The sequence below is a fragment of the Mesorhizobium sp. M1406 genome (genome assembly GCF_040317555.1).
Lineage (GTDB): Bacteria > Pseudomonadota > Alphaproteobacteria > Rhizobiales > Rhizobiaceae > Mesorhizobium.
In genome coordinates, this window is sequence record NZ_JAMYKW010000031.1 from 1 (window position 1) to 57,671 (window position 57,671).

Consider the following 57,671-nt stretch of genomic DNA (forward strand, 5'->3'; position numbering starts at 1 on the left):
TTTACAAGGCCGAGGTGATCCATCGACGCGGACCCTGGCGCTCATTCGAGGCCGTCGAGTTCGCCACGCTCGAATGGGTCGACTGGTTCAACAATCGCCGGCTGCTGGAGCCCATCGGCAACATCCCGCCGGCCGAAGCCGAGGAACGCTACTACGCCATGCTGGATGAACCAGCCATAGCCGCGTGACTCAAACGAAACGGCCTCCGGAAAACCCGGGGCGGTTCAGTTTTGGTCTTCAACCTGGCTTTGAGCGCGGTAAGCGCCTCGCCTCTGGGTGAACGCTGAGCGACCCAGAGCAAAAGATCCGTTGCCTGAAGCCCGGCATTGTCTTTCGATGACGGCATCTCGAATTGGGCGAGCTGATACTTGGCGAGTGAAGCGTCAGGAAAAGAACCGTCCATCGGGTCGTGCCAAATGATGTTGCCAAATTGCTCGTAGGTTTCGGCCAGAGTTTTGCGAAATTCGTCCTGCTTATCATGCACGAGGCGTTCCGGCGAACTGGAGTGTTTCGATGCAAAATCATGAATGGCCTGAAAGAGGTGGGTAAAAGCCACCACGTTTGGAGTGTTGGCCTGATAGCCCTTCCTCTTCAACGTATTCGCGAGTGTGAATTCCGCAGGCTTCTGCCGAGCGTATTCGAAGGCCCTAGAGACCACTTTGGACACGGCCGGCGGTGTCACCCTGATGTCCATTCCGGCTTCGATCAGATCGAGGCTGGTCGTTATGCTCGAGAAGTCATCACCCAAGAAGGCATTCCAGAATAGCTTCGCGGTGTCGCGCGACATGGCACTGTCGACAGTAAGGCATAGAACGTGGCGATTGAGTTCGTCCCAATACCAATTGCCAGGGACCGCCTTGTTCTCTCCTGCATCGAAAATCACGTCCACGAACTTGGTCGGGGCCATATAGGGCTTGTGAATCTCAGTTAGGCTGAATGACCATGCTCCTGAAGCTTCGAGAGCGTCGATGACGGATTGGCCGAGTTTTGCCACAGCGTCTTCCGGCCACTCATGCGCATGAAAACGCTCTACCGACCTCTCTTTCAGAAAAGGGGACAATGCTGCTTGCGCGTGCGGCGCGATGTCGGAAGTTGCGAGTATCGCGCCTAGTCGAAAGTACTCATTTTCGTCGAAGATGTTGCGTCCCGAATTGCCTGTCTCGTCTGCAAATGCAAACATTGCTGAACCTCTCGGCGCGGATCATCTTCTCTCGTGCTCGGATCGGGGAGCTCCCATACCGATATTATAAACAAGGGATATTCTATGGACGCGGTATGTCGAAAAGAGACGCTACGAGCCAAGCCATTCTAGCCAGTGGTCGGTGCTGATACTTGGGATCAGAGCGACCGGATTAATGTCGAAACTCACGCTGCCGGCGCGATGCTCGAATTTTGACGCACGCAAGCCTGCCCAGAACAACGCTAGGTCCTTGTCGGCGGTGCATAGCATAACTGGCTGATTCGGCCAGATAGCGAAGATGTGCATCAGAATCTCGAGCGAACGCAAATCGGCCAGAGCGTTGTAAGCTTCGTGCCTTCCATAGACGGATTTGAACTTCAACATGCCTTTCGCCGGACTTTTTCCGTTTGGACCCAAGGCAGCGCTAAGGGCTGCGAGGACCGGGAGTGAGCGTGCCGGCAGGCCGCAAGCCTTCGCGGTAGCAAGAATCTCATCGCATACGGTTTGCCTCCGCCTTTTTCCGACGGGTGCCTGAAGTGTGGGATTGAGGCGGACGAGAAAATCCTGCTTACGGCTCATGCCTTCGCGGGTATCTTCGATCAATCCTAGGATGCCCTTTAGACCATCGGCGTCGGCAGCGATTAGAGTGGCATTTGGGAGCGCCGAACGCAGCTTTCTCACTGCCTCGTCGAGACTCCGTCGTGCGGATTCCGCTGTCGGATGTTCCCTGTCGTGGCCTTCGAGAGCAAACAGCGCTGGATTGATGCGTACTGCGCTGTCCGCAAACAGATCGATGAAGTCGCCCTGCGTTCCATTCTTGGCCACCCCGCCCAGCAATCGCTTATCCAACTCAGCGACGACGCAGCGGTCCGGTAGCACGATAGAATCGTCCGCGATCGCGATTGCTGAGGGCAGCCAGCCTCCTTTAACAAGACCAATGGATTTTGATGCGTAGCGACTTTGCAGCTCTGCCCGAAAGCTGCCTACGCGCCCGATATCAGCCGCCTCGACGTCGCCTCCGATAATTGTCCCACGACCGACGAAGGGAATGACCACCGGTTGATCGAGCTTGGCGTTTGCCAGGATTTCGTAGCCCAAGGGTTCGAATTTGAAATCCGCAAACTGCACTTCTCGCCCGTCTCTCCCATCTTCGGCGGACTCTCGGCAGACCATCATGCGTTTGTTCGGCACTGCGAAGGCCGATCCGTCAGAAGGAGATGTCGTCATCGCTAGGAAGGTACTCTCGCTCATGTTGTTTGACGTAATCGATCACATGCTGATGCTTGCGCAGTATGGCATAAATCAAATCAAAATTCGCGCGAACGGTACACGGAGCAGACACTTCGTTTCGATCTCTACCAATGTCTGCTTCCGGGCATGCCAGACGCGTGTCCCTACGACCGACTTTGGCGCAAAGCGGACCGGCGCTTGGAATGTCGATTAGACTAGCTAAGGCCAAACATCGAACGGCACGGTATGTCAGCAACGCATCAAGTAAAGTCCAATCTCATCCGAGATTATGAATCGCTACGCCCGGCACAACAGTCTTGGCGATCTCGCACAGGTGCTGATGATGCGTGAGGTAGATTACCTGACCGGCACTCGCCATCTCTCCAAACAACCGGAAAACCTCCTCTGACCGGAAATGGTCGAAGGTTTCCATGATGTCGTCGGCAATGAAGGGCACGGATGGCCGAAACTGTGCGAACTCGTAATATCCTGCAAGCCGCAGGGCTAGATAAAGCTGAAAACGCGCGCCCTTCGACAGCGCGTCCGCCACCTTGGACTGCCCGTCCCGCTGTAATGCGATCAGCACTTCGCCACCCTTGACCGGTTGGGTTGTCAGGCCTGAGTACTGGCCACGCGTCATAAGCGCGAAAGCGTCGGATGCCCGCGCCATCATTCCGGATCGATGGCGCTCCCGATAGACGCGCAGAGCGTTCCCGGCGGCCATGACGCCCAATTTCAGCTCGATGTAGCGGATCGCCTTTTCTTCGATCTCCAGAAGGACCGTGCGCCGCTCGGCATCTATGCGGGCAACAGCGCTGTCGCCGCCGATATCGTCCAGCTTGTCGGCCGCTCGCGTCTGCCGAATGAGTTGTTGCTGTATCGCCTCGTCAGAAGCGCGAAGCCGTTGCTCGGCCTCAGCCTTCTCGATTGCGAGACTGTCGAGATCGACAGCATCCAATATCGAACGCGCCTGCTCGAACCCTTCCACTGCGAGTTCGGACGATACCTGCTCCTCAAGTTCGGCGACGGCTGTGCGGAGGCGATCCCTGTTGCGCAGGAGTTCGTCGCGTTGCACGACGTCCGCCAGCGTGGCCACGCCAAAGACGCTCAGAACCTCGCTCTTGCGGCGCTCATGTGCCGAAATCTCGCCATCGAGGATCTCACGCGCTTCCTGCAGGCGCTGCAGGTCATTGACGAGATTTGCCTTCGCCTCGCGCGTGCGTTCGGCGCGCTCCAGGCGCTCGGCAAGTCGGATCGCTAGCTGTTCCGGTTCTTCGTTGTCCGCCACCTCGCCCGCCTCGGCTGCAACGGCGGTAACCTCAACCAGGAAACTGTCCCTGTCCGCCTCCATCTTTTCGATGCGGAGCTGCATGGCGTCCCGGTCTTGAAGACTCTTGGACAGTTCAGCCAATTGATCGAGGACGCTGCCGACGCCGGCCGCCGATATGCCGCTCTCGAGCCAGGTGCCCTTGAGCGCTTCGGCAACGCCGGCCAGCCATTCGTCCTCACGTCGCTCTGCCACGTCGACGGCTCGCCGCCTAGCGGCCAGATCCTCTTGCCGTGTACCAACGGTGTTGAGCGTCTCGGTACGCTCGGCGTCCACCTTGAATTGCCTGTCAAGGAACAACTCTGCCACGGCGATGACCGTCTCAAGGCTGTCGGCGGGATCTGACCCGACGCCGACACTCGCCAGGGCCCCGCTCAGCTCCAGGCGTATTTGGTCTCTCTCATCAACCGCCCGCTCGGCTCTCTTGCGGGCAAGTTCGATTTCATCCCAGGCCGCGAGCGCTTCGGTCCGGGCAGCAATGCGATTCTCGATCAGCTCAATCAGCCGTTCGGAGGAAATTTCCAGGCACTCTCCGAATAGCTCTCTTGCCGCTGCGCGAATTTCCAAGAACACTGCCTCCAGATCCGAGCCAATGCGTGCAAGTTGGTCGCGCGCATGCGCGATGTTGGCCGCGGCTTCAGCGAGGTTGCGGTTTGTGCTGCGAATCTCAACGAGCTCCCGGGCGTTAGCCAGACGGCCTGCCGCGACGCTGTCGTCTCGGGCCAGTGCTGCCGCGAAATCATCCGCAGTCTCGCCGGTCAGGTCATCGCGATGCCTTGCCCAAGCCTCGTCCCGGGCGCGCCGAATGGCGCCCGCCACATCATCGTTGGTGACATCGACCGAGGCACGAAGGGCATCCAGCCGCGCCGAAAGCAAATCGTGATTGCCCTGGTGCTCGGCAAGACGTTCGGAAAGTACGCCCCTGCACTTACCGAGCTCTGAGGCCAGCGCCTTCCATGCGCCAAGCCGCCCAGCATTCGGAATAGCGATCCTGGCCAATGCCTGCGCATCTCCCGACCAGGGATGCAAGCGCCCGCTCGCGGCCTGCCATCGAATTGCACCTGCATCTGCGGCCTCACGTGCCGCCTTGGTCTCCTTCATGTGCCCGCTGGCCCTTGCCGTAGACAAAGCCGAAACCAGCCTCGCCCTGGCAGGCTCGGGCACGGCCCGTTCTTCGCTGACCCGCTCGCGTGCCCCCTGGAGCGCATCAGCAGCTGCCGCGGCCTCCTCGCGCGCAACGCGCACGCTGGTAACGATCCCGGATCGCTGCTCGACCATGGTGCGCACAGCGCCAATGGTTGCAGCAGGCAAAAGCAGTTTGGCAGGGTCTGGCTCGGAGGATTTCCCCAAGGCGGCGAGGCAGGTCGTCACGGCATTATTGAGGATCTGCAACTCCGTCCTGCGACTTGGCAGGTCCAGGCCGGCCGACACGTGGCGCACCTTGCGGTCCGCCAAGCCGCGGACCCGTTCGGAAATCGCAAGGATCGTGGCGTCCACATCGATCGAGGCGATTTTCGTCGTCACCCGCTCAAGCTCGTCCGCACTCGCGGATAGCCGCGTTCTCAGGCTGGCGTCGATCTCGATCATGTCGGCGACGCTGCCCGTCCAGGTCCGTGACGGTGAAGCGATCTCAGGCAACTCGGCTAGCTGGGCTTCCTTACGTCGGATATCGGCAAGGATCGGGATCGCGCGAAGGTACTTCGCGATCGCATCGAGCCGAGCCGACAACACCGACCGTTCGGCGATGCTGCGGTCGTATTTTTCTGTCGCGTCGAGACGCTCGGCTTCAAGGCTCTCATAAGTCGACGCCAAGGTGTCGATCGCGTCCCTGCCGGACTTCAGTTCCGCAAGCCGCTTCTTGAGCAGCGCAAGCTCGGTTCCGTGTGCCTGCTTGCGATAGAGCCTGTCCGCTTCGGTCTCGAGTACGCTCAATGTATCACTTGCGTGCCCGAGGCCGGCGCTCGCCGTAAACAGCAACTTGCCCAGGTCGCCGCGCGATTCCAGGATTGATTTTCCACCTGCTTCCAGCGTTTCGTCGTCCAACGAAAACATGGTCTCGTATGCGTCGCGAGACAGCCCCGCGAGATGTGCGGATATCGCCATTTCGCTAACCGGTTGGCCAGTCGCGTTCAACAATGAGTTGGTGCGCTGCTTCGTGCGTGTGAACGTGTGCTCCGCGCCGCCGAGTTCGAGCACCCCGCCGATGCGCATCGCGCTGTACTCGTGCAGGAAATTGTAGCGGCTGCGTTCCTCGATTCCAAACAGCAGGTCGAGATAGCCAGAAAGCGCAGTCGACTTGCCGGCCTCGTTCAGGCCGAAGACGATATGCAGGTCGGGACCGGATTCCGGTTTCGACCCGAAGTCGATCGTCCTGTCGGTGAACTTGCCATAACGAATGAGATCAAGTCGCCGGAGCCTCATTGTGACCCACCAGCCTTAAGGCGGGCGGTGACCAGGTCGGCGCCATTGGCAAGCACCCTGTCGAGAAACAACTCCATCTCAGCCTCGTTCTTACCGGCGAAATCGCGCCCGTCAGGCGGAAGATCCCCGATCATCTTCTGGACCAACGCCTTCGCCTCGGCACGGAAGGCTTCCGAGCTGGCAGCGGCGCGCATGGATTGAGCGAGTTCGAAAATTGGATCAGCGACACCCTCGGATGTTTCGGCTGCGGATGGAGCAACGTTAAGCTCCAGCTTCTCCACCCAGGTGTCCCCCGTCTGTTCGGCGATCTGCTCAGCTTCTGCGAGCAGCAGGTCGCGGTCGCGTATCAGCGTCCAGGATAAAGGTGACGCTCCGCCCAGTCCGAGACGGACCACAACATGACGGGAGCTGACAGAGGCGCGCGCACCTTCGAGCGCGGAGCGGACTCGCCCGACGACTTCGGACCATTCCACCGTTTCGGTCACGTCGACGTTCACCCGCTCGAATTGTGCGATACTGCTCAGCCTCTCCTCGATCTCGACGGTGCGGTCGTCTCGAACCGTCACCAGGGTGACGGATTTCTCGCCGGCCTCGTTGATGTCCCTGCCCTGCGGAATTCCTGGCATCACCACGGTGCTCGCCCCGGCATGGACTTGGCGGACATGGATGTGCCCAAGCGCCCAGTAGTCGAAGCCATGGCTGTGCAGGTCAGCGACGCTGCAGGGAGCGTAGACGTCGTGGCCGGGTGATCCGGCCAGACTGGTATGCATAATGCCGACATTGACCGCGCCTTCACGCGGCGCTGAATACTTGGGAAGCAGGCTCTCCGGTGCCTTGGGGCTCGCGAAGCTCAAACCATGGAACATGACGTCAAGCCCGCCGGCTGTCTGCAGCACTGACTGCGGACGGCCACCGAAGATCGTGACCGTGTCAGGGAACACCAGCTGTTTCGATATCCGCGACATTGCGTCATGATTGCCACGGATCTTGAAAACTTTGATGCCGGCTTGGTGAAGTCGTGTCATTTGCGATGCCAGAAACCGCGCCGTTTTCATGGATGTTTGGTCGCCATCATAGAGATCGCCGGCAATGACCAGTGCATCGACACGTTCCGTAAGGCAGAGGTCAACTGTGGAAATGAATGCCTGGCGGCTGGCGTCTCCGACAAGTTCGGCAAGGTCGGGGTTTCGCATCGCCAGCGAACGCAGTGGCGAGTCGAGATGGATGTCGGCCGTGTGTACGAATCGAAATGCCATTGAGCGGTCTCCGGCTGCGAACATACCGGTGTTCGACCGAGGCTCGATAGAAGAATTTCAAGCTACGCTGTATTGGCTTTCTATCGCGCTGGATGGAGTTGAAACTGGCCGAGCTTGGCGTCCGGCCACAACGGGTGACGGTATCGTTGCCAGCTCCACCACATCATTGCCGAGCATGGGTTCACGCCGCTCGGCTTTCGTTGATCGTCAGTCATGCTTTCGACCGCTCGACCGAAGCCGTTCTTGCATGCCTGCGAGCGACGCCAATTCGAGCACGATGTGCCAAGGGAGAAACCTGAGGCTTAGGTTCATGGCGTCACAAAAACCACAGTCGGCATGTACTGGACCTTCAAGTGTTGGATACAAGAAATAGTATCGCCTGATCCGGTTGGAGATTGACTTTATGTCCCGATTACTTATCGGAGTGACGGCTGATCGGGGGAGACAAATTGACAGTTCAGGACGTGCAGGCGGCCCCGCCCTCTCAGGTGACGGTTTGGGATGAGCTGGAGATTTGGGCGAAGGATTTCTCGCCCTGGCAAAAGCTGACACTTGCTTGGGCGGTGCGCTATGGCGTTCTTGCTGCTGAGCAGATCGGGCAGGTCTATAGTGTCTTCCTGCATGGATTCGGACTGGCGGACGAACCAAGTCCAAAGCTCGAGATTCCGGCAACAATAACCGGCAAAGCGAGCGGGCTCGCCTCCCAAAAACCCCGGCTCTTGCGAATTCATGACGTCAGCGGCGTAAATGCGCTGACCCCATCTGCCGAGCTGGCTTTTTCGCCCCAACTGACGCTCATCTATGGTGGAAATGGTGCTGGAAAAAGCGGCTTTGCGCGCATCCTGACGAATGTGTGTTTCAGCAGAACTCGGCACGCGATCATTCCCGACATTTATGATGATACCGCTCCAAGAAAAGCCTCGGCCACCATTGTCTTGGTCGATCACGCTGGCAACGAAATCCCACTCGTCTTCGATGGAACGACGGAGCATGCCGAGCTGAAGAGGTCTTTTGCAGTTTTCGACAGTTCGGTGGCGGGAAAGCATTTGTCCGACTCGGGACCTCTTGGCTTCAAGCCGGCAGGTTTTGACGTATTTCCCGAGATGGCGAGGGTGTATGGTCTGTTGGCTCAGAAGCTGGCCGCCGCCATCGATGTGCGACCAAAGCAAAATCGCTTCGTAAACGCTTTCATCGGAAACGTAACGGCCGCTTCGGGGGCGGTTGCTGCACTGGGGCCAAAGACCGACCTGGTGGCTCTACGGAAGCTAGCCGAGTACGGCAAGGACGAAGATGCCCGACTTGAGGAAATCCAGCGTTTGACGTTGGAATTGCAGTCCACCTCGCCGGAGGAGAGCATTCGACGGCTCACGGAAGCGCGTATGCCGGTCGAGGTTCTGCGTGACACGTTAAAGCAGGTACGCGCAGGTCTTTCGCAGACTGAGCGGGATGGGGCAAAAAGCCTACTTAGGGAATTCAACGACACTGCCAAGAAAGTAGCGGCAACCGGTACGGCATCGTTCAAGTCGGAAAAGCTGAAGGGTGCCGGTGGGCCGGAATGGGAAAAACTCATTACAGCCGCTTACAAGTCGGCTGCCGTTGAACACGATCATTATCCAAACGACGGTGACAGTTGTTTGCTTTGCCAGCAACCGTTAGGCGACCAGGCCATTGAACTCTTCGGGCGATACTGGGAATTCCTCACCAGTACGGACCGAACGGCGCTGATGGCCTTGGACACCAAGATCAAGGCCAAGATCAAAGGTTTCGAGAGCCTAACCCTCGATATTTTCGGCGAAGACACGGTTGCGCGAACATATCTCAAGGCTGCGCATCCCTCACTCGATGAGCAGATTATTCAGCTCCTTGCCATCCTCAAGCTTGACCGAGATGCCATCGTTGTAGCCTTGCAAAAGGCAGGAGAGACATTTCCAGGCGACGGCACCATGGATTTGACGCCAGCATTTGAGGCTGTGATTACAAAGATTGACGCGGATATAGCAGATTTGAAGCTTCTCAGTGTCGCGGATGCCATCGCCAAGCTCGACGCAGAGAGGGTGGAGCTTCGTCATCGCGAAGTTCTAAGCAAGAATCTCGATGACATCGAAAAATACGTATCGGATCTCAAATGGTGTGAGGTCGCTGACTCTAAGGCCAAGCCGGCTTTGAGCCCCCGCCGCCTCACCGAGAAAGAGGGGGAACTGTTTTCAAGGGTCATTGCAGAAACCTACAGATCGCGACTCGGACAAGAGTGCTCCGGACTCGAATGTGCCATCCCGGTTGAGTTTCGCACCAAGGGCCAAAAGGGGCAAACGATCCGCTCGCTTGCCATCAAGGAATTCGCTTTGGATCAAATCCTGAGTGAGGGTGAGCAAAGGGCCGTTGCCTTGGCGGACTTTCTGACTGAGGCCGCTCTCAATGAGCTCAATGCCGGGCTAATTTTTGATGATCCGGTAAATTCCCAGGACCATCTGCGCAAGGAACGTATCGCTGGCCGGCTGGTTGAGGAGGCAAAGAGCCGGCAGGTCATAATATTCACACACGATCTCTTATTTTTCACCAAGGTTTGCGGCGCAGCGGAAAGAGCCCAGATCGAACCAATGATGCACTGGGTTCAAAGAGGCGCCAACGATAAACCTGGATTCGTCAGCCTTAACGACGCCCCAATTTCCACGCCCCAGTATCTCAAAACCAAGCTGGCGGAAGAAACGTTGGCCCAAGCGCAACAGCTCCTCGGCTCGGCTCGGGTAGATCTGGTGCGCAAGGGCGCCGGGCAGCTACGGCGGACAATCGAGGAAGTGGTGCCGCACCTGTTGCTCAAGCAAGTTGTGAGACGTTGGGACGACCGCATCATGGTGACAGCACTTCGTCGCGTCATGTGGGATCAGATCCTGATCGAAGAAATCATCGACGTATTCGAGATGTGTTCGGCCATGATGGAAGGCCATAGCCATACGGAGGCCGGCACAGAAGCTCCTCCGACCATCGAAAAGCTGGGGCAGCTTGTCGAGCGCGCCAAAGCGATCATCACCAAGGCGAAACCGGATAAGCCTAAGAACTAGAAATTACAACGGAATGGGCGCGAACGGGTTCGCGCCTGGTGTCGAGCCGCTGACTGGCGAGAGCGGATGGACCATGCGCTCGGACGACCAGACGAGAGCCTCCTTTCGACCAAACGGCCAGTTGCTCCTGCTTGTGCTCCGGCAAATGATCGATGCTGGTTTTCATTTGATCAAGTCTGGTGAGCGCAGGTGCGAGTCGACGTGCCCGTTATAACAGGCTCGGACATGTGCGAAAGGCTGCCAGAGGCGAGTGCGGGCAACCGGTCCCCGCCGTCATGCGACTTCATGCGTCGTATGATTTCCCAGCGCGTTGGCCGCGATCAGGGGCAAGTCCTTGGCGCTGATTCTTTCCACCATTGTGACCAATGTCATCAAGTGATCGCTCAGGAACGTGTCGAACTTGGCCAATGCGGGCTGTGCTAGTCGTGCAGCAAGTTCTTGCCCGTCTGGTGCCGGCGAGCCAGCTATATCCTGCAGTGCTTCCATAACCTTCGCTGCCTCGCATTCCTGAAGCTCAATGGCATGCCCGCAATGCGATGCTTTGAACTCGCGGGCCAGCAATGCCAGGGTTAGGGTCTGCAGCTTCCTGGTTCCGACCCAGGGGAAAATCAGGACCCCCTCTCCATGCGCAATGGTTGAACTGGCCTGCTGCCGGTTTCGTGGACACCGAGATAAGGTGTTTAACGGAGCTGGAGAGTGCAAAATGCAGAGAAGGAAGTTCAGCCGCGAGTCCAAGCTTGAGGCAGTGAGGCTGGTGAAGGATCGGGGCGTGGCGGTGGCGCAGGCTGCCCGCCACCTCGATCTCCACGAGAATGTGCTGCGCAAACGGGTGCGCGATCTATCGGCGGATCCGCAGCATGCCTAGATGAAGCCGGAGCAGTTGGAGATTGATCGGCTGCGCAAAGAAGGTCGCCAAGCTGAAGGCGGAGCGCGACATCCTAAAAAAACTGTCACGGGCCGTTGCCCGCCTGCGCGCGGTAGAAACAGCCTATGCTACCCTTGCACCTCGGAGGGTAGCGACCGTCAGCTTATTGGAGGCGCAGTCCCCGTAAAAACGGGGTCCATGGGTGCATGCGAACTTGAGAGTGGTGACGCCGCTCCAACGGCGATCCCGATTAGGAAGATGAAGATAGGCATAGCCCAGACCCTCCCGCCCACAATTTTTGATGGAGGATTTGCGATGCCCAAGATGACGACCGGCGACCGCCCGGAGTTGAAGCCGGTCAATGTTGGTGCCGCTGGCATCGACATCGGATCAAGAATGCACATGGCAGCGGTCGACCCGGCCTGCACAGACACGCCAGTGCGAGCGTTTGGCACATTCACGCAAGACCTGCATGATCTGGCGGACTGGTTCAAAAGCGTGCGGCGTGACCAGTGTCGCGATGGAATCCACCGGGTCTATTGGATTCCGGCCTACGAGATTCTCGAGCAGCACGGGTTGGAGGTCATTCTGGTCAATGAGCGTTACGCAAAGAACGTGCCTGGGCGCAAAACAGATGTCAGCGATGCCGCGTGGCTCCGCCAGCTTCCGTTACGCGGAAGTTTCCGTCCTGATGCCGAGATCGCAACCGCGCGCGCAACCTGGAATCCTTGATAGCGGCGCTGACTGACAAAGAGACCAAGCCGGTCGGCAAGCTCTCCAGGCCGCGGGTGAAGACCAAGCAGGTCAATACACCATCGTTCGATGTGAGGATCGCTCCATACGGCGTGCTTGGCGTTGATCTGACCGAGATCCATGGATTGGGTCCGTCACTCGCGTTGAAGCTTGTCGGCGAGTGCGGCGCGGATCTGAGGGCTTGGCCGAGCGCCAAGCACTTTACCTCCTGGCTGTGTCTCGCGCCGGGGAACAAAATCTCCGGCCGCAAGGTGCTCTCTTCAAGCACGCGGAGATCATCCAGCCGGGCAGCAGCGCTGTTGCGGTTGGCGGCCACGACTATCGGGCGGAGCGATACGGCGCTCGGAGCATTCTATCGTCGGCTGTCCTCTCGTGCGGGCAAGGCGAAGACCGTGGCGGCGACCGCCCGCAAAATTGCGGTCCTGTTCTACAACACCCTCAGGCACGGCATGACCTACAGGGATCCGGGCGCCGATCACTATGAGGAACAATATCGCAGCCGTGCTCGCCAATCTGAAGCGGCGCGCCAAATCGCTGGACTTCGTTTTGCAAGCTGCTCCATGCGAGACTGAGGCGGCTGGCTGCCTATGTCCAGAAGAACGCGGTTCCGGTCTCTGGATTGCCGATTTGATCGCTAGCGTAAATTCGGCATTGACTAAGATCGGACAGGGGCCGAATACCGGGCGAGGTGGGGACTGGCGAAGGACTATCCCATGGTCGCTCCGAACTATTCGGCCGCCCGATCAGCGCTGGCAAAATCGTTAGGTTTGGGAAGGAAGGCTGCTCCGGCCAAGAAACCTTCCTAAAGCGTTAAGCGAAAGCCTGATCTCAAATTGTGCGAAACGCTCGCTGGGACCGGCGGCAACGCGGTCAGGATCAAGAACCTAGCTGCTCCAAAACGACACTAAGCGCTAACCTTTGTCCAGTGTGGAAGATGATTGCCTTCGTGGTTTCTCAGACGCGCCGGCGCCCGGCAGACCTTCCTTTCTGGCCTTGGCAAACGCCCGGTCGCCTTCCAGGAACCCGACCAGCATAAAGGGGATCAGTTCCGCCACCGTTTCGGACTCGCCATAGGTCTCACGGTAAAGTGCGGCATAGTCGTTGAGTGCTTGGCTCAAGTCGGCGGCAACGGTGATGGTGATCTTCGAAGGTGTCCGGTCCGGAAGTTTTCCGAGTTTCAGGTTAGCCATGAAGTCCTCCTGTTCACCCCGTGTATGGCCGCAACACGAGGTCCTTGTGCACGATGACGCGCAACGGCCAACCAGGGCGGACGGTGATCGTGGGTTGGACGTTCAGGTTCTTTTCAGTGATCCGTTGGCCGGCTTGACTGACGTTCTGCTGGGTGGATTCACGAATCGCCTTGACTAAGTCGCTTTCGTTTTCCCCAAAGGTCAACTCGGTACCAACCCCCAGCAATGTGGCCACGGCGATGCCCTTGATCAGCTGCCAAGTATGGAAATCCACCTTGTCCTCGAGCCCGGCATAGCCGGCCGCGTCGGTCACGGGCAGATTGTCGATTTCGATCGATGAGCCGTCCGGCATCACAATGCGTTGCCACACCAACAGAGCGCGCCTTTGGCCAAAGGCTACAACGCTATCGTAGGTGCCGATCAGCCGTGAGCCCTGCGGGATGAGCAGGATGCTGCCGGTGACGCTGTCGCGCACATTCTCGGTAACCTGCGCGACGACGAGGCCGGGCAAGTCGGAATTGATGCCGGTGATCAGGCTTGCCGCAATCACGCTGCCGGCCATGATCTGATAGGGCGAAGCCGGCGTCTGCAGCGCATGCGGATTGTAGATCCCGCTGGTGTTCCGTTGATCGATAAAATCGAGCTTGCGCTGTTGGTTGTTCTGGTCGCCCTCGGCCGGGGCGACGGAAGCTCGCGTGCCTTCGGTATCTGGCTGCTGAGGCGCCGTCTCGAAAGGTGAACGTCCGCCCTGCCCATTGCTAAAAGCTTCCGTTTGCTGGAGTCGGTTTTCGATGCGGAAGAGGACTTGCGACTCGCGCGCCTCAATCGCTTGTTGTGCAAGCCGCTGCGCCTCGGCGGAAACGTCTTGCCCAGGTGCGATGCCAAGCTGGCGCTGGTGCTCGAGAATAGGACGGCCGAGATCCCCGGGCAGCGGCGGTCCAAGCACCGGAGCCTTCGGCTTGCTCCCGGAATAGTCCTTGGGCAGCGATTCAAGTCCCTCGGCGGTCGGCTTGCTGTCCGTGCTGTAGAGCTCTTCGGCCTGCTGTTTCAGGCGCAATGCGGATCCCTGCAGCGCCATCATCGTGACGCCAAAAACAGCGCCGGAACCAACAGCAGCGATCGCGACGATTATGCCGCGCCTGAACCGCACCGGTCGGCGGGGCGAGGCTCGCAGCTGCAGCTGTTCGGGATTGAGCTTCGGCGGAGCATTCGGATGGGAAGTATCGGTCATGAGCCTCCCCTCACCTGCCAAAACGCGAAAACAGCGAAACCCGCCGCGGCGGTTTCCGACCGTCGGTTCTCGTAATGCGCACCACCTGCTGCTGTTTGGTGCCCAGCCTTAGCTCGGCCGCAGCAAAGAGGCGATCGACGATGTAGTAGTTGCCGCGCATGCGATAGTTGACGAGCTGGTTGTCCCCGTCGGCTCCGACGATGAAGAGCGGCGGCGCCTCACCTTGGTCTATACGGCGCGGGAATTCGATATAGACCCTGCTGCCATCATCAAAGGCGCGCGTCGGTCTCCATGGTGGCGTGTCGCCGGCGATCGAATAGCGGAAGCGGATGTTTTCGAGTGCTACGTTCGAGGCCGCGGGCATTTCAGCCTCGGCCTGAGCGTTGCGCCGCCGAAGCGCCACGAGTTGGTCTTCGCTGTAAATCCAGGAGAGCGCCGCCATGGCAGTTTTCTCAGTGCTTTGAAGCTGCAGGTGATAGGATCGCCTGTCCGTCGTGATGACCAGGTTGGTGGCAAGCCCCGGCGCGAATGGCTTCACCAGCACATGAGTGCGCTGGTCATCGCCTGAGCCACTAACGGTGTCACCGATCACCCAACGGACCGTATCGCCGGCTGAGACCGAGGTCAGCTTCTCGCCCCGCTGCAATGAGATATCGGTGACGCGCTCCGGCGCGGCGTAGAGCTGGTAGAGCGCGCCGTCGGCAAAGGGGTAAACCTGCACCGCATTGACATAGCCAAACTTGGTGGGTTGTTGCGTCGCCGCCTTGTTGGCATCGGCGACCTGTTCTTCCGGCGAGCGCTTATCTGGGGCGGGCTTGCCGGGTGCGGGCATCAACTGACCAGGCAACGGTAACGGTTTCGGCACTTCCACGACCTTGACCGGCTTCTCCGGCGCCTTCTCGATCGCGGCTGGTTTGAAGTCCTCGTGGTCATAGGAAATCTGAGGCGGCGGCACTGGCTTCGAGGCACAGGCCGAAAGAACCGCAGCAGACGCCGACAGGATCAAGGCAGCACGAAGCAATTGGGCTCTATTTGTCATTGGCGGGCTCCTTAGGGGAAACGGGGGTTGGCGCGGCGCTGTCGAGCTCGCGCGACCAGTCGATGGCGTTGATGAAGACGCCGAGCGGGTTCTTGCGCAGCTGCTCGGTTGTCCTAGGCGGGCGGATGAGGATGGTGAGGATCCCGATCCAGCGCGTCGTGCTGGCGAGGCTGCCGCGCTCGAACACCTGCTCGGTCCATTTGACCTGGAACGAGCTGTCGGAAGCCCTGACCACGCTGGTCACCTGCACTGACACGCTGCGCGTGCCGATTTGGCCGAAAGGGTCGTTCGCCTTGGCATATTCGTTGAGGAAGAGCGCCGCTCGGTCGGTGGCAAAGTCGTAGGCCGACAGCCAATTCTGCCGCACCAGAACCGCATCGGTGGAAATCGAACGAACATTCTGGATGAAGCGGCTGAGATGCCAGGCGATCTGGGCATCGTCGGGCTGGTAGTTTTGGACTGCCGGCGCGACCGCGTGCGCCTCGCCAAAGCGGTCGACCTCGACGACATAAGGCACGACGCGGCCCTGCATCGATTGCCACAGAAGCCCACCGGAAAGCCCCGTCGTCAGAGCCAGGCAGCCAAAGGCCATGAAGCGCCAGTTCTTGGCCTGGACGCGCGCCGTGCCGATGCGCTCATCCCAGAGTTGGCTGGCCTTCTGGTAGGGTGTTACGGGTTCGGGCGTCTTTCCATAACGCTGAACGGGTCGCTTGAAGAGCATCTAGTCTTCCTTGTCATTGAGGGAGGGATTGGCGCCGCTTCCGCCCCGATCTCCATCGCGCACCGCCTGCGTGGCAGCATTGCGATGGGCGCGTGCGGTCTGTTCGGAACGCAGACGCCTTGCCCAGACCGGCGCGGGGTCAGAGGCTGCAGCGGGCGAGGTTCCTGTCTTTGACGCGGTCGGCATGCCGCCGGTCGCGGTCCAGCCGGCATCGCGACCGGCGTCGGCACAACGGCTGAATGGTTCTGCTGCGGATCGCATTCCCCGCATCGCGGCGCCGCTAGCGGCACTCGCAACCCCCTGCAGCCCAGCAGCTACCCCGGACAGCCCGGACTCGGGCGATGTCGCGCGCCCCGTCTGCCAAGCGACGGTGGCAGCGGACCCCATGGCGGTGCCGGCACGGACTGCGGCGAGGCCGCCGCCTGTTGCCATGCGCGCGCCGGCAAACGCAGCGCCTCCGGCAACGAGCGTTGATCCAGCTGCGGCCGCCGTTGTTCCAAGTGCCGCGCCGGCGCCAAGCTGCGGCGCGCCGGAAACAAGACCCGAGGCAATCCCGGGGCCGAAAATGCCGAGCCCAAGCAGCGCCAGCGCACCCAGCACCTGAGACATGGCCGCCGCCAGGTCCGGCTCCTGGCCCTGCAGGGCGGACGCGAACTCGCCAAAGAGCGTGGAGCCGATGCCGACGATGACGGCAAGCACCATCACCTTGATGCCCGACGAAATCACATTGCCGAGCACGCGCTCGGCCAGAAACGCCGAGCGGTTCCAGAGCGCGAAGGGCACCAGGACGAAGCCGGCCAGCGTGGTGAGCTTGAACTCGAGGATGGTGATGAAGAGCTGGATGGAAAGAATGAAGAAGGCGATGAGGACCAGGAACCAGGCCAGAAGCAGCACGAAGATGGTGAGCGCGTTACCGAAGATCTCGGGGAAGCCTACTAGCTGGCTCGCTTGATTGAGGAGCGGCCAGGCGCCCTCAAAGCCGGCCGCGGCAATGCGGCCTGGCCGTAGGAGACTGTCGGCGGGCAGGTTGCCGGCCGATGCGTTTATGCCGAGACCGGCAAAGGAGCGGTAAATTATGTCGGCGAGGTTCTTGAAATTGTTCAGGACGAAGGCGAAGGCGCCGACATAGAGCACTTTGCGAACAAGCCGGCCAAGAATGTTGGGCTCGCCGCCGAACGCCCAGACCAGGCCCGCGAGCGTGATGTCAATGCCCATCAGAATGGTGGTGAGAAAGGCAACGTCGCCCGAAAGCAGACCGAACCCACTGTCAATGTAGCGGATAAAGGTCTCCATGAAGCGATCGATGACTCCGAGGTCGTTCATGTCGCCGCCTTCCTCGTTGTCTTAAAGAGCTGACGATCAGTTGCCGGGATAAGCCGTGCCGGTGCCCAGGAAACGCTTCGTCGTCTCGCGAGCGGCTTCCTCGGACTGCGCCTTGCGCGCCGCATCCTCGGCCTCGGCCCGGAACTGGGTCGCAAGCAGCGTCTGGATCTGCATCTGCTGCTTGGTCGAAAGCGCGATCAGCTGATTGGTGGCCTGGCTTGCCTCGAGGGCACCTGCCGCGCCCTGACTGCGATTGACGAGGTCGGTAAGCAGGTCGCCATCGGCCTGCACGTTCTCGACGATCTGCGACTGCGCGCTCATGGTCTGGCGGAACGCCTGCATGGCGCTCTGCCAGCGCTCGCGCGCGGCGCTCGCCACATCGCTGACCTTGATGGTGGCGTCGTAGCTTTCCGGATATTGCCGGCGCCACTGGTCCTGCAGCTTATCGAGATCGAAGCTCAGGCCGCTCGCCTGGGTCATCAGACCGTCAATCCGTTGGAGCGAGCCGGTAAGCTGGCCCACGGAAGAGAAATCCAGGCGCTGAAGGTTGCGCGCCATGTTCTGCAGCATGGTCGCCTGGTTCTGAAGCGACTGGATTTGGTTGTTGATCTGCTCCAATGCGCGTGCTGCCGACAGCACATTCTGCGTATAGTTGGACGGGTCAAACACGATGAGCGCATAGGCCGGCTGGACGTAGTCAGCCATCGGTTTGGCGATCAGGGAAACGGTGACCAGGCTAGTAAAAAGGCGGCGTCCGATCATGACGATTGCTCCTTGTTAGGTTGAGGAAATTGCTGGAGAAGCTCGGCAGCCCAATCCAGGCCGCGCGCACTGAAGAAACGGGCGGCAAAGCTGCCTCGCCCTTCTTCGGAAAGAATATTGTCGATCAGGGTCTGCGCGGCCGGGTCGGAGGCGCCGCAAAGCGCAAGAGCGATCGGGCCTAGCCCGAGCTCGAAAAGGCGATTGCCGCGGCGCGACTGCAGATAGTAGTGGCGCTTCGGCGTGGCGCGGGCGACCAATTCGATCTGTCGCTCATTAAGACCGAAGCGCTCATAGGCTGCCCGTGCCTGCGGCTCCACCGCACGATCATTGGGGAGAAAAATGCGCTGCGGGCAGCTCTCGATTACTGCGGGTGCGATAGAAGAGCCGGCGATGTCGGCAAGCGACTGCGTCGCGAAGATGACGGAGACGTTTTTCTTACGCAGCACCTTCAGCCATTCGCGGATGCGGGCGGCAAAGAGCGGGTTGTCGAGATAGACCCAGGCCTCGTCGAGCATGAGCAGCGTCGGCCGCCCGTCAAACCGGTCCTCAAGACGATGGAACAGATAGGTGAGCACAGGCAGCACAGCGCCTTGGCTGTGCATCAGCTCCTGGGTCTCGAAACACTGGACATCCGAGATGGCCAGCCGGTCGTCATCGGCATCGAGCAGCCGGCCGAATGGACCGTCGAGCGTGTAGGGCATCAACGCCGATTTGAGCGCATTGGACTGAAGCAGGACCGACAGGCCAGTCAGCGTGCGTTCCTGCGCCGGCGCGGTGGCGAGGCTGGTGAGCGCCGACCAGATTGCCTCCTTCACCTCCGGGGTGACGGTGACATTCTCGTGGGCAATGAGGCCGGCGATCCATTCGGCCGCCCAGCTCTGTGTGGCCGGGTCGTCGATGTGGCGCAGCGGCTGGAAACCAAGCGCACCATTCGCACCCAACGCATGGTGGTCGCCGCCCATGGCAAGCGCGGCGGCGCGGGCCGAATTGCCTTTGTCGAAGACATAGATTTGCGCGCCAGCGTAGCGCCGGAACTGCAAAGCGATCAGGGCAAGCAGAACCGACTTGCCGGCACCGGTCGGCCCGACAATCAGCATGTGGCCGACATCGCCGATATGGGTCGAAAGCCGAAACGGCGTCGAGCCGCTGGTTTCGGCGAAAAGAAGCGGCGGAGCGTAATCGCCGGTGACCTCGGCAAGGTGCTCGTTCTCCGCTGGACCTGCCCACACGGACGACAGCGGCACGAGATGGGCAAGGTTAAGCGTGTGAACGAGCGGCTGGCGAACGTTGGCGTAGACATGACCCGGCAATGAACCAAGCCACGCTTCGACGGCATTGATGCTTTCGCGAATGGTGGTGAAGCCGAGCCCGTTGACGATCCGCTCGACGGCGCGAAGCTTTTCCGCGGCGGCTTTACGGTTCTGATCCCACACCGTCACCGTTGTGGTGAGATAGCCGAAGCCGACATGATCGCCGCCCAATGCCTGCAGTGCTGCATCGGCATCGAGCGCCTTGTTGTCGGCGTCGCTGTCGACGAGAGGCACCGGTTCGTTGGTCACCACCTCGCGCAGAATAGCCGCGATCGATTTGCGCTTGGCAAACCACTGCCGGCGGAGCCGAGTCAGCGTCTTCGTGGCTTCCGCCTTGTCGAGTGGAATGAAGCGCGTCACCCAGCGATAGGCGAAATCCTGGTTATTGAGCGCATCAAGGATTCCTGGCCGGGTGACGTTCGGAAAGCCGAGAACTGTGAGCGTGCGCAGATGCTGCTCGCCCAGCATCGGCTCTAGGCCGCCGGTCAGCGGCGCGTCAACCAGGACGCCGTCGAGATACATTGGCGTTTCCGGCACGGCGACCGGATGACGGCGTGTCGAGATCGTGCCGTGCAGGTACGTCAGGGTCTCGGCATCGTCGAGCGCGCGCACCTCGGGCACGAAGCCCGAAAGAAGATCGAGAACGCGGTCAGTCTCGTCTCGGAACCGGGCAAGCTCCTGGCGCCAGTCTCTTTCCCCTCCCAAGTCATGCGAGTCGACGAGAGCACTTTCCGCGCGCGCTTGGCCATCGGGCCCAGGCATGAAGACCAAGGTCAGATGATAGATGCTCTCGAAATGCGCGACCTTGCCCTCGAAGGCCGCGCGCCGTTCCTCATCGATCAGCCATGAGGCAGCATCGGGAAGCGCCGAGCTGGGATAGCCCAGCGCTTCGCTGCGCTCGGCCTCGAAGAATAATGCCCAGCCGGAGCCGAGCCTTTTCAGCGCATTGTTTGCCCGCGCGCATATGCCGATAAGTTCGGCCTCCGTCGCGCTTTCAAGGTCGGGGCCACGAAACCGCAATGTCCGCTGGGAGCTGCCATCCTTGTTGAGCACGATGCCGGGCGCGACGAGTGCTGCCCACGGCAGATGGTCGGCAAGCCGGTCGGCTTTGCCGCGGTATTCGGAAAGCTTCAGCATGCAAGCCAGCCCTTTTGACGAAGATGACGGACAAGCACGCTGGCAAAATCCGGATCACGCCGTGCGGCAAAGACCGCGAGCGTGTGGCCGGCGATCCAGAGGATCAGACCGGCAATCCACTGCTGCAGGCCTAGGCCGATGGCCGCGGCCACCGTGCCATTGAGGATCGCCACCGCCCGCGGCGCGCCGCCGAGCAGGATCGGCTCGGTGAGCGCCCGATGGACCAGAACCTCGAAGCCTTCGATATGCTGCTCTCCGGTGCTCATCAGACGACTGCCCCGCCGCCAAAGGAGAAGAAGGAAAGAAAGAAGCTCGAGGCCGCGAAGGCGATCGACAGGCCGAAGACGATCTGGATCAGCCGGCGGAAACCGCCCGCCGTGTCGCCGAAGGCAAGGGTCAGGCCGGTGGTGATGATGATGATCACCGCGATGATCTTGGCGACCGGCCCCTGCACCGATTCCAGAATCTGCTGCAGCGGCTGTTCCCACGGCATGCCGGAGCCGGCAGCGTGGGCCTGGGCCGTGAGAAGAAGCGCGACGGCGGCGGACGAAAGAAAGCAAATTTTCCTGCGCATGAGACGACCTTTCAAAGCTGCTGGAGTTGCGGAAGGGTGAGCGGGGTGACGGCGTAATCGCCGCTGCCGTCGAGACCCGTGACCTCGGCGATCGCGTCAACGCGGCGCGCGGGCCCTCTTCCGGCAATAAAGATGACCAAGTCGACGGCATCGGCGATCAGCCGGCGGGGAACGGTGACAACGGCTTCCTGGGCGAGCTGCTCAATACGATAGAGTGCGGAGCGTGCCGAATTGGCGTGAACCGTGGCAATGCCGCCGGGATGTCCGGTGTTCCATGCCTTCAACATATCGAGCGCTTCCGCGCCTCTGACTTCGCCGACGATGATTCGGTCGGGCCTCAGCCGTAAGGTCGAGCGTAAGAGATCGGCGAGTGTGATGGAGCCCCGCCTCGTCCTCATGGCAACGCAATCCTTGGCCGCGCATTGCAGCTCGCGGGTGTCCTCAATTAGGATCACCCGCTCATCGCATTCGGCGACTTCTGCCAGTAGAGCATTGGTAAGTGTCGTTTTGCCCGACGATGTGCCGCCGGCGACCAGGATGTTGCGCCGCTCGCGAACCGCCTTCCTCAGGGCATCAGCCTGCAGCGGGAGCATGACGCGATCGGCGACATAGTTGGCCAGCGTGTAGAGTTTTGCCGCCGGTTTGCGGATAGCGAAGCATGGCGCCAGCACGACCGGCGGTAGCAGACCCTCGAAGCGCTCGCCTGATGGCAATTCGGCACTGACAATCGGACTATCTGCATGCGCCTCGGCGCGTACATGGGAGGCGACGAGCCGGATGATGCGTTCCGCCTCGGAAGGATGCATATGCACGCCTGTATCGACCCGGCCTTCTCCCAACCGGTCTAGCCTGAGCGTGCCATCGGGATTGACCATCACCTCGATGACGGTCGAATCGGAAAGGGCCTCGGTGATCGCGGCGCCCATGGCTGTGCGCAGCATGGCTCGGCGGCGGTGGTCCGCTGCGGGATGAGAGTTCATCCTTCGCCTCCGTTGCCATTGCCGTAACCAAGCGAGCGCTTCCCGGAGGCAATCTGGCGACCGACCTGCTCGACGAATTTGTCAAAGCGCTCTTGGGCGATCGCCTGTGTCGCCCGATCCGGAATTGGCGTGTGGGCATGAAGCGTGATTGAAAAGCGGATTAAGAGCGCCAGGCTCTCCAGAGTTATTTCGGCGTCGCGCCTGACATGGTCGAGATCGCGGGAAAGACGGTCCAGCCGCTTGCCGTAGCGCTGGTCGAGCTCGTTTTCACCACGCCGTTCGATGAAGGCCTCGACCGCTTTCGCGACGATAGCCGATTTCGTGGTCGACGGGTTGCGGCTGAGGGTTTCCAGCTTCTCGCTCAATTCGGGTTCGAGCAGAAACTGGTGGCGAATGCGATGGGGCTTCATACGTCTCGTTCCGACTGGCCGGCGCTGATGCGCCGGCGGTGCGAACGAACATCGCCGAGATCCGCAAAATCGCTTATGGGCGTTATCTACGCCGAGATACGCCTCAGTTGCGGAAAGCGTTCAGAAGCCGGGGATGATGTCCTTGTCGTCGCCCCTTCCCTCGTTGAGGCCGTAGGCGCTCGCCGCGGTAGAAACCCGGTCCATGACGCGCTTGTCTGCGGGTGCCTCGGCGTCATCGTCCGACAGATTGAAGAGGTCATCCTGATCAGGCTCCCGAGAAACGACGACGTGTTCTTCAGGCAGGCCGGGATGACGCTGCTGTTGCACGCCGCTCCCTTCTTCGATTGCCGCGCCGGCGTTTTCGTCATCGGCAGCCAGACGGCGGTCAACACTGCGGACTTGTCCGCTCCAATCGTCGGGGCGCGACGCAGGACAGTCCGCGTACAGACCCTCCCGCAACACCGGCGCCGGCAGCACCCGTTCGGTGAAATTCGGATCCTGGTAATAACGCAACTTCTGGGCGCGGATCGGCGGCAACCCCGAAACAAGGATTAATTCGTCAGCTTGCGGCAACTGCATCACTTCGCCAGGCGTCAGCAGCGGGCGAGCAGTCTCCTGGCGACTGACCATGACGTGCGAAAGCCAGGGCGCCAGCCGGTGGCCGGCGTAGTTGCGCATGGACCTGAGTTCCGTCGCCGTACCGAGCGCATCCGATATGCGTTTGGCCGTGCGCTCGTCGTTGGAGGAAAAGGCAATGCGCACATGGCAATTGTCGAGAATGGCGTTGTTCTCGCCATAGGCTTTGGAGATCTGGTTCAAGGATTGCGCGATCAGATACGCGCGGATGCCGTAACCCGCCATGAAGGCGAGCGCGGTCTCGAAGAAGTCGAGGCGGCCAAGAGCCGGAAATTCGTCTAGCATCATGAGCAGTTGGTACTTGCGGCTTTTCTTCGGGTCACCTTCCAGCCGCTCCGTCAGTCGCCTGCCGATCTGATTGAGCACCAGTCGCACCAGTGGCTTGGTGCGCGAGATATCCGATGGCGGCACCACTAGATAGAGCGACATCGGTCGTTCCGCATCCATGAGGTCGGCAATGCGCCAGTCGCAGGCCGATGTTGCCGAGGCAACCGTCGGATCACGATAGAGCCCGAGAAATGACATTGCGGTCGAGAGAACGCCAGAACGCTCGTTCTCTGACTTGTTCAGCACCTCGCGAGCCGCCGAGGCCACGACGGGATGGACCCGAGGTGTGTCCGCCGTGCCGAGGTGGTTGGTGGTCATCATCCGCAGCAGTGTCGCGGCAAACGAGCGTTGCGGATCCGACAGGAAAGTGGCGACGCGCGCGAGCGTCTTTTCTTCTTCCGCGTAGAGCACGTGCAAGATGGCCCCGACCAAGAGTGAATGACTAGTCTTCTCCCAATGATTCCGCCGCTCCAGCGCGCCTTCCGGATCGACGAGAATGTCCGCGATGTTCTGAACGTCGCGGACCTCATCTGAACCCCTGCGCACTTCCAGCAGCGGGTTATAGCGCGCCGATCTCGAGTCGGTCGGATTGAACAGGAGGCAGAAAGAGAACTTCGACCGCCAGCCGGAAGTCAGCTGCCAGTTCTCGCCTTTGATGTCGTGAATGACGGCCGAGCCGGTCCAGGAAAGAAGCGTTGGAACGACCAATCCCACGCCCTTGCCCGAACGTGTCGGCGCAAAGGCCATGACATGTTCCGGCCCGTCATGTCGCAGATAGTGATCCTTCAGTTTGCCAAGGAAAACGCCGGCCGGCTCAAACAGGCCTGCCTTCTCGATTTCCCGAGCCGCGGCCCATCGTGAGGAACCGTAGGTGGTGACCACCCCCCTCTGCCGCGCGCGCCAGAGGGAGCCAGCTATTGCGGCCGCACACCCCAAGAATCCGCTGGCTCCGGCAAGCATGCCGGCCTTGTCGAAGACCTCAGGCGCATAGGCGTCGAATTGAAACCACCATTCGAACAGTTTCCACGGCTTGTAGATCGGCCGGGCCGCCGCGGCAAACCATGGCGCGCCAAGCTGCGGCTGATACTCCAGCATGTGGGCGCACCATTGCGTTGCCGCCCATACGCCAACGATGACGATGGCGAACACAACGACTATCTGGCCGACAAGGAGCTTCGTCGGTGTCACGGGCACAGCCTCCACTGTTTGGTAGTAGATGGAAGCAGCATGACGTGACGTTTCAGAATATCGAAGATACCCAATATACGCGCCCGTGCGATGCAGTGAACGTTGCAGGCTTGGCAGACTGGGGCGCCAAGAAGTGTCATCGCGAAGGGCGAAGAGCGAATGACTTGTATGGTGCCGTTTCCAGACTGTCAGCATACCGGCGGCGGCAAAAAACTAAGCAGACGTCGATGGACTAGGTTGCTGCTGACCTGGACTCCAGGATTCTCACGTAGATTCGTCTGACCGGTCGCGATGAACACCCTACGAAAAGTAGGTTTCCGGACACCCCGATCTCAGTACTGATACAGCGCTTTTACCTACTCGCGGTCGAAGGCCCGTGCCATCTCGATAAAAGCTTTAAACGCCGCTGATGGATTTCGCCGGCCTGGATAATAAAGGCATAGGGGCGAGAGCGCTGGCGTCCAGTCTTGCAGGACGTGCACAAGCCGTCCCGACGCTATGTCTTCACGCACGTCTGCTTCCCACAGGAATCCTATCCCGATCCCTTCCAAGGCAGCCGTTTTCGTCAGGCTCGCTTCGTCGAGTGTGATCGGTCCTTTGACATCGATCTGGATCGATCGGCCGTCTCTTTCGAAAGGCCAGCGAAACAGCGCACCGTTGGGAAGCCTCACTCGAATACAGGAGTGAGAAAGAAGATCGGGAGGACTGACGGGCTGTTCACGCTTCTCAAAATATGTGGCAGACGCCACCACAGCGTAGCTTTGCGCGCGTCCGAACGGAACGGCGATCATGTCACTTGGGACAAGATCCGCACTGCGTATACCCAGGTCGAACCCTGCGGCAACGATGTCGATGATGCGGCCCTCGGTGACCACGTCGACATGCACCTTTGGATACTGTCTAACGAATTTGAGAACGAGAGGTGAGAGGGCTTCACGGGCGGCCATGGCGAACGCGTTGATGCGCAGGGTTCCCGAAGGGGTTTGCTGCTGCGACATCGCGCTGTCCATCGCCCCGTAGATGTCATCCATAGCTGGCCCGACCTGATCGACAAAGCTACGGCCGGCATCGGTCAGCGAGACACTGCGGGTTGTCCGGTTGAACAAGCGGATGCCGAGCTGTCGCTCGATCTTGCCGATCGCGTTGCTGATCGCAGTTGTCGAGAGCCCGAGTTCGAGTGCCGCGGCGCGGAACGATCCCTTGCGGGCAATGGCAAGGACAGCGTCGATCTCGGTCAGACTACGGCGTGGCATTGTTTCGATTTTCGTATCAACACATCCCAATTTGTCCAGATTATCGTATCGGATGTCAATCGCTAGATTTGCCGACATGAGGTTGGGAACCAAGCGTACCAGCCTCTGAAGCCGACAATCGGCAGGAGATGGAAATGAGCATCAAGCTACCCAAGCCCATAGCGGACTACTTCGAGGCAGACAGAGAACGGAATGCAGAAGCTGTCGCCCGGTCATTCACCGAAGGCGCCATCGTCAGGGACGAAGGTCACACATATGTCGGACAGGACTCGATCCGGCGGTGGAAAGCAGGCGCGTCAACGAAGTATACATACACCGTAGAGCCGTTCATGCTCGGCTCCGAAGGTTCTCGCACCGTCGTCACAAGCCACGTCATCGGCAACTTTCCCGGTGGCCCCGTGGATCTGAGATACTTCTTCATTCACGACGGCGAACAGATCACGGAACTGGAGATCGTGCTATGATCCCGTTCCTGACCCTTGAGGGTAAACGTGCCCTGATCACCTCAGGCACGCGTGGCGCCGGGGCCGCAACCGTCGCCCTGTTTCAGGAACTCGGCGCCCAGATCGTTACCAGTGCACGCTCCAATCCCGGCAGACTCGACGAAGCCGCCTTCGTGACGGCCGACCTGACAACACCCGAAGGGTGTTCTGCTCTCGCCAATGGGGTGCGCGAGCGGATGGGCGGCGTCGACATCATTGTCCACATGCTTGGCGGGTCGTCGGCGCCGGCGGGAGGCTTCATGGCTCTCAGCGATGCCGAATGGACCAGGGAGCTGGGGCTGAACTTGCTGCCAGCAATACGGCTCGATCGCGAGCTCGTGCCTGAGATGGTGGCCCGCGGCAGCGGCGTCGTGATCCATGTCACGTCGATACAGGGCGTGCTGCCATTGCCGGAGGCCACGACGGCGTATGCAGCCGCGAAGGCCGCGCTCTCCACCTACAGCAAGAGCCTGTCGAAGGAGGTTTCGCCGAAAGGCGTTCGCGTTGCCCGGGTCTCACCCGGCTGGATCGCGTCAGGGTCCTCTGTGCACCTGGCGGAGCGGCTGGGCAAGGAACATGGCGGCGATGTCGAAGCGGGCATGCGCATCATCATGGGTTCGCTCGGCGGCATCCCACTCGGCCGGCCATCGACACCCGAGGAGGTGGGAAGCCTGATCGCGTTCCTCGCTTCCGACCGCGCGGCCGGTATCACAGGATCCGAGTTCGTTATTGACGGCGGCACGATCCCGACAGTGTAGAAAGCGCACCGCTTGCGTCAGAAGGGAAGGCGCGCGTTCTCCTTTACCTCTTTCATGACGAAAAAGGTTCGCGTCTGGCGAACTCCTGGCAGCGCGATCAGCTTGTGTCCGTGAAGCTTGTTGAAGTCTGCCATGTCGCGCACGCGGATCTTCAGAAGGTAGTCGAAGTCGCCAGCCACGAGATTGCAGTCCAGGACTTCCTTCATTTTATGGACTGCGTCTTCGAATGCGCCAAAGCTCTCCGGCGTCGAGCGATCCAGCACGAAGCCGACCATCACCAGTGTGCCAAGCCCGACGGACAAGGGCGCTATCTCGGCACGCACTCCGGTGATGTGTCCTTCATCGAACAGGCGCTGCGTACGACGATGACATGTTGCAGCACTGACGTTCACACGGTTCGCCAACTCCGCATTGGTGAGTCTGCCATCGCCTTGTAGGGCGCGAAGCAGCCTGATGTCGGTGCGGTCGAGAATGGGCGTGGAAGATTCTTCCATAATTCCTCGAAATTTGATTTGCACATCTCTGATCAGCCTTGATTATCCCGATTGCTGAAGAATTTTCAATCAAATTAGAGAGCACATTTCACTGCGTTTCACATACATTTTTTCCAATGAAAGTGACAATTGAGGGCATAGGAATGTCGCTACTCGAAAAGTTCGAACGCTATCCGCTAACGTTTGGGCCCACCCCGATCGAGCATCTTCCGCGGCTGAGCGCAGCGCTTGGAAACAAGGTGCAGATCTACGCCAAGCGCGAAGACTGCAATTCCGGTCTGGCGATGGGCGGCAACAAGCTGAGAAAGCTCGAGTACATTATTCCGGACGCGATCGCTTCCGGCGCGGACACTCTGGTTTCGATCGGCGGCGTTCAGTCGAACCACACCCGCATGGTGGCAGCAACCGCCGCGAAAATCGGCATGAAATGTGTCGTGATCCAGGAGAGGTGGGTGCCGCACCATGATGCGGTCTATGACCGGGTAGGCAACATCCTGATGACGCGACTGATGGGCGCTGACAGTCGGCTAGTGCACGACGGCTTCGACATCGGCATTCGCAAAAGCTGGGAAGACGCGATCCGGTCGGTGAAAGACGCCGGCGGAAAGCCCTATCCCATTCCGGCCGGTGCTTCAGTCCATAAATACGGCGGGCTCGGCTATGTCGGCTTTGCAGAAGAGGTTGCTCGACAGGAAGAGCAATTGGGTTTCGCGTTTGACTACATCATTGTCTGTGTTGTCACCGGCTCTACCCAAGCAGGCATGATTGTTGGTTTTGCGGCACAGGATCGTGCTGACAAGGTTATCGGAATTGATGCCTCCGGCACGCTCGAACAGACCCGCTCGCAGGTCCGCCGCATCGTCGACGACACCGCTAGCCTCGTCGGACTCGGGCGCTCCGTTCGCGACGAAGAGATCGTGATCAAACCAGACTACGCTTATCCAGCCTACGGCATTCCGTCCGAAGCAACCAACGACGCGATCCGCCTTGCAGCCCGGACCGAGGCGATGATCACAGACCCGGTCTACGAGGGGAAGTCGATGCAAGGTCTGGTCGATCTGACCCGGAAAGGGTTTTTCGCCGAAGGCTCGAAGGTGCTCTACGCACACCTCGGCGGCGCCCCCGCCATCAATGGATACAGTTCCTACTACAAGGACGACGGCGCCAATCCCGTGAACACGCCGCTGAAAGACCAGTCATCCGCAACAGAACGAGATCAGGGTCCGAACATCACTGATTACCCGCCTATGTTCCCGTAGGCCTTCCAACTCGCCATAAATCCTGTCGATCTGCGCCCGGCAACGCCGGCGTGAACCCTTCTGCGTGCGTTTGGTGAGGGCGTACGCGACCGGCGGAGGTGAAGTCCTTAGAACCGGACCAAACAATCGCTCATCTCCCAAAACTGAAAAGGAACTTGCAATGAAAACCGCAACGAAAAGCCTCTTGGCGGTAACCGCACTGACGGCAGGCCTCGCGTCAACCGTCACGTCCCAGGCAGCCGACCGCATCCCCGACACGCAGACTGTTAAAAACGTCGTGCTGGTGCACGGGGCGTTTGTCGACGGTTCCGGCTGGCGCGGCGTTTATGACGAACTCACACAGCGTGGCTATCGCGTCACGATCGTTCAGAACCCGTTGACCTCGCTTGAGGACGATGTGGCAGCAACCAAGCGTGCTCTCGACCGGCAGGACGGTCCAACGGTTCTCGTCGCCCATTCCTGGGGCGGGACCGTCATCACCGAAGCAGGTATGGACCCGAAAGTCACCAGTCTCGTTTACGTCTCGGCGCTGTCGCCTGAGGCCGGTCAAACAACTGCCCAGCAGTATGAAGGGTTTGCTCCGGCCACCGAATTCGTACTCGAGACGACCGATGACGGTTTCGGCTACGTGAAATCTGAAAACTTCAAATCCGGCTTTGCCCATGACGTTAGCGAAAGGGACGTGGCCTTCATGAGGGACTCGCAGGTCCCGATCAACATGTCGGCTTTTGGCACCAAGCTCAAAAATGCGGCATGGCGGTCGAAGCCATGCTGGGCTGTTATCGCCACCGAGGACAAGGCATTCGACCAGGCTATGCTCCTGCACATGGCAGAGCGAATCCGCGCAAAAATCACCAAAGTCTCCGCAAGCCACGCGCTCTTCATGACTCAGCCGAAGGTCGTGGCCGAGACGATCGACCAAGCAGCGCAATCGGCCTCCCAGTGGTCGCAAGTGAGCTGGATGTCGTTAAAGACATTCGGACTATTGCGACGAACCGGGAATTTCAAACCAGGTGTTACGACTACAACGGTCGGAGGGAATCCACTTTCTCCGGCCGTTCCGCGGCTTTGAAATCCCAACAATAAATCACACGGGTCATCAAAAAAGCCATTACGTATTTCTAGGAACCCGCTGAACAAACGTCTGCTTTTAGGCTTCCGTGACCGCACCCTGAACGTCCGAAATCGGGCGCAAGCAGTGGTTGGCGAAGTAAAAAGATCGAGAACTGTTCCTGTCGCGATAACGCCACCGCCAGTGCCGGCCGATTGCCCCGATTGGAACAACGGGCCCTGTATTCGGCCGTACGCTGCTCGGACTTGAATTACTCGTCCGGCTTCTGCAGAACGGGCGACGAGGCATTGATGGTTTCTTGAAATTCCCGGAGACGCGAAACGACTTTGTCGAACGACAGTGGCTTTTCATCGAACATCATCGGCGGCATGCCACGGTGGTCGGAGCGCAGGTCCGCAGTCGCATTTCGGAAGGCACAAGCTGAAGCGTCCCGGGCCACCCCCGTATCGTAGCTCGCCCAGCTAGAGCGGAAAAAGACCGCCTTGTGCTTGGCTACCTGTTCGAGCAGCTCAAAGTCCAAGGCCGCACCCTTCCCATCTTCGGTGTCGAGCAGCATCGCTATGTTGTGGTGATGCCGCGAGAGATATTGCGGCGTCGGCGTTTCCTCGGGCCTGTGCGCCTCGGCATGGAGGGCGGTTATCTTTCCCATAAAGTCCGCCGAACCGACTGTGGAATCCGGATTCTCGAAGAAATCTGGAAAATCTTCCGCCGCATAGGAACGGGTCGTCTCTGTCGGTAGGCCATGGGTCGCCACGGGCGCCGAACTCGAGCTGAACCCTCGGAGTGGTGTTGGCCATGCCTTCGTACTCTACCGCGGCCGGCGCGGTCGGATAATGAAAGTTGATCGTCTGTAGATCGCCTGCGTCGATCTTAAGGGACCATTCGCCCTTCGTCGGCTCGCCGAGATGTCCGCCGATTGCTGCGCGCAGCGCCGGCAGCAGCTTCTCTGCGACGTGCATTTCGACATCGCCGACGAGCTCCTCGACAAGCCTGCCGGCCTGTTCTGCTGATCCCGTCCCGCTCGGGATCACGATCGCCGATATAGCCGAGCTCGGCGCGGTCGAACCACAGATCTATGTCCTCTGAGAATCTGCGATCGCGCCGTAAGCTTTGGATAAGGACGTTCCGCTTTTGAAGAGCAAGGTGGGCGTCCTCCTTTGGCACCTCGAAGAGTCGTCTCAAAGTCCCGCAGACCCAGAAGTCCTTCTCTAAGATAGTATTGCCAACGCCGCGGGTCGCGCCCGTTTCGCCGAACAGCGCGGAGCGTTCGTGTGCCGGCAAGAGGGCAACCTTATTCAACCAGGGCACCCACTGCGTTGTTGGCGATGGCGACGAGCGTGGCCGCATCCATGCGGGTGCCCGAATGGCGCCAGCGACAAGTGCTTTCTTGTCGCTCACCGATGGCTGGCGCGCGGCCACCTGCGCGACGTCATGCGCACGCATTGGACCCAGGTGGCGCAGAGCCTGCACGACGGTGCCAGCGGCGCTGCCCGGGGCGATCAGATGCTTCGGGGAGGCGTGACGCAGATCCACAACCCCCTTGCCGAGCACAACGCGGCGGGAAGGGCCATCGGTAAGGCAAGTGCTCCTGGCCGGAACTTGGGTGCAGAGGCCAAGCACGTGCGCAGCGCGAGCGCCCGCGATCTGCACCCGCGAGCCGATCTCGCGAGCGAGCGCCTAGGCGACGTCGCGAGAGCGGGCCCAACCCCAGGCGCGTTATTCCAAAGGAGCAGGGACAACTTGCGGGGGTATTGCCGACTTCCACGTTGGATACTGGCGGCATGGGTCCATTTGCATGTTGCCAACTGAATCACCAAGTGCCCGAGTTGCACGCGGCCAGCGGAATGAGCAAGCTGCGCCGTGTTCATGAATAGGTGGGGGCCGGTATTTTGCCGATGCTCTAATCGATTATAGTTGTGAAGAGCAGTTTCGGCCGTTTACTTGCCCCACAAGTCCCCATAAAAGGAGACAGCATCGATTCGATGTTATCCCTTGTCTTTCGCGTACTCGCGGTCCGTGGCGCCGAGTGGACGATTGAGGACCGCCAGCCCGCTCACCAGCAGGTCTGCACTGGCGGCTTGGGCCCGTTGGTAAGCCACAGGAGTAGGACAATGTCGAAGGATTCGGGCAAGGGCGAAAATCACGGCGGCGGCCCCGGGAAGATCGAGATGACGGTGGTGGTGAACGGCCAGCCCACACAGGTCGAAGCCAATCCCAACCAGCCGCTTCACGTCGTCCGCACCAAAGCGCTTGAAAATACGCAGAACGTCGCCCAACCGGCCGAGAATTGGGAATTCAAGGACGAGGCCGGCACCTTGCTCGACGTCGACAAAAAAGTTGACGATTTCGGTTTCGCGACCACTGTGACCCTGTTCCTCAGCCTGAAGGCGGGCGTCGCAGGTGCCTGAACTCCAAACTGTTGACCCGGAGGTGTCCCGAGCGAAGTTCGATCGTCAGATCGGCTGGTTCCAAACACAAGCAGGTATTTACCGGGCTCAGGGTTGTTTCCTGATCGAGGCGAGCTTCCCGACGGCCTTCTTCATCTTCGTACCGCCGAAGATAAAGCCACAGATCATCGGTGCAGCTGTCGAGATCGACTTCTCCAATTACGACCTCCGACCTCCGTCGGTGGTCTTCGTAGACCCCTTTATACGCCGGCCGATTGCCCGGAAAGATTTGCTGCTCAGGATGCTGAGACGACCGCATCTACCCGGAACCCCACCGGATATGATTTTGGTCCTCATGCAGCAGAACGCTCTGTCGCTGTCGGACTTCATCCAGGCCAACAGTGCGGAACACACGCCATTCCTGTGCATGTCAGGCGTCCGGGAATACCACGACAATCCAGCCCATTCAGGTGATTCATGGCTTCTCCACCGGGGTTCTGGCGAAGGCTGTTTGGCCTTCATCCTGGACAAGATCATCACGTACGGGACCGGTCCCGTGGAGCAGCTTCAGTATCAGTTCCAAATCTCAGTGGGAGCCATGATAGCACCCCTACCCGCCATTCCAGAATGACCGAGCTCAAGGATGTCGGGACAGTCGCTCTTCCCCGAGACTGTCTTTCAAGTGTCCAGGCGCACCTGCGCTCAGTTGGGCGACAGGGCCATGAGGGGATGGCGCTCTGGGTCGGCGTTCAGCAAGACCAACACTTTGGCGTAACAGAGACCGTTATCCCGGCACAGCGTCACATTCGGACGGGCGACGGCGTTTGCGTGATAGTTCCGGCCGAAGAACTACACCGGCTCAATGTCTGGCTCTACAAGAGCAGCCTTAAACTCTTCGCCCAGATCCATAGCCATCCGGGCCGAGCCTACCATTCGACGACCGACGACGCCTACGCGGTCGCTACCACGGTTGGGTGTCTGTCGCTGGTGGTGCCCAATTTCGCCCGCGAGCCTTTCGATCTTGCTCGGGTCGCCGCCTATCGACTTGACGCGAAGGCGAACTGGAATGAGGTCCCATCCGCGGCACTCAGGCGGATGATCGCGATAACGGGTTGAACGATGGCACTCGCTAACTTCATCGACCGCGCCGCCACGGCAGCTTCTCAGGTGCTGGCCGACTTTCATCTATGCGACTTCAAAGCAGCCCTCGAAAAGCAGGTCGTGGCTGTGGCCTTCGACAGCCAAGCCGCTTCGTGTACCGAGGGCCAGGCGACGCTTGACCTTACGGTCAGGTTGCTTGCCAGACTGTATCCGGTTCTGGCCATACTCCCGCTGGATATGGCCGCGAGCTCTCAAGCCCAAGCGCTCGAGCGCTTGGCAAAGTCGATCAATCCAAAAATCAGCATCCGGCGTTCCGGCAAGTATGCGACGGTCTGTGTAGCTGCAGGCGCGGTGCACCCATCACTTCGGTGCCCAACCTTTTTCATGGGATCGCAGGGTTGGGCGGCAAAGCTGTCGTGTACGGACCCGGTGGGCTCTGGCTCGAGCTTGCTGCCCTATGGAGCTGGCGCCGCAAGCTGCTTCGCCGCGGCCAACGTCTTTCGAACCATCTTTGCTTCCCAGCTGACCGGCGCCGAGCTGGACGAGAACATCGACCTCTCTTTATGCACGTACAACAAGAGCAACGCCGGCGATTCCAGCCCCTTAAATTTCCCTGTCGACCTTGGCGAAACGCACCTCGTTGGGCTCGGCGCGATAGGCCATGGCTCGCTCTGGGCGCTGGCGAGGCAATCCGGTCTGTCGGGGCGCCTGCATGTAGTTGATCACGAAGCTATCGAACTCTCAAACCTGCAGCGCTACGTGTTGGCAGGTCAGGCGGAGGTCGGCCTCTCTAAGGCGGCCCTAGCAACCCACGCCCTTCGGTCCACCGCCCTTGAGGTCGAGGCGCACCCTATGAAGTGGGCAGAATATGTTGCGCGCCGGGGCGACTGGGTATTCGACCGAGTGGGTGTGGCGCTTGACACCGCCGCCGACCGTCTAGCTGTCCAAGGTGCTCTGCCCCGATGGATCGCGAACGCCTGGACTCAGGAGCAAGATCTAGGCATCTCGCGGCATGGTTTCGATGACGGCCAGGCTTGCCTTTGCTGCATGTACATGCCGACCGGGAAATCCAAGGACGAACACCAACTGGTCGCGGAGGAACTCGGAATGCCGGAAGCACACGAGGAGGTAAAAGCGCTCCTTCAGACCAATACCGGAGTCCCCAATGAGTTCGTAGCTCGGGTGGCTACGGCGATGGCTGTGCCGTTTGAGCCGCTCGCCGCGTTTGTTGGCCAGCCCCTCCGTTCCTTTTATCAGCAGGTTATCTGCGGCGGCCTAGTGTTCCAGCTTAGCGATGGAAGTCGTCTCGTTCGAACTGTGGTTCCGATGGCCTTTCAATCAGCGCTTGCCGGGATCATGCTTGCCACAGACCTGGTCAAGCATAGTGCGGGTTTTCCGATGAGTCCGACGACCAGCACTCGCGTGAATCTACTGCGCGCCCTTGGTTCTCACCTCCATGATCCGAAAGCCAAAGATTCCAGCGGCCGCTGCATCTGCAGCGATGAGGATTTCGTTGCCGCCTACAGGCTGAAATACGGCTGTGCCGCTGAACAGCTGAGCAACGGGTCCGCCTAAAAAGATCTGAAGTCTTCGTTACCGCGGACGGCGCGCTGTCAAGCGCTCGCCGATGTTTTTGACCACGATCGATTGCCTGATGAGAGTGCGGGGCGGATACTATGACACGCTCGGCCCGCTGCTTTGTCAATGTTAGGCCCAGAACCCACGACAGAGATCCTTGAGCGACGGCTCGCCGTTTAACGTTTTTTGTACTGTTATCTACGTTCGACCATATTCGTCGTCGAAGCGAACGATATCATCCTCGGCGAGATAATCGCCGCTCTGCACTTCAATGATAACCAGGTCAATTCTGCCTGGGTTCTCGAGCCGATGCTTATGGCCGCAGGGGATGTAAGTAGATTCGTTTGTCCCCAGGAACAACTCCTGCTCGCCATTGACGATTTTGGCGGAGCCGCTGACCACGACCCAGTGCTCCGAACGATGATAGTGCATCTGCAGGCTCAACTGGCGACCGGGCTTCACCTCGATGCGTTTGATCTTGAAGCGCTCGCCTTCCTCCAGAACCGTATAGGTACCCCAGGGCCGGTGTACCGTGCTATGGACCAGATGAGCTTCATGTCCCGAAGCCTTGAGGCCCTCGAAGAGCTTCTTAACGTCCTGAACGCGGTCGCGGGATGTGACAAGCAAAGCGTCCGGGGAATCCACGATCACCAGATCGCTTACGCCCACCGTGCCGATGACGCGCTTGTCGGAGCTCACATAGGTGCCGGTCGTGTCGACCATGTGCACATCGCCGCGTATCCTGTTCCCGCTTTCGTCGGGGGCGATCAAATCGGCCATTGCGTTCCAAGATCCGATGTCGTTCCAATCCATGTCGCAGGGAATCACGGCAAGTCTGTTAGTCTTCTCCATGACAGCGTGGTCGAGCGAGATTCGCGGCGCGGAACCGAAATGCTCAGGCGCGAGTTCGATTTTGGCATAGCCTTGGCATTGACTGGCGCGGCCGTTCTCATAGCTGTCGGCGACGGCCTGGAGCACCTCGGGACAATGCAAAACCATCTCGTCGAGCATGGTTTGCGCACTGAAGCAGAAGATGCCGGCGTTCCAGAAGAAGCGTTGAGACGCGACATAGGCTTTGGCTGTCTCCAGATCCGGTTTTTCAACGAAACGGACGACGTTCTCACCATCTGCTTCGATGTAGCCGAATGCCGTGTCCGGTCTGGTTGGGGTGACGCCCAATGTGGCGATCCGCCCGAGCTTCGCATGTTCCATGGCCAGGCCCATGACGTCTAGAAACGCAGGCAGGTTGCTAATCAGGTGATCGGCCGGGAAGACGCACAGGATCGCGTCAGGGCCTTGCGTTGCCCTCGCATGGATCGCGGCTGCAGCCACGGCGGCGGCCGTATCCCGAGCTTCGGGCTCGAGCAGAAAGGTGCGTGGCAGGACCACGGAATCCAGTTCGTCAAATTCGTCCTTGGTCAGGAAGAGGTGGTCCCCGGATGTCACAGCGACGAGTTCCACGACACCTTCTATCGAAGCGGCGCGCAGCACAGTCTGCTGAATGAGAGAATATCCATCCGCCACTTTGAGGAAAGGTTTGGGGTGCGATTGCCTTGAGGCGGGCCATAGCCGCGATCCGGCTCCGCCGCTGATGATCACGGGAATGACTTTCATAACCAACCTCAATTTCGTCTCTGGAGTGATCGCCCGCGTTCTTTCGAGCGTCAGCGTCACGATCGCCGTCGCTCTGGCTTGTCTGCGGCCCCCGCGTAACAGCGAAGTTCTGGCGCGTTGCAGGCGGCGTCAGATGACGACGCTATCGGTAATGTACGACGCCTCCACTGGCGTCGGTGAGAAATGCGCATTCAACTATGCCTTTGGTTGCGTCTGCCGAATTGCGCAGGTGGCGGGTCTTAACTGAGATCAGAGACTTGGCTGCCTTCTATCAAAGTCAAACGACTTGGCTCTTTCAGATCGAATTCAATTACCCGTGGTGCGAAAAGGCGTGCATATCGTGTAAAGGCGCTCGTCGGGGGAAACCGAATTACGGTATCGCAGCGCCCGAGAAGATACATCTCAACGAGGGCGGAAATTCCGCCGTCAATCCCGAGTGCTGCAGTGTGTAAGGGGCCACCTTGATTGGATCCGAAGTGCTTCGGGACAGTGAGCAGATCGGGAAACCTGGCCGACAGAAGATCCAGTATCCGCGCGCTGTCCGTGCATAAGAACAGCCGCACAGGCCTGGGGTGCGGTAACGCCTTAGCCTTGTCAATTGCAGCGCACACTTGCCGAACGGCGAGCTCCGGATCGGCCCAGTAGGGCGCATGCTCCATGATGTCTTCACCGTTACCGTGCCGAACATGAATCCCGATGATGCTGTGCCCCTCAAAACATTCCTGATAAATGGCATCTATGCGCGCTTGAATTTCTGGCCGAGGCTTGACACTCTGGAACACCTGCCGCTCTGCATCCTCATCGCACCGCCACATCAGACAAGCGTCACACACTACTGTGTTCGCTTCGACATCGTGTTCGGCCTGAAAGAGCTCGCCCAACTCATCGCGCTCTTGGAAAATCTGCTCATCTGGCCGGTAAAGGCACTCGATCGCCGGCCTGTTCCACCACTCCGGGAAGAATGGACCAGGGAAGGAAAGGTCGTTGATCCGGTCGTCGGAAATAGCCGGCACGCCAGCGATGTCATTGATCGGCTGGAAGAACACCGGAAACGCATTTGTGAAGGGTTGGTCGAGGTAGCAGGCCCCCCGCCAGTCGATGACTAGAGTTCGTCCCGACCGCTGCGCGTAGCGCCAAGCGGCCGCCAATGACCACAGACAATCACCGAACCCCGTACGCCTCCGAGAGACGACGAACCGGCGCTTTTCCAATCCACTAACATGCATTTTCGGAAATCTCGTTCAGAGAGGAGGTTGCCCGGTTTGGTATCCTTAGTCGACACGTAGACCCTGACGCCGGGCGCTTGGCAGAGGCCGGGCCATAGGGCAGAAGAGCTCACTCAGCACTGCCCACTAATCCCGTGACGCTCGCACAGCTTGAAGCCGATGCCCTCGCTTCCGGTTCAGCCTTCTCTACTGGGCCTCCGCGGCATATGTAAAATCTATTGAGTGGATGCCGGCCATCCATGTGTTGGATGCCATGATGAAGGGCTCGGCTGACGCGGGCCCGGCCAATAGAGCCGAAACAGCCGGGAAACGCTGCGACACTGCCTGCCGAAGCAAATCATTCCGTCGACGCCGTACGCCAAGGTGCAAGGCTGCATACAGCAACCGGTACCGGGCGAGATGAGGTCGACGGCTCGACGCGCCTGGAGCCAGCTGATCGACAGAATCTGCAGTCGGCTCCCAAAGTTCTGCACGACCTGTGCCGGATGCTGTGGTGAGGGCTCGGGGCCACGAACTTTGTCCTCGCCCCGAACGGAAGCTCGCGCCTCCGACTCCGGGCCGGCGATGCGCTCTCGCTGCTCGGTCAGACCATCCATTCTGTGGATGCACTTTATCCAAACAATCGATTTCACTGATCCAAACAATTCCCATTAGAAGACGCTGAAGCAAGAAAGAAAGGCGTCCTCACTCGCTGATAGATGAGCAAATCAGCTGCAAGGTGCTTGGAGTACAGTCGCTCACGGCGTGAGCTGAGCGGCACTCTGACCGCATGTACGAATCCGTCAGGTTAGCGGCGCAACTCTATTTTGCTGTGACTCCAAGCAAGAGCAGGTGTGCTCGGCTGGCGGACTGTCAATGACGAGCCGCGCGCCGCATCTGTCGAAGTGCTCCATAGAGCACGGGGCGGGCCGCACATTGTGTCGGCGTGGCGAGCCGAAGCCGAAACTTTAAAACTTTAATAGAGCAGGAATAGAATGGGTGATAGCAGGAAAGTTGCTCTTATTACGGGCATAACTGGACAGGATGGTGCCTATCTTGCCCGTCTTCTTCTCAAAAAAGGCTACGTCGTTCATGGGATTAAGCGACGTTCCTCTTCCTTCAACACGGGTCGTATCGAAGACCTCTACCAAGACCCGCACGAATCCGATCCGCGCCTAGTCTTGCATTACGGTGATCTCACTGATTCGACTAACCTCATCCGCGTGGTTCAGGAATCTCAGCCAGATGAAATTTACAACTTGGCTGCTCAGAGCCATGTCCAGGTGTCGTTCGAAACACCTGAGTACACAGCGAACGCGGACGGTATCGGTACATTGCGACTTCTTGAGGCGATTCGCCTCCTCGGTCTGACGGACAAGACCCGCTTCTATCAAGCCTCGACTTCAGAGCTATACGGCCTCGTGCAGTCCGTACCGCAGAACGAAACGACGCCCTTTTATCCGCGCAGCCCTTACGCCGCCGCCAAGCTCTACGCCTACTGGATGGTCGTCAATTATCGCGAGGGCTATGGTATGCACGCTTCCAACGGCATTCTTTTTAATCACGAAAGCCCCCTTCGTGGCGAAACTTTTGTGACGCGCAAGATCACACGCGCTGCCGCTGCTATCTACCTGGGCAAGCAGGACAAGCTTTATCTCGGCAATCTCGATGCTCAACGCGATTGGGGCCATGCGCGTGAGTACGTGCGAGGTATGTGGATGATGATGCAGCAGGATCAACCGGATGATTACGTGCTGGCTACGGGTAAAACGACCCCTGTCCGCCAATTCGTCGAGTGGGTCTTCGAAGATGTCGGCGTCGAGATCGAATGGCGTGGCCAGGGAGTCGACGAAAAGGGCTATGATGTAGAGACCGGCAGATGCCTAGTCCAAGTAGACCCACGCTACTTCCGCCCCACGGAAGTCGATCTTCTCCTGGGTGACGCTACCAAGGCGAAGGAGAAGCTCGGTTGGGTGCATGAGACATCCGTGCGCGAGCTTGCCGCGGAAATGGTCCGGGAAGACCTAAAGGTCATGCAGACATCGGTAATAATGAAGGAAGCGTAATGTATGATCTGAAGGGAAAAACCGTGTGGGTCGCGGGCCACAAAGGTATGGTAGGCAGCGCTGTTGTACGCCGCCTCGCGTCTGAACACTGCAAAGTTGTGGCCGCCCCTCGGGAAGAGCTAGATCTCAAGCGACAGACTGAGGTCGAGAACTTCGTGGCAGTGACGAAACCGGACGCTATTGTCATGGCGGCGGCAAAGGTAGGCGGTATTCTCGCGAACTCTACCTATCCGGTCGACTTTCTTTACGACAATCTGGTGATCGAGTCCAATATCTTCGCGGCAGCCCACGATAACAATGTCGACCGCGTCCTCTTCCTCGGCTCGTCTTGCATCTATCCGAAGATGGCACCCCAGCCGATTCCTGAGAACGCGCTCTTGACCGGGCCACTAGAGCGAACCAACGAATGGTACGCCGTCGCCAAGATCACCGGCATCAAACTGGCTCAAGCCTATCGTCAGCAATATGGCCGCGACTACATCTCGGCTATGCCGACGAATCTCTACGGGCCAGGTGACAATTATGACTTGCAGTCAGGCCACGTCATTCCAGCGCTGATCCGGAAAGCGCATGAAGCTAAGCTCATAAGTGATAAGCAAATCACCATCTGGGGCACGGGCACACCACGCCGGGAATTCATGCACGTGGACGACTGCGCCGACGCATTAGTCTTCCTTCTGAAGAACTACTCTGGCCATGACCACGTCAATCTCGGCTACGGACAGGACATCACGATCCTAGAGCTGACCAGAATGATCTGCGGTGTAGTCGGATTTACTGGGGAGATCGTGCATGATAACTCTAAACCCGACGGCACACCGCGAAAGCTGATGAGCGTCGACAAGCTGCGCACTTTGGGATGGGCGGCAAAGATCAGTCTCATGGAAGGCATCGAGAGTGCCTATCATGCATTTCTGAACGGCAGCTACACCGAACGGCGATAGACAATGAGGATTTGCTGCATCTCAGGCCTGTGGCGCTTTTGCGACCCAGAGCATGAATTGGGACGGAGACAACTCGATTGGCGAGCATTCATGTGAGGCAGCGGCGAGGAGGCCCTGCCGGACCTCAGCGCCATCCGCCCGAATCGTCGCCGTGAATGTCACGGTGCGCTGCCCTTGCTGACGCCGACCGCATCAATCCTCACAAAAGCGTAGCCGTCGAGAACCGAACCCGTCAATGGTAACGAGATGTACTTCTGTTTTTATCGCAGGCATTTGTCGGTAGGCATTCCGAACAGGCCAAGGTTTGAGTAAAAACACGGTCAGCAACGTCGGACTAGGTATGAATTTCGGAACAAGTGGATTACGGGGCCTAGCGACAGAATTGGCAGGAGCCGCCTCTGCCCTATATGCAACGGCATTCGCGACATTCCTGTTGGAATCCGGCCTGGCCAGAATTGGCGACGAGATACTCATAGGGCGCGACTTTCGCGCCTCGAGTCCGGCCATCGCCGCCGTCTGTGCGGCGGCGCTGTCCGCGCTCGGCTTCATCGTGGTCGATTGCGGCGCAGTCCCCACCCCTGCCCTGGCACTGTATGCTCAGGCGCGTAAGAGTGGTTGTTTGATGATCACAGGCTCGCACATTCCGGCCGACCGTAATGGAATAAAATTCTATCGACCCGACGGTGAGATCGACAAAGGTGATGAGCGGGAGATAACGCGCATCGCCTTGCAGTTGGAGAAGCGCGGATACGTCCTTGAAGGTGCTGTTGCACGTCGGCAGCACCGGGAGGCCGAATGCAAGGCCTTGTTCATGGCGCGCAATCGAAAGCTTATGGAGATTAATGCTCTAAAGGGCTTAACGGTGGGCGTATATCAGCACAGCACAGTCGCGCGCGATCTCTTGGTTGACATTCTCTCATATCACTGTGCGACGGTCGTAACCCTGGGACGTTCGGAAGTTTTCATTCCTGTCGACACTGAAGCGGTCTCTGACGAGACTGCTCAACAGTTCAAGCTCTGGGCCAAAGAGCATCGGCTTGATGCGGTCGTCTCGGCAGATGGCGATGGTGACCGCCCACTGGTAGCTGACGACCACGGAGACCCCCTTCGCGGTGATTTGTTAGGCCTGATTACGGCGAACTTCCTGCAAGCGAAGGCAGTCGTCACGCCGGTCACATCAAACTCTGGTATCGAGACCGCAGGTTCTTTTAAAGTCGTGCGTACCAAGGTTGGATCGCCATTTGTTATTGCTGCCATGCTCGATTTGGTTGCGTCGGGTCACGAGCGCGTGGTTGGTTTCGAAGCAAACGGTGGTTTGTTGACCGGCACGGACTTTGACCCGAACGGAACTAAACTGCCAGCGCTACCTACACGCGACAGTTTTCTCCCCATCCTGGCGGCACTTTCCCTTGTTAATACAAGTGGGCAGCCACTGTCGGAGATTGGCAGTTCCTTTCAATTGCCGGCGGCGGCGGCGGATCGCTTGGAAAATTTTTCCGTCGAAAGCAGCACTCGCCTCATGACATACCTTCGTACAGCGGAAACTAACATCGCCGCCTTCGTCGGGTCGATTGGAGTGGTAAGCAAGGTTAGCGATGTTGACGGACTTCGTATCACTCTCGCGGATAAGCGTGTCTTGCATTTGCGACCATCCGGAAATGCCCCGGAAATGCGGTGCTACGTCGAAGCCGAAAATCGGGAGGACGCGGAGCTTTTGCTCCAGACTGGATTGAATCGAATTCGTAATTGGACGCAAGGCTAAATAAAAGCCGCCTCCCTGCGTATTCCAGGTGACCCTCGGGGTCGCACAAGCTACTCAAGCGCGATCAGAACGTCCACAGTGTCCCGGCCCCTGTCCGCTTTGAAGCGAACCGGAACGCCCGTGGAAACAGCCGATCCGTACCAGCCACGGAGCATCCGGTAGCTCATGGTCAAGGCAGCGCCTTCCGGTAGCGAACAGCCGGTCCCGCACTGACCGCCTGCGCCGCATGTACGATGGCGTTGGTGTCCAGGCCGTGGTGACGGTATAGGTCCGCAATAGTCCCCGTCTGGCCGAACTGCTCGACCCCGAGCGCCTTCACGCGATGCCCGTTAACCCCACCGAGCCACGCGAGCGTCGCCGGGTGGCCGTCGATCACGGTGACGATGCCGCAGTCACGCGATAGCGGCGCGAGCAGCCGCTCGATATGACTCAGGGCGCCGATCGCGCCACGCTGCCGGGCACGTTCCGCCGCCTGCCAGCCCGCATTAAGCCGGTCCGCGGAGGTGATCGCGAGCAGCCCGACATCGCGCCGGTCCTCCGCCAGAAGACCCGTCGCGGCAATCGCCTCCGGCGCGACGACGCCTTGATAAGCAATGACGACACTCGCGTTGGGCCCAGGCGGACGCAGCCAATAGGCGCCATTGACGATGTCCCGCGCGAGCGCCGGGTTCATGTCGCGCGGCGTCTGCTCGAGCGGCCGGGTTGACAGGCGAAGATAGACCGATCCTCCGGTCTGATCACGCAGCCACGTCGTCTCATCCGGATCCCCCTCGCCATTACGTTGCATGTAATCGAAGGCAAAGCGCATGATCACGGACAGTTCGTCGACGAAGGCCGGTTCGAAGGCGCAAAGCCCATCCTGCGCCATGCCGATCAATGGGGTGCCGATCGACTGGTGTGCTCCGCCCTCGGGCGCTAGCGTCACGCCCGAGGGCGTTGCGACCAGCATGAAGCGCGCATCCTGATAGCAGGCGTAGTTTAGCTGGTCGGCCGATCGGTAGATGAAGGGATCATAGACTGTCCCGATCGGCAGCAGGCGCACGCCATTGATCGAGTGCGAGAGACCGAGCGCCCCGAGCATGATCATCAGGTTCGACTCGGCGATCCCGAGCTCGAGGTGCTGCCCCTTCGGCCCAAATTCCCAGGTAAAGGTCGACGGAATGCGTTCGGCCTTGAAGGTGTCCGCCATGGTCTCCCGGGCGAAAAGGCCGCGCCGGTTGACCCAGCCACCGAGATTGGTCGAGACCGTCACATCGGGCGAGGTGGTGACAATGCGGTCGGCAAGCAGACTGCGCTCGCGTGCGATGTCGTTCAGGATCTGGCCGAACCCCATCTGGGTCGAGAGCGGCTTGCCGGGCTGCCCCGGTGACGGAAGGGTTTCAGGCACCGGCACCGACGGCGCAGACAGCCTCCTATGCCCCTCACTGAAGAACGGCGCCTTTGCGAAGAAGGCGTCAAGTTCCGCTTCCGGCAAGGTGGCGGCCGCCCATTTGTCCCACTCCTCACCCCGCTTTACGCCCATTTGCAGGCGGTAGTCTTCCATCTGCGTGGGCGTCATCTGCCCCGCGTGGTTGTCCTTGTGTCCGGCAAGCGGCAGACCGTAGCCCTTGATGGTGTAACAGATGAAGCAGACGGGACGGTCATGCCTGGACGCCGCCTCGAAGGCTTCGAGGAGGCTCGGCATGTCATGCCCGCCAAGGTTCGTCATCAACGCCTGCAACTCGTCGTCGGAGCGGCGTTCGATCAGAGTGGTGACCGGCCCTTGGTCTCCGATCTCGTCGAGCAGCCGCTTGCGCCAGGCAGCACCCCCTTGGAAGGTCAGCGCCGAATAGAGCTGGTTCGGACAGCGCTCTATCCACTCGAGCAGCTTCTCGCCCCCCGGCTCGGCAAAGGCAGCCTCTTGCAGAGCCCCGTGGCGCAGGACCATCACGTCCCAGCCGAAGTTGCGAAAAATCTGCTCGAAACGCTGCCAGAGGCCCTCCCGGATCACGGCGTCGAGCGACTGGCGATTGTAGTCGACCACCCACCAGCAGTTCCTGAGCCCGTGCTTCCAGCCTTCGATCAGGGCCTCGTAGATGTTGCCCTCATCCATCTCGGCGTCGCCGATCAGGCTGACCATTCGGCCCTCGGCACGCTCCTTCATCCAGCCGTGACCCGAGACGTAGTCCTGCACCAGCGACGAGAACAGCGTCTGAGCAACGCCGAGACCCACCGACCCGGTCGAGAAGTCGACATCGTCGACATCCTTCGTCCGCGAAGGGTAGCTCTGCGCGCCCTTGTAGCCGCGGAAGTTCATGAGCTTTTCGTGGGTCTGGTTGCCCGCCAGATACTGAAGTGCATGGAAGATCGGCGCCGCATGGGGTTTGACCGCCACCCGATCCTGCGGGCGCAGGACCGAACCGTAGAGCGCGGTCATGATGGTACTCAGCGACGCGGACGAGGCCTGATGCCCCCCGACCTTGATCTCATCGCCCTCGCGGACGTGGTTGGCGTGGTGGATCGTCCAGGCTGCGAGCCAGGAGACGCAGCGCTCGATCTCGTGCAGATATTCCAGTTTCCTCGTCATTCAGTTTCCCGCAAATCAGCTGCCGGTCTCACAGGACCCCCGCCCAAATGGTCAAAGATCGAGTTTCAACACACCTGTCGCGCGCGACACGCAGGGGATGAAGCGGTGGCCGCGTGCCTCCTTGGACAGGACGGCATCCTGATGGATCGGCTGTCCCGCCAGCATTGCGCATTCGCAGGTCCCGCACACCCCGTTCTCACACGAGGCCATCAACGGCACACCGGCCGCACGCAAGGCGGCCAGTGCCGTGGTCTCAGCCGAAACCTCAACCACCCTGCCCTCAGCCAGTTCTATGACGAATGGTTCCGGTGGCGCGCCATCAAACTCGGGAGGCTGGAAAGTTTCGAAATGAACAGTACCCTTGGGCCAGTGTTGAGCCGCGCGCCCCACAACCGCCATGAAGCCAGGCGGTCCGCAGTAGTATGTCTGCGCGTCGTCCGAACGGTTCGCCAGCAGCGCGGCGATGTTCTGCCGGGTCTGAGGCTCGTCGTCGAAATGGATCCGCACATTGCCGCCAGGAAGATCGCTCCCGATCGCCGCCAAGAGTGGCGTGAGCGCCCGGCTGCGGGTGAAATAGTGCAACTCGAAGGGCTTGGCCTGCCGGGTGAGCGCGCGCGCCATGGCCAGAATCGGGGTGATCCCGATTCCCCCTGCCAGCAGCAAAGTCGGCCCCTCGCCTGGCTTGAGCGCAAAATGGTTGCGTGGCGCGGAGACAGGCAGTGTGGAGCCGACGGCAATGGTTTCGTGGATCCACGCCGAGCCGCCACGGCCGTCATTCTCGCGCTTCACCGCGATGGTGTAGCGGCCAAGCTCGGTCGGGTCGCCGCAAAGTGAATACTGACGCACCTTCCCTTCAGGCAGATGGACGTCGACGTGAGAACCCGCTTCGAACGCCGGCAGCACAGGTTTGCGTGGGTGTTTCAGGTCGATGACCAGCACGTCGCCCGGCTCCTTGCGGGCGGCGGTCACGGTCAGCTTCATGATGATGCGCGGCGAGGCCATGGCGTTTCACTCGTCGATGGGCAAGATCAGATCACCGGGGCGGATCACGCCCCCGACCTCGATTGTGCAGTTCAGGCCGGAGCGGTTCAGAAGCCCCTCGTAGAGACCCGGAAGCCCGAGCAACTCCTCGATATACTTGCACGGCACATTCATCCGGGCGGCCCTGAGAATCGTTTCCCCGACCCGGAAGCGTTTGCCGACAAGATGGCTAAGCGGAACGCCTCGTGTCGTCAGATTGCGCCGGTGATCTTCGGGTGCGAGCTTGGCCTTGAAGCCCGGAATTCTGGGTTCGCCCTGCGCGATGGCGTCCAAGACTTCAGCTTCGATCAGCGTCACTTCGCGAACGTCAGGACGCGCGGAATAGGTCCCCGTCCCCAGGTAGTAGCGGTCTCCGACAATGCCTTGGCCGGCAATAAGCTGCGCCTGCGCCAGCTCCTCCATTTCATAGGAGGCGGCAGGCGCGATATGGACGTGAAGCAGCTTTCCTCGCCAGGTCATCATCGCTCTCGGAAATTCGTCTCGTGGAAACCTGCTGCATAACTGGCCTGATCAACAGCGCCAGTTGCATGGCATTTTCCCGGTCCAGTTGGCTGTTTGGAAAGAAATACGGGGGGCCCTCGGACCGTTTTCAGCGCCAGCTTTCGGCGTCGCCCCGTCTCAGTTGTTCCGCGCCGGCATCGCGTCTTGCACCTGCTTGACAACCTCTCGCAGGACCTCAACGCCCTTCCCGATCTGCCGAATGCTCAAGGCGGCATAGCCCATGACAAGTCCGACGCGATCGGTGCGGCCTTCGTCCGATGGCCGTTCGTAGAGCGGCGAGATCAAGTGTAGCCCCAGGCCAGCGTCGCGGGCGGATTCGACCAAGGCCGTTTCCCGCGATCGTGGCAGGTCATTGAACCAAACGGCGACGTGCAGTCCCGCATCAGCTCCCTGGACAGTGATGCGATCCCCGAAGCTGTGCTGCAAGGCACCCAACAACGTTTCCCGACGCTCGCCGTTCAGCCTGCGCACACGGCGCACATGGCTTTCGTAGCCGCCGCTCTCGATCAACGATGCCAGCGCTTCCTGTTCAGCGACCGGCGAATGCCGGTCTGCGAATTGTTTGGCGGTTGCGAAGACCTCCTGCAATTCGGGCGGGAGGACGAGGTAGCCGATGCGCAGCATCGGCGAGAGCGTTTTGGAGATCGTGCCGAGATAGATGACAGCCCCGTGGTCCTCGAGACTGTGCAGCGGAGGGACCGGATTGATGTCGTAGCGATATTCGCTGTCGTAGTCGTCCTCGATCACATAGGCGTTGTTGTGCTGCGCCCATTCCAGAAGCTGATGGCGGCGCGCGATCGGCATGACGCCGCCCAGCGGAAACTGATGCGACGGCGTCACATAAGCCAGTCGTGCTCCGATCCCCGCCAGCAACTCGGTCCTCATCCCGTCTTCGTCGACGATGACCGGGATGGGTGAAGCACCCGTACTGGCAAAGACCTGACGCGCCATCCTGTAGCACGGATCCTCGATGATGAAGCGGTCGGCGGGATCGAGAAGCAGGCGCGCGCACAGATCAAGGCCCTGCTGCGAACCGCTGACGATGATGATCTGGTCGAGGTCGCAGCTCAGGGTCCGGGCGCGCCAGAGATATCCCTGAAGCGCCTGGCGGAGCCGGCGCGAGCCGCGAGGATCGTCATAGGCAAGACGCAGCGGGCGCTGCCCCATCGCCTCGTTCATCGCGCGTTTCCAGACCAATGAAGGGAAATCCGACGGCGCCAGGTCGCCATAGCGGAACTCGACCTTCAGCCCAGTCGGCAGATAATCTGGCCAGGGTGACGTCGCGCGCAGCCGCTCGCCATATGCGGACAGGTGGATCGGGCCGACCCGTTGCGCGTGAGTGCGCCCCGTCCCATGGCCCATCAACGAAGACGCAACGCGAGGTCGTGCGCCTTGACGGACTTCGATGAAACCCTCCGCAGCCAGTTGCTCATAGGCGACCGTCACCGTGGTTCGCGAAACGCCGAGGTCATTTGCCAGGGCCCGGGAGGATGGCAACTGACTGCCGGTTTCGTAGACGCCGCCGAGGATTTGCTCGCGAAGGGCTTCGTATATCTGGCGTGCACCCATCGCGTGCGAGCGCGCTGCAGACCCGGCACTTGAAGACTGGACCATCTCTTTCATCGCCAACTGGATATTTCACATTGGCCAGGTTGCCGTCAATCTTTCGGAACCCCAAGAGAGATCGCAGAGGCCGAATGACCAGCTCCCATCAATCCGAAACCGATGCTCCCACGGGGTCGCTCAACCGCACCAGCCCCGGATTTGCCACCCGGGCGATCCATCATGGCTACGATCCGGCCGGCTTTTCCAATGCCGTCCAGCCGCCAGTGTTCCTGACGTCAACCTATGGGTTCGAAAGCGTGGCAGCAAACGATGCCGCCGCCGCCCTTGGTGGAAGGCTCTATGCGCGCGAATACAATCCCACGACCGAGATCCTCGAGCAGCGGCTCGCGAATCTGGAAGGAGCCGAGGCGGGGCTGGTTGTTGCCTCGGGGATGGCGGCCTTCGGCACTCTGATCCTGTCGCTCCTGTCCCAGGGCGATGAACTCATCGTCCACAAGACGCTTTATGCGAACACGCTTGCCATGGTCGAACAGGCGGTCCCCCGCTTCGGCATCAAGGTCGTCGCGGTCGATCTGTCAAATCCCCACAATCTCGATGCTGCGATCACCGAGCGGACGCGGCTGGTTTTCTTCGAGACGCCGGTGAATCCGCTGAGCCGCATCCTCGACATAGCGGCAATTGCCGAGCGCGCTCACGCGCGCGGTGTAAGGGTTGCAGTCGACAGCACCTTCGCCTCGCCCGCGCTCCAGCGACCGCTTGAGCACGGGGCGGACATCGTGCTCCATTCGATGACCAAGTACATCAATGGTCATGGCGATGCCCTTGGCGGGGCGCTTCTCGGCGACGCCCAAACGCTCCGTACGCTGCATGAAACGGGCCTGCGCTACATCACCGGCGCAGCGCTCTCGCCCATGTCAGCTTTCCTAATCCTGCGCGGTCTCAAGACGCTGACGCTGCGTATGGAACGGCACAGCGCCACAGCCCTTGCGGTGGCTCGGGCGCTGGAAGCGCACCCGGCGGTGGCATTTGTGAGTTATCCGTTCCTCGACTCGCACCCTGATCAGGTGACGGCGCGAAAACAGATGTCCAACGGATCGGGCATGTTGGCCTTTGGCCTCCACGCTGGATACGAAGGAGCGCGCCGGATGATGGACCGGCTCAACCTGATCATTCGCGCCGTCAGCCTCGGCGATGCCGACAGCCTCATCTATCATCCAGCAAGCCTCACCCGTGCTCGGCAGCCGATCCGCAAGGATGCCCATTTGGCCGATGGAGTCGGCGAGGATCTCATGCGTCTCTCGGTGGGGCTTGAAGACGCTGATGACCTGATCGCCGATCTGCGGCGGGCTTTGGACGTCTTGTAATGACCTGGCGTGCGGCCACCTCTGCGCTCACACATAGATCTGGAGCCTTGCCATGGCATTCCTGAGCGGTCTTTCCGCGTTCCCCATCACCCCGACCAATCGTGACGGCCGCGTCGATAGCGTTGCCCTGCGCAGGCTGATTGCTCGGCTTGGCATTGCTCAGGTCGATTCCATCGGTCTTCTCGGCAGCACCGGCACATACATCTATCTGTCGCGCGAGCAACGGCGGCGGGCGCTCTCCGAGACCTTGGACCAAACGGCGGGGCAAATGCCGGTCGTGGTGGGTGTGGGCGCGCTGCGCACCGATGAAGCCGTGGGGCTCGCGCAAGACGCCAAGGCCCTTGGAGCAGCTGCGGGGTTGCTTGCCGCCGCCTCCTACACCCCGCTTACTGATGACGAGGTGTTCGATCATTTCTCCACTGTGGCGCGCGAAAGTGGCCTGCCGATCGTCGTCTACGACAATCCAGGAACGACGCATTTCCATTTCAGTCCACCCCTTGTCAGCCGCCTGGCAAAGGTGGCTGGGATTGTCGCCATCAAGAATCCGACAGACAAAAGCGATGCGATCAAGAACCACCTGACCGCCCAGAGGCGCACACTGCCGGAAGGGTTCTCGATTGGTTACAGCGGCGACTGGAACGCCGCCGAGGCCATGATCGCCGGCGCCGACACATGGTACAGCGTCCTCGCGGGCATCCTGCCCGAGGTCTGCATGACGATCGTCACAGCGGCGCAACAGGGCGATGCGGCCGAAGCGCGACGGATCAATGCCGCGCTGGTCCCGATCTGGAGCCTCTTCAAGGAGTTCTCGAGCCTTCGCGTCGTCTATGCACTCGCTGAATTGCTCGACGTTTGCAGTGCCGAACCCCCGCGTCCCATCCTGCCTCTGCCCCCAGCAGCGAAGCGCCAGATCGCCGCCGCGTTGAAAGGTTTGCCATCGGATGCCAGCCGGTGAACAGCAAACCCCGTTCGGCAAGTGAAAGGAAGTGCATGTATTTACCCGCTCATTTCGAGAACTGATCGAAAACAACGCAGTCGGCGTGCTGATAGCCATGGCTGGAGCGGTCTCGACGCCAATCACACCCCCTTCGAACTCGACAATCGACTGCGGAGGTACAGACTGCGCAGGGCACTCCGCCCATGCCGCACCGTTCGCCTTCAAACTAGGAATCGGTGGTTTATCCATTGGAATGGCATCGAGCCGGCGCTTTACTTCCGGCCCGGTGCGCGCATTGAAGCCGGTGCCAATGCCGCCGGCGAACACCAGATTTCCGTCCTCGACATTCGCCAGAGCACGCTTCCCGACCGCCGTAACTGTTGCCGGGTTCGCAGCCGATGACGATGAACTCATCACTCAGCACGCATTTTGTCTCACCCATTCTTGGCGCCGGCCGGATCGATATGGACTGACACGCAGCTTGGAGACGATGCCGTCGAGGCCGAACTGGCAGACTTGCGCGAGAATGTCGCTGCCGCCGCTGATCTCGTCGCTCAGAACGATGCCGTTTGGGCGGCGTCTCAGCAGGTTAACTAGCGCTTTGCGCCGATCGACGAGTGGCCGATCGCGAAGACCCTCGCCGTCGATCTTGAGCAGGTCGAAGCCGGCAAGCATGGTCCTGACGTCTCCTGCCGCGGCCAAGAGCCCGCTGAAGACTGGGAATGCGCGACAAGCCTTCTGGTCAACGACGAACGCCTCACCGTCTATTATCGCGTCCGAGGCGCCGAGCTCGGCCACCGCCCGGGACGATAGCCGGAAACCTGAGGGTCCAGTCGTGGAGGTTGCGGGTCGAGATAGGCCCCCATCGATAGTAGTCCCATTTCATTTCGTGTAGCCAATCAGGGCCCTGCCGGACGTGGCCGACCAGCGGTCGATGTTCGCGACGACCCGAATGTCCAGTCTCGTGTAACCCAGCCTAAAGCGGCCTGTCCGCCCCAAAAAATGACATTCAGTTGCCTCCAGCCTTTCGACACGACCCACTTCACGATCTCGTAACTCGCCAACCTAGCGGCTTGTTGCTTGAGCTGCGCGTTCCTAGGGTGTGGTCGCTAGGCCTCAGCAACAAGAGCTCGGTTGCCAGGCGGGCGGAGGCTCAACGAGATAGCCAGCTCAGGACAAGGAGAGCAAGCAATGGTCGCTTTTACCCTCAATGGCGAGGCGCGAACACTCGACGTCGATCCAGAGATGCCGCTGCTCTGGGCGGTCCGTGACGTCATCGGACTCACGGGAACGAAATTCGGTTGCGGGCTTGCCCAGTGCGGCGCTTGCACGGTTCACGTTAACGGCATGCCGACGCGCTCGTGCCAGACCGCAGTCGGCGACATCGAAGGAGCCTCGATCATCACCATTGAGGGTGTGTCGGGCAAGATAGGCGAAACGGTCCAGGCCGTGTGGGCCGAGTTCGACGTACCTCAATGCGGCTATTGCCAGTCTGGACAGATCATGTCGGCCGTGGCCCTCCTTACAGAAACGCCTAAGCCGACGGACGATGATATTGATTCGGCGATGAGCGGCAATCTCTGCCGCTGCGCCACCTATCATCGCATCCGCGCGGCCATCCACGAGACCGCCAACCGGCTGGAGACTTGAGGCATGTCGCAGTTTCTCTCGAAGCATAACTCCGTGCGGCCCACGCGCCGCCGGTTCCTCGTCGGCGCGGGCGTCACCACCGCTGGCCTCGCCGTGGGCTACCGGCTAGTGCTGGCGGCGTCCGACATCGCACAAACGACTACTGCAAAGGTTCAGGCGAACCCCTTCCAGACCTATGTCGAGATCACAAAGGAGAACCGAATCATCATCTACTCCTCGCAGTTCGAGATGGGACAAGGCTCCTATTTCGGCATCGCCACCCTGGTTATGGAAGAGCTCGACGGCGACTGGGCGCAGGTGGACGTGGTCGGCGGATATGGCAATACCGCGCTCTACGGCAATCTCGCCTGGGGCGGGGCCGCACAGGCAACTGGTGGCTCCACGTCGATGAGTTCGTCGTGGGAACGCTACCGCAAGGCGGGTGCTGCCGCACGGGCCTTGCTGGTGGCGGCCGCGGCGCAGCGGTGGGATGTGCCAGCCGGCGAGATCAAAGTCGCTTCCGGGGTCGTGTCGCACGCCTCAGGGATGCAGGCGCGCTACGGTGACCTGGCTGAAGCCGCAGCGGGAATGCCGGTTCCCGACGACGTGCCGCTAAAGCCGCGCGACAAGTGGGCCCAGATCGGATCGTACAGCCTCAAGCGCTACGATTCCGCCGGCAAGACCAACGGCGCGCAGACCTACACGATCGACCTCATGATGGAGGGACTCCAGACGGCCGTTATGATCCATCCGCCGAAGTTCGGCGCCGAGATCGAGAGCTTCGACGCAACCAAGGCCAAGGCACTCGACGGCATTGTCGATGTCGTCCAGACGCCGCGAGGCATTGCCGTGGTTGGCAGGGACACCTGGACGGCGCTCAAGGGCCGCGACCTCGTGGAGGTGACCTGGAACGAGGAGAAGGCCGAAGGGCGCGGCACGGCAGAGATCATGGCCGAATACAACAAGGCAGCAGACGATCTGGGCGCGGCCACCGCGCGCGACGACGGTAACACTCCCGCAGCGTTCGCCAGTGCTGAGAAAATCATCGAGGGGCACTACGAATTCCCCTATCTTGTCCATGCTTCGATCGAGCCACTCAACGCGGCCGCCCGAATCAACGAAGACGGCACCATCGACGTCTGGGGCGGACACCAGATGCCCGACCTCTATCAGGCGGCTGCCGCTCAGGTAGGCGGCACCACGCCGGACAAGGTGAGGCTGCACGTGATGAAGACCGGCGGCAGTTTCGGCCGCCGCGCGGTCTTGGATGCAGATGTCATTATCGAAGCTGTTTCCACAGCGCGTGCACTGGGACGCGGCAAGCCAGTGAAGGTGCAGTGGACCCGCGAGAATGACATGCGGGGTGGGCGGTACCGGCCGGCCTATGTGCACGCAGTCAAGGCGGGGCTCGACAAGAAAGGCAATGTCGTCGCTCTCCATGACCACATCGTGGGCCAATCGGTCTTGGGCGGTTCGACCTCTGCGGCGATGATCAAGAACGGCATCGATCCGACCTCCGTAGAGGGCGCCACCAACCTGCCCTATGCGATCCCGAACCTGAAGGTCGAGCTGACCACCACGGACGTGAACATCCCGGTGCTCTGGTGGCGTTCGGTAGGCTCCACCCACACCGCTTACGCGGTGGAAACCCTGATCGATGAGCTCGCCGCCGCTGCGAACCGTGATCCGGTCGACTTCCGCTTGTCAATGCTCGGTCACCATCCACGGCATGCCGCCGTGCTTAAAGTGGCTGCTGAGAAGGCAGGCTGGGACAAGCCTCTGCCGGAAGGCCGTTTCCGCGGCGTGGCCCTGCATGAAAGCCTCTCGACCTATGTCGCCGATGTGGTGGAGATCACCCTCAACGATGAAAATGGTTTCAAGGTCGACCGCGTCGTCTGCGCGGTAGATTGCGGCACCGCGATAAATCCTGACCAGATTCGCGCTCAGATGGAGGGCGGTATCGGCTTCGGGCTAGGCGCGATCCTCCAGGAGGAGCTGACCCTGAATGGCGGTGTCGTAGACCAAGAGAACTACGATACCTATACACCGCTCAGGATCGAGCAGATGCCGCGAGTCGAGGTGCACATTGTGCCGTCCGAGGAGCCGCCCACGGGAGTTGGTGAGCCAGGTGTGCCGCCGATCGGCCCGGCCGTCGCCAACGCGCTACGGGCGGCGACGGGCAAGACTATCCGCAAGCTGCCGATTATAAAGAACATGTCAGGAATGACACCATGAAACAGCCGCGATGAAGATCGCGCCGTTTTCGAACGCCTCCTGACAGGCGCTCATTTCCATGGGTCAAATTCCGGCGGCTGCCCGCTCCAATATCCGGTTTGGAGACGGCACCCCGTGTTCTGAACGACCACAGACGGGCCTTGGCGCCGGTTCCACTGAAGAACCGCTTTCGAGACGCAAATGCGTCCACTCCATTGAAGAGCACAACCGTATAGCACCAGGAATGCTAGCTACCTCCATCGCTTCGGAGACCCAGGAACCCTCAGAAAACCGAACCTCCCGAGCTCAGAGGCGCTCGTGATCACAATCGGGCTGGTGCGTGGATCATTGTTCAAGGGTTTGCCGATAGGCAGGCGAGATGGCCGATCGACATGATCTTCGCCCGATGCCCTACAAACACAATGCCAGCCGCTGTCACGGAGTCGCGAAGACGAAGGCAATGAGGGTCGACGCCGATACTCATCATTTAGTTGACAGAGCGCTTGGAATGCCATGCGCTTCACATCGGAGTAGCCATCCGGGAAGCCTGAAGCGCTTTGAAACGCATGTGCTGCGGCTACTATTCATAGCGTGGATGACTTTGATCAAAACAATCGATTTCATCACTCTTCCGGAATCGTGCATGGACAAAAAAAGAGCCTCACGCACCAATCACACGCTGCTCTATCGCGTGACGAAAGCTGCCTTAGGAATAATCCAAAGGAGAAAATCTTCGATGCGCCCTGACGTGCAGTGGAGGTCGTGCCGAGAAAGTGAGTTGCAACTGGCCGACAATGTCGGGCGGTGCGACCATGGTCGCTTCGTAGAATGAAATCGGGCCAGTTCACGGGGGCGGTACTGTTATTCGTCGACGGCCGCCCTTCCCAAGAACAGGCGGCATCGCAAGTTGGTTCTGCCGATGAAAACGACAGCGCCGGATACATGTCAGCAGCCGCTCAGGATTGGATGATCCAGCCAAGCTCTCGGCGTGATGGCACTGTAGGTGTCACAGTCGAAGCATCTCATTGATCGTTTATGAGGCTTTCTTCGATGCCGCTGATGCCTGACGGGCGGTCGCAGCTGCAGGCGACAACACGGCCTATTTAGTTGGAAACAGTCGAGGTAGGCCAATTTGGCTTCCCCGTTACTATTTGGAGAAAGAAATGCTGTGTCTAGGAATCAGCGGCGGACTTGACCAAGTCCATGAAAACCGATTCGAGCGTCCGAACGCCTTTATGCACGATGGCGCCGCGGTGCTCGTCCGAGACGGAAAGGTGATAGCCGCCGTAGAAGAGGAACGCCTCAATCGAATCAAGCACTCGAACAAGCTGCCAAGTGGTTCGATTCAATACTGTCTCTCGACGGCCGGGGTTCAGCTCAGCGACATTGATCGTGTCGCGGTCTACGCCAGCGAGCCCTATGCCAACGCCATGCTTGAAGGTATGTCCGCTTCCCAACCGGACATTCTCTCCACTCCGTTGGATGCTAAAATGTTGGTGCAGAACCTGTTAGCGCGTGAGTTCGGCACTAAGTTGGACAGTTCGCGTATTTCATTCGTAGGTCATCATCAGGCGCACGCCGTGAGCGCCTTTGCAATGTCGGGCTTCGAACAAAGTCTCATTCTAGCGATTGATGGCTGTGGTGATTTCCTGTCGGGCCTTGTGGCGGTAGGGTCTGGCACAGAAATTACGCAAATCGAGGCTTTCCCGGAGGACAATTCTCTTGGGCTGTTTTATCTCGAGACGATCCGCTGTCTCGGCTACGGCATGTTCGACGAGTATAAGGTAATGGGACTCGCGCCCTATGGCGACCCCGCTCCCTATCGCGAGCTCTTCGAGCAGTTCTACGAGCTCTCCGCCAACGGTGGCTACCGTGTTCACCTCGACCGCATCGGTCCGGCGTTGCTCCGCAACATCGAGATCAGGCGAAAGGGAATGCCTTTCACCCAGCAGCATCGAGATGTGAGTGCGTCACTGCAGGAAGCGCTTGAGCGGATCGTGTTCCACATTCTCCGGCACCACCGTGAGGCCACCGGCATGAAGCGGTTGTGTCTGGCGGGAGGGGTAGCCCACAACTGCACGATGAACGGCAAGCTGCTGTATTCAGGGCTTTTCGAAGACATCTTCGTGCAACCCGCGTCTCACGACGCTGGCTGCGCATTGGGAGCTGCGCTGATAGTCTCTAACGAGATGGGCCGCCCCGCGCCGCGTGAGCGACTGCAGGAGGTCTATTGGGGTCCTGATCTCGGGAGCGACCGCGCCGTGGAACAGGAACTGAATGCATGGTCCGGACATCTCGAGGTTGAACGCTCTTATGACGTAGCGAGCAGTGCAGCCCACTGGATCACCAACGGCGCCGTGATCGGCTGGGTGCAGGGTCGTTCGGAGTTTGGGCCACGTGCGCTGGGCAACCGCAGCATTCTTGCCGACCCTCGGCCCGCTGCAAACAAGGACCGGATCAATGCCATGGTCAAGAAGCGCGAAGGCTATAGGCCTTTCGCACCATCTGTGCTGGAAGAGGATGCGAGCGAATTTTTCGACCTCCCGGACGGTAAGCACGAATTTCCATTCATGAATTTCGTCGTTCGCGTGCGTGACTCAAAGCGCGCCTTGTTGGGTGCCATTACGCACGTCGACGGTACGGCTCGGCTGCAAACAGTATCGCGCGATGCCAACCCCGCTTACTGGGAGGTCATCAATGCGTTCAAGAAGCGGACAGGCACTCCAATTCTGCTCAATACGTCCTTTAACAACAATGCTGAACCGATCGTGGATACGGTTGCAGACGCGATTGCCACATTTTTGACGACAGAGCTGGATGGACTTGTGGTCGGGCCCTTCTTGGTAAAAAAACGGGCTGCAACGCTGCAGGATTGGACTGCGCTTGCGATTTCATTGCCTCCCTCAGTCTCCCTCCATCAAACCCGTGCTTACACAGCGCGAGATCATCAGGAGACTGT

The 57,671-nt window shown here is 59.9% G+C and carries 46 protein-coding genes and 4 pseudogenes (1 of these 50 running past the window's edge); 22 read left to right on the top strand and 28 right to left on the bottom strand.

Translation table 11 applies throughout. The features are described 5' to 3' along the window. Window positions 1–188: IS3 family transposase (locus NKH03_RS22510; protein WP_502913544.1), on the top strand; the 188-nt coding region annotated here is incomplete at its 5' end. On the opposite strand, the gene NKH03_RS22515 is transcribed toward NKH03_RS22510, so the two are convergent. From NKH03_RS22515 to NKH03_RS22530, 4 genes are all read right to left on the bottom strand, one after another. After that, a complete protein-coding gene (locus NKH03_RS22515) occupies window positions 152–1,180 on the bottom strand; it encodes a DUF3800 domain-containing protein (RefSeq protein ID WP_352970615.1) in 1,029 nt (342 codons plus the stop codon). The genes NKH03_RS22510 and NKH03_RS22515 overlap by 37 nt on opposite strands. A gap of 111 nt (window positions 1,181–1,291) precedes the next feature. Next, entirely contained in the window at window positions 1,292–2,431 is a 1,140-nt protein-coding gene (locus NKH03_RS22520) for a hypothetical protein (RefSeq protein ID WP_156937834.1), read from the bottom strand. 256 nt (window positions 2,432–2,687) lie between these two features. Then, window positions 2,688–6,158: an ATP-binding protein gene (locus NKH03_RS22525; RefSeq protein WP_352970616.1), complete on the bottom strand. Its 3,471-nt coding sequence runs from the start codon at window positions 6,156–6,158 to the stop codon at window positions 2,688–2,690. Beyond that, complete coding sequence (locus tag NKH03_RS22530; protein ID WP_352970618.1) at window positions 6,155–7,414, bottom strand: metallophosphoesterase family protein; 1,260 nt, start codon at window positions 7,412–7,414, stop codon at window positions 6,155–6,157. Before NKH03_RS22530 ends, NKH03_RS22525 begins: the two co-directional genes overlap by 4 nt. A gap of 449 nt (window positions 7,415–7,863) precedes the next feature. Between NKH03_RS22530 and NKH03_RS22535 the strand changes: the two genes are divergently transcribed. Next, the gene (locus NKH03_RS22535) at window positions 7,864–10,473 is read left to right on the top strand and encodes an AAA family ATPase (RefSeq protein WP_352970620.1); all 2,610 of its coding nucleotides are present in this window, start codon (window positions 7,864–7,866) and stop codon (window positions 10,471–10,473) included. A gap of 273 nt (window positions 10,474–10,746) precedes the next feature. Here NKH03_RS22535 and NKH03_RS22540 read toward each other — a convergent pair whose 3' ends face one another. Next, a complete protein-coding gene (locus tag NKH03_RS22540) occupies window positions 10,747–11,034 on the bottom strand; it encodes a hypothetical protein (protein ID WP_031193259.1) in 288 nt (95 codons plus the stop codon). A 142-nt stretch (window positions 11,035–11,176) separates the two neighbouring features. Between NKH03_RS22540 and NKH03_RS22545 the strand changes: the two are divergent. The 4 genes and pseudogenes from NKH03_RS22545 to NKH03_RS22560 form a co-directional block, all read left to right on the top strand. Further along, window positions 11,177–11,420: pseudogene (locus NKH03_RS22545) on the top strand (transposase); the annotation flags it as partial. 233 nt (window positions 11,421–11,653) lie between these two features. Continuing rightward, a complete protein-coding gene (locus tag NKH03_RS22550; protein ID WP_352970621.1) occupies window positions 11,654–12,070 on the top strand; it encodes an IS110 family transposase in 417 nt (138 codons plus the stop codon). Then, window positions 12,067–12,663, top strand: coding sequence for a transposase (locus NKH03_RS22555; protein ID WP_352970622.1), 597 nt, complete (start codon window positions 12,067–12,069; stop codon window positions 12,661–12,663). The genes NKH03_RS22550 and NKH03_RS22555 overlap by 4 nt, the downstream gene beginning before the upstream one ends. A 93-nt stretch (window positions 12,664–12,756) precedes the next feature. Further along, window positions 12,757–12,897 (top strand): annotated as a pseudogene (locus NKH03_RS22560) (MucR family transcriptional regulator); the annotation flags it as partial. Window positions 12,898–13,002: 105 nt separating this feature from the next. Here NKH03_RS22560 and NKH03_RS22565 read toward each other — a convergent pair. The 13 genes from NKH03_RS22565 to NKH03_RS22625 all read right to left on the bottom strand — a co-directional run bounded on the left by NKH03_RS22565 (window position 13,003) and on the right by NKH03_RS22625 (window position 26,172). Then, window positions 13,003–13,281 (bottom strand): DUF2274 domain-containing protein, encoded by a 279-nt coding sequence (locus NKH03_RS22565; RefSeq protein WP_023708012.1) that lies wholly within the window; start codon window positions 13,279–13,281, stop codon window positions 13,003–13,005. Between the two features lie 13 nt (window positions 13,282–13,294). Next, complete coding sequence (locus NKH03_RS22570; RefSeq protein WP_352722660.1) at window positions 13,295–14,512, bottom strand: TraB/TrbI/VirB10 family type IV secretion system protein; 1,218 nt, start codon at window positions 14,510–14,512, stop codon at window positions 13,295–13,297. A gap of 10 nt (window positions 14,513–14,522) precedes the next feature. Next, window positions 14,523–15,551 (bottom strand): P-type conjugative transfer protein TrbG, encoded by a 1,029-nt coding sequence (gene trbG / locus NKH03_RS22575; RefSeq protein ID WP_031259890.1) that lies wholly within the window; start codon window positions 15,549–15,551, stop codon window positions 14,523–14,525. Further along, entirely contained in the window at window positions 15,541–16,272 is a 732-nt protein-coding gene (gene trbF, locus NKH03_RS22580) for a conjugal transfer protein TrbF (protein WP_352722659.1), read from the bottom strand. The genes trbG and trbF overlap by 11 nt, the downstream gene beginning before the upstream one ends. Continuing rightward, window positions 16,273–17,595 carry a P-type conjugative transfer protein TrbL gene (gene trbL, locus NKH03_RS22585; RefSeq protein WP_352722658.1) on the bottom strand — a complete coding sequence of 441 codons (1,323 nt, stop codon included), beginning with the start codon at window positions 17,593–17,595 and terminating at the stop codon, window positions 16,273–16,275. A 36-nt stretch (window positions 17,596–17,631) separates the two neighbouring features. Beyond that, window positions 17,632–18,357 carry a P-type conjugative transfer protein TrbJ gene (gene trbJ / locus NKH03_RS22590; RefSeq protein WP_023697876.1) on the bottom strand — a complete coding sequence of 242 codons (726 nt, stop codon included), beginning with the start codon at window positions 18,355–18,357 and terminating at the stop codon, window positions 17,632–17,634. Continuing rightward, a complete protein-coding gene (gene trbE / locus NKH03_RS22595) occupies window positions 18,354–20,804 on the bottom strand; it encodes a conjugal transfer protein TrbE (RefSeq protein WP_352722657.1) in 2,451 nt (816 codons plus the stop codon). Before trbE ends, trbJ begins: the two co-directional genes overlap by 4 nt. Beyond that, entirely contained in the window at window positions 20,798–21,070 is a 273-nt protein-coding gene (locus tag NKH03_RS22600) for a VirB3 family type IV secretion system protein (RefSeq protein ID WP_023689361.1), read from the bottom strand. Before NKH03_RS22600 ends, trbE begins: the two co-directional genes overlap by 7 nt. Further along, complete coding sequence (locus tag NKH03_RS22605) at window positions 21,070–21,378, bottom strand: TrbC/VirB2 family type IV secretion system protein (protein ID WP_352722656.1); 309 nt, start codon at window positions 21,376–21,378, stop codon at window positions 21,070–21,072. The genes NKH03_RS22600 and NKH03_RS22605 overlap by 1 nt, the downstream gene beginning before the upstream one ends. Before the next feature lie 11 nt (window positions 21,379–21,389). Further along, complete coding sequence (trbB, locus tag NKH03_RS22610; RefSeq protein WP_352722655.1) at window positions 21,390–22,358, bottom strand: P-type conjugative transfer ATPase TrbB; 969 nt, start codon at window positions 22,356–22,358, stop codon at window positions 21,390–21,392. Continuing rightward, window positions 22,355–22,768, bottom strand: coding sequence for a CopG family transcriptional regulator (locus NKH03_RS22615; RefSeq protein WP_023708017.1), 414 nt, complete (start codon window positions 22,766–22,768; stop codon window positions 22,355–22,357). The genes trbB and NKH03_RS22615 overlap by 4 nt, the downstream gene beginning before the upstream one ends. A gap of 120 nt (window positions 22,769–22,888) precedes the next feature. Next, window positions 22,889–24,919 carry a conjugal transfer protein TraG gene (locus tag NKH03_RS22620; RefSeq protein WP_352970637.1) on the bottom strand — a complete coding sequence of 677 codons (2,031 nt, stop codon included), beginning with the start codon at window positions 24,917–24,919 and terminating at the stop codon, window positions 22,889–22,891. A 356-nt stretch (window positions 24,920–25,275) separates the two neighbouring features. Continuing rightward, complete coding sequence (locus NKH03_RS22625; RefSeq protein ID WP_352722681.1) at window positions 25,276–26,172, bottom strand: LysR family transcriptional regulator; 897 nt, start codon at window positions 26,170–26,172, stop codon at window positions 25,276–25,278. A 134-nt stretch (window positions 26,173–26,306) separates the two neighbouring features. Between NKH03_RS22625 and NKH03_RS22630 the strand changes: the two genes are divergently transcribed. Both NKH03_RS22630 and NKH03_RS22635 read left to right on the top strand, forming a co-directional pair. Continuing rightward, a complete protein-coding gene (locus tag NKH03_RS22630; protein ID WP_352970626.1) occupies window positions 26,307–26,636 on the top strand; it encodes a nuclear transport factor 2 family protein in 330 nt (109 codons plus the stop codon). Beyond that, the gene (locus NKH03_RS22635; protein ID WP_352722653.1) at window positions 26,633–27,412 is read left to right on the top strand and encodes an SDR family oxidoreductase; all 780 of its coding nucleotides are present in this window, start codon (window positions 26,633–26,635) and stop codon (window positions 27,410–27,412) included. Before NKH03_RS22630 ends, NKH03_RS22635 begins: the two co-directional genes overlap by 4 nt. A 17-nt stretch (window positions 27,413–27,429) precedes the next feature. Here the strand turns inward: NKH03_RS22635 and NKH03_RS22640 are convergent, their stop codons facing one another. Further along, window positions 27,430–27,906, bottom strand: a complete 477-nt coding sequence (locus tag NKH03_RS22640) for an Lrp/AsnC family transcriptional regulator (RefSeq protein WP_352970628.1) — start codon at window positions 27,904–27,906, stop codon at window positions 27,430–27,432. A gap of 143 nt (window positions 27,907–28,049) precedes the next feature. Here NKH03_RS22640 and NKH03_RS22645 point away from each other — a divergent pair, with 143 nt between their 5' ends. Both NKH03_RS22645 and NKH03_RS22650 read left to right on the top strand, forming a co-directional pair. Continuing rightward, the gene (locus tag NKH03_RS22645) at window positions 28,050–29,165 is read left to right on the top strand and encodes a 1-aminocyclopropane-1-carboxylate deaminase (RefSeq protein ID WP_352722651.1); all 1,116 of its coding nucleotides are present in this window, start codon (window positions 28,050–28,052) and stop codon (window positions 29,163–29,165) included. 160 nt (window positions 29,166–29,325) lie between these two features. Continuing rightward, window positions 29,326–30,117, top strand: a pseudogene (locus tag NKH03_RS22650) (alpha/beta fold hydrolase); the annotation flags it as partial. Window positions 30,118–30,487: 370 nt separating this feature from the next. Here the strand turns inward: NKH03_RS22650 and NKH03_RS22655 are convergent. Both NKH03_RS22655 and NKH03_RS22660 read right to left on the bottom strand, forming a co-directional pair. Continuing rightward, window positions 30,488–30,991: a hypothetical protein gene (locus NKH03_RS22655; protein ID WP_352722650.1), complete on the bottom strand. Its 504-nt coding sequence runs from the start codon at window positions 30,989–30,991 to the stop codon at window positions 30,488–30,490. A 537-nt stretch (window positions 30,992–31,528) separates the two neighbouring features. After that, window positions 31,529–31,914: pseudogene (locus tag NKH03_RS22660) on the bottom strand (DUF6088 family protein); the annotation flags it as partial. 434 nt (window positions 31,915–32,348) lie between these two features. Here NKH03_RS22660 and NKH03_RS22665 point away from each other — a divergent pair. The 4 genes from NKH03_RS22665 (at window position 32,349) to NKH03_RS22680 (ending at window position 35,300) form a co-directional block, all read left to right on the top strand. Next, window positions 32,349–32,645, top strand: coding sequence for a DUF2604 domain-containing protein (locus NKH03_RS22665; protein ID WP_352722649.1), 297 nt, complete (start codon window positions 32,349–32,351; stop codon window positions 32,643–32,645). After that, on the top strand, window positions 32,638–33,255 hold the full coding sequence (locus NKH03_RS22670; RefSeq protein WP_352582406.1) for a putative metal-binding protein: 618 nt from the start codon (window positions 32,638–32,640) through the stop codon (window positions 33,253–33,255). Before NKH03_RS22665 ends, NKH03_RS22670 begins: the two co-directional genes overlap by 8 nt. Window positions 33,256–33,353: 98 nt before the next feature. Next, complete coding sequence (locus NKH03_RS22675; RefSeq protein WP_352582408.1) at window positions 33,354–33,740, top strand: hypothetical protein; 387 nt, start codon at window positions 33,354–33,356, stop codon at window positions 33,738–33,740. 3 nt (window positions 33,741–33,743) lie between these two features. Next, window positions 33,744–35,300, top strand: coding sequence for an E2 ligase fold family C protein (locus tag NKH03_RS22680; RefSeq protein ID WP_352722647.1), 1,557 nt, complete (start codon window positions 33,744–33,746; stop codon window positions 35,298–35,300). Between the two features lie 201 nt (window positions 35,301–35,501). On the opposite strand, the gene NKH03_RS22685 is transcribed toward NKH03_RS22680, so the two are convergent. Both NKH03_RS22685 and NKH03_RS22690 read right to left on the bottom strand, forming a co-directional pair. Further along, entirely contained in the window at window positions 35,502–36,917 is a 1,416-nt protein-coding gene (locus tag NKH03_RS22685) for a mannose-1-phosphate guanylyltransferase/mannose-6-phosphate isomerase (protein ID WP_352582454.1), read from the bottom strand. Between the two features lie 239 nt (window positions 36,918–37,156). Next, a complete protein-coding gene (locus tag NKH03_RS22690; RefSeq protein WP_352722646.1) occupies window positions 37,157–38,143 on the bottom strand; it encodes a nodulation protein NodZ in 987 nt (328 codons plus the stop codon). Window positions 38,144–39,117: 974 nt separating this feature from the next. Between NKH03_RS22690 and gmd the strand changes: the two genes are divergently transcribed. The 3 genes from gmd (at window position 39,118) to NKH03_RS22705 (ending at window position 42,894) form a co-directional block, all read left to right on the top strand. Further along, window positions 39,118–40,188 (top strand): GDP-mannose 4,6-dehydratase, encoded by a 1,071-nt coding sequence (gene gmd / locus NKH03_RS22695; protein ID WP_023783754.1) that lies wholly within the window; start codon window positions 39,118–39,120, stop codon window positions 40,186–40,188. Continuing rightward, on the top strand, window positions 40,188–41,132 hold the full coding sequence (gene fcl, locus NKH03_RS22700) for a GDP-L-fucose synthase (protein WP_352722645.1): 945 nt from the start codon (window positions 40,188–40,190) through the stop codon (window positions 41,130–41,132). The genes gmd and fcl overlap by 1 nt, the downstream gene beginning before the upstream one ends. A 340-nt stretch (window positions 41,133–41,472) precedes the next feature. Continuing rightward, window positions 41,473–42,894, top strand: a complete 1,422-nt coding sequence (locus NKH03_RS22705) for a phosphomannomutase (RefSeq protein WP_352722644.1) — start codon at window positions 41,473–41,475, stop codon at window positions 42,892–42,894. A 169-nt stretch (window positions 42,895–43,063) separates the two neighbouring features. Here NKH03_RS22705 and NKH03_RS22710 read toward each other — a convergent pair whose 3' ends face one another. The 4 genes from NKH03_RS22710 to pdxR all read right to left on the bottom strand — a co-directional run bounded on the left by NKH03_RS22710 (window position 43,064) and on the right by pdxR (window position 48,625). Beyond that, on the bottom strand, window positions 43,064–45,460 hold the full coding sequence (locus tag NKH03_RS22710) for a transketolase (protein ID WP_352722643.1): 2,397 nt from the start codon (window positions 45,458–45,460) through the stop codon (window positions 43,064–43,066). Between the two features lie 51 nt (window positions 45,461–45,511). After that, window positions 45,512–46,462 carry a PDR/VanB family oxidoreductase gene (locus NKH03_RS22715; RefSeq protein ID WP_352722642.1) on the bottom strand — a complete coding sequence of 317 codons (951 nt, stop codon included), beginning with the start codon at window positions 46,460–46,462 and terminating at the stop codon, window positions 45,512–45,514. A gap of 6 nt (window positions 46,463–46,468) precedes the next feature. Continuing rightward, a complete protein-coding gene (locus NKH03_RS22720) occupies window positions 46,469–46,960 on the bottom strand; it encodes an MOSC domain-containing protein (protein ID WP_023758446.1) in 492 nt (163 codons plus the stop codon). Window positions 46,961–47,119: 159 nt separating this feature from the next. Then, on the bottom strand, window positions 47,120–48,625 hold the full coding sequence (pdxR, locus tag NKH03_RS22725) for a MocR-like pyridoxine biosynthesis transcription factor PdxR (protein WP_352722680.1): 1,506 nt from the start codon (window positions 48,623–48,625) through the stop codon (window positions 47,120–47,122). A gap of 74 nt (window positions 48,626–48,699) precedes the next feature. Between pdxR and NKH03_RS22730 the strand changes: the two genes are divergently transcribed. Further along, window positions 48,700–49,932, top strand: coding sequence for a trans-sulfuration enzyme family protein (locus tag NKH03_RS22730; RefSeq protein ID WP_023697828.1), 1,233 nt, complete (start codon window positions 48,700–48,702; stop codon window positions 49,930–49,932). Window positions 49,933–49,984: 52 nt separating this feature from the next. After that, entirely contained in the window at window positions 49,985–50,887 is a 903-nt protein-coding gene (locus NKH03_RS22735; RefSeq protein WP_023685525.1) for a dihydrodipicolinate synthase family protein, read from the top strand. Between the two features lie 399 nt (window positions 50,888–51,286). On the opposite strand, the gene NKH03_RS22740 is transcribed toward NKH03_RS22735, so the two are convergent. Continuing rightward, window positions 51,287–51,667, bottom strand: coding sequence for an ATP-dependent DNA ligase (locus tag NKH03_RS22740; RefSeq protein ID WP_352602282.1), 381 nt, complete (start codon window positions 51,665–51,667; stop codon window positions 51,287–51,289). Between the two features lie 393 nt (window positions 51,668–52,060). Between NKH03_RS22740 and NKH03_RS22745 the strand changes: the two genes are divergently transcribed. From NKH03_RS22745 to NKH03_RS22755, 3 genes are all read left to right on the top strand, one after another. After that, a complete protein-coding gene (locus tag NKH03_RS22745; RefSeq protein ID WP_352602281.1) occupies window positions 52,061–52,519 on the top strand; it encodes a (2Fe-2S)-binding protein in 459 nt (152 codons plus the stop codon). 3 nt (window positions 52,520–52,522) lie between these two features. Then, window positions 52,523–54,733, top strand: a complete 2,211-nt coding sequence (locus NKH03_RS22750; protein WP_352722641.1) for a xanthine dehydrogenase family protein molybdopterin-binding subunit — start codon at window positions 52,523–52,525, stop codon at window positions 54,731–54,733. A gap of 1,142 nt (window positions 54,734–55,875) precedes the next feature. After that, window positions 55,876–57,671, top strand: partial view of a carbamoyltransferase family protein gene (locus tag NKH03_RS22755; protein WP_352596297.1) — the 5' portion only. 268 nt of this gene lie beyond the right edge of the window; the window shows 1,796 of its 2,064 coding nt (coding positions 1–1,796); the start codon lies at window positions 55,876–55,878; its stop codon lies beyond the right edge, outside the window.

Bases quoted from the DNA above. Each gene is read 5' to 3' on its own strand.
- NKH03_RS22630 (WP_352970626.1), top strand. From the start codon at position 26,307: ATGAGCATCAAGCTACCCAAGCCCATAGCGGACTACTTCGAGGCAGAC.
- NKH03_RS22745 (WP_352602281.1), top strand. From the start codon at position 52,061: ATGGTCGCTTTTACCCTCAATGGCGAGGCGCGAACACTCGACGTCGAT.
- NKH03_RS22705 (WP_352722644.1), top strand. From the start codon at position 41,473: ATGAATTTCGGAACAAGTGGATTACGGGGCCTAGCGACAGAATTGGCA.
- gmd (WP_023783754.1), top strand. From the start codon at position 39,118: ATGGGTGATAGCAGGAAAGTTGCTCTTATTACGGGCATAACTGGACAG.
- trbJ (WP_023697876.1), bottom strand. From the start codon at position 18,357: ATGATCGGACGCCGCCTTTTTACTAGCCTGGTCACCGTTTCCCTGATC.
- fcl (WP_352722645.1), top strand. From the start codon at position 40,188: ATGTATGATCTGAAGGGAAAAACCGTGTGGGTCGCGGGCCACAAAGGT.
- NKH03_RS22530 (WP_352970618.1), bottom strand. From the start codon at position 7,414: ATGGCATTTCGATTCGTACACACGGCCGACATCCATCTCGACTCGCCA.
- NKH03_RS22735 (WP_023685525.1), top strand. From the start codon at position 49,985: ATGGCATTCCTGAGCGGTCTTTCCGCGTTCCCCATCACCCCGACCAAT.
- NKH03_RS22600 (WP_023689361.1), bottom strand. From the start codon at position 21,070: ATGAGCACCGGAGAGCAGCATATCGAAGGCTTCGAGGTTCTGGTCCAT.
- NKH03_RS22715 (WP_352722642.1), bottom strand. From the start codon at position 46,462: ATGGCCTCGCCGCGCATCATCATGAAGCTGACCGTGACCGCCGCCCGC.
- NKH03_RS22525 (WP_352970616.1), bottom strand. From the start codon at position 6,158: ATGAGGCTCCGGCGACTTGATCTCATTCGTTATGGCAAGTTCACCGAC.
- trbL (WP_352722658.1), bottom strand. From the start codon at position 17,595: ATGAACGACCTCGGAGTCATCGATCGCTTCATGGAGACCTTTATCCGC.
- NKH03_RS22550 (WP_352970621.1), top strand. From the start codon at position 11,654: ATGCCCAAGATGACGACCGGCGACCGCCCGGAGTTGAAGCCGGTCAAT.
- NKH03_RS22605 (WP_352722656.1), bottom strand. From the start codon at position 21,378: ATGCGCAGGAAAATTTGCTTTCTTTCGTCCGCCGCCGTCGCGCTTCTT.
- NKH03_RS22635 (WP_352722653.1), top strand. From the start codon at position 26,633: ATGATCCCGTTCCTGACCCTTGAGGGTAAACGTGCCCTGATCACCTCA.
- NKH03_RS22515 (WP_352970615.1), bottom strand. From the start codon at position 1,180: ATGTTTGCATTTGCAGACGAGACAGGCAATTCGGGACGCAACATCTTC.
- NKH03_RS22565 (WP_023708012.1), bottom strand. From the start codon at position 13,281: ATGGCTAACCTGAAACTCGGAAAACTTCCGGACCGGACACCTTCGAAG.
- NKH03_RS22675 (WP_352582408.1), top strand. From the start codon at position 33,354: ATGGCGCTCTGGGTCGGCGTTCAGCAAGACCAACACTTTGGCGTAACA.
- NKH03_RS22520 (WP_156937834.1), bottom strand. From the start codon at position 2,431: ATGAGCGAGAGTACCTTCCTAGCGATGACGACATCTCCTTCTGACGGA.
- trbG (WP_031259890.1), bottom strand. From the start codon at position 15,551: ATGACAAATAGAGCCCAATTGCTTCGTGCTGCCTTGATCCTGTCGGCG.
- NKH03_RS22750 (WP_352722641.1), top strand. From the start codon at position 52,523: ATGTCGCAGTTTCTCTCGAAGCATAACTCCGTGCGGCCCACGCGCCGC.
- trbB (WP_352722655.1), bottom strand. From the start codon at position 22,358: ATGAACTCTCATCCCGCAGCGGACCACCGCCGCCGAGCCATGCTGCGC.
- pdxR (WP_352722680.1), bottom strand. From the start codon at position 48,625: ATGAAAGAGATGGTCCAGTCTTCAAGTGCCGGGTCTGCAGCGCGCTCG.
- NKH03_RS22680 (WP_352722647.1), top strand. From the start codon at position 33,744: ATGGCACTCGCTAACTTCATCGACCGCGCCGCCACGGCAGCTTCTCAG.
- NKH03_RS22720 (WP_023758446.1), bottom strand. From the start codon at position 46,960: ATGACCTGGCGAGGAAAGCTGCTTCACGTCCATATCGCGCCTGCCGCC.
- NKH03_RS22615 (WP_023708017.1), bottom strand. From the start codon at position 22,768: ATGAAGCCCCATCGCATTCGCCACCAGTTTCTGCTCGAACCCGAATTG.
- trbF (WP_352722659.1), bottom strand. From the start codon at position 16,272: ATGCTCTTCAAGCGACCCGTTCAGCGTTATGGAAAGACGCCCGAACCC.
- NKH03_RS22570 (WP_352722660.1), bottom strand. From the start codon at position 14,512: ATGACCGATACTTCCCATCCGAATGCTCCGCCGAAGCTCAATCCCGAA.
- trbE (WP_352722657.1), bottom strand. From the start codon at position 20,804: ATGCTGAAGCTTTCCGAATACCGCGGCAAAGCCGACCGGCTTGCCGAC.
- NKH03_RS22730 (WP_023697828.1), top strand. From the start codon at position 48,700: ATGACCAGCTCCCATCAATCCGAAACCGATGCTCCCACGGGGTCGCTC.
- NKH03_RS22665 (WP_352722649.1), top strand. From the start codon at position 32,349: ATGTCGAAGGATTCGGGCAAGGGCGAAAATCACGGCGGCGGCCCCGGG.
- NKH03_RS22640 (WP_352970628.1), bottom strand. From the start codon at position 27,906: ATGGAAGAATCTTCCACGCCCATTCTCGACCGCACCGACATCAGGCTG.
- NKH03_RS22645 (WP_352722651.1), top strand. From the start codon at position 28,050: ATGTCGCTACTCGAAAAGTTCGAACGCTATCCGCTAACGTTTGGGCCC.
- NKH03_RS22685 (WP_352582454.1), bottom strand. From the start codon at position 36,917: ATGAAAGTCATTCCCGTGATCATCAGCGGCGGAGCCGGATCGCGGCTA.
- NKH03_RS22710 (WP_352722643.1), bottom strand. From the start codon at position 45,460: ATGACGAGGAAACTGGAATATCTGCACGAGATCGAGCGCTGCGTCTCC.
- NKH03_RS22625 (WP_352722681.1), bottom strand. From the start codon at position 26,172: ATGCCACGCCGTAGTCTGACCGAGATCGACGCTGTCCTTGCCATTGCC.
- NKH03_RS22690 (WP_352722646.1), bottom strand. From the start codon at position 38,143: ATGCATGTTAGTGGATTGGAAAAGCGCCGGTTCGTCGTCTCTCGGAGG.